The following is a 57671-nucleotide window of genomic DNA, read 5'->3' as shown; positions in this document are numbered from 1 at the left end:
CGATGCGGATTTGCAGGGGCCGAGCGCGCTGGCCAGACAATCGGCTGCCAGTGGCGACATCACCACAGCACCGCTCTGCACAGTGACGCGGGTGATATCGGCGGTTGCCTGCACCACGAAGTCGGTGCCACGGATGCCGATGGCTGCCAGTGGTGTGTTGAGGCGGTAGTTTTGTTTGGAGGCTTCGCCGGCGCGGCCGGTAATGCTGCGGGCGACGCCCTTTTCCAGCACGAACTTGATGCGGTTGTTTTCCGCGTTGGCGGAATCGTAGTGATAGTCCTCGATGCGCAGGCGCGATTGCGGGCGAATGCTGACAAAAGCACCATCAACCATGCGCAGGTGGATATGGCCGGTCGCGCCGGTTTCCAGGATCTGTCCGGCGTTGATGTTTTTGCCACGGGCTACCGCATGGGGTTTGCCGTCTTCACCGATGACATTGGCATCACCGATCACGAACGAGACTGAACCGGCCATATCGGCCGCAAACGCGCACGCCGAGCTTACCGTCATACAGACCAGTGTCGCCCATTTCTTCCAGCCAGTCGAAACTACCGGTTGCATTATCTCTCTCGCTTTGCAGAGTGGATTTATCCCTACTTTGGGAAAAAGTATAGCAGCTAAGCTTGCCGGAGGGCTATGTTTCTGGTTTCCGGCGCACATTTTAAAAGGCGCAACAGGCCTTAACGTCGCGGAATGCGCAGAATTTTATTGTTTTGCCAAGTTTTTAATGGCGCGTCTTTATCTACTGTTGGTTTCTGTAAACGCGGCTGGACAGCTTGGGGGTCAGCATTGTTTATATTCTTGCCAGCATGCGTCACAGCGTTTCAATCTAAAGTATTTAGTCTGGCAGATTGTTCCCCAAATATTCCAAAAAAATTCCTACGCGAAATGCATGGTCTTGAGCAATAATTAGCCCTGACCAAGCGATTAACTAATTGAAGTTATTGCATATTTACGCTTTTTGGCCAACGAGCTGTTTAACTGACAGCATTCCAAGCCCGAAAGCTGTTAATTATTGAAGCTACATGCCAATCGCATTAGAAACCGCTGCCAACATTCCGCTATTCAAGGGCCTCGACCAGGACACGCTAGTCACGGTTGCAAAGCTCATGTCCAGCCGCAGCTATCTGAGCCATGACATCGTCCTGCGCAAGGGCGACGCCGCAGATCATTTGTGCTTTCTGCTTGCCGGACAGCTGCAAGTGGTGGACGTGACCGAAGACGGACGTGAAATCGGGATTCACTTCATTTCTCCGGGGGCCTATTTTGGCGAGCTGTCGGTGATCGATGGTGAGCCGCGCTCCGCATCCATCGTTTCGGTCAAACCTTCCGAAGTCGCATTTCTGCCGACCGCCCAGGCAAAGGCGCTGATATTCAACCGACCGTTGATCGCAGAACGCTTCCTGACACATTTCGCCCAGATCGTACGGTCGGCGTCGCGTCAGCGCACCCTGCTGAGTATTCCGAACGCTTTCCAGCGCGTGTTTGCGCAGCTGCAGCAGTTTGTGCGGGATACCAATGAAGGCCAGGTCATCGAGGGCCTGCCGAAGCAGCATGAGATTGCGATCATGGTGAACACCAGCCGCGAAACCGTCTCGCGCGCGTTGCATACCTTGATGAAGTTGAACATCGTCGAGAAGAAAGGCACGATATTTATCGTGAACCGGCCGGATCAGCTCAAGACTGCAGCGGTAGCCGGGCTGGATGACATGCCGGCGGCAACCGCAGCGGCGGTGGCGGCGACTGCCCGCAAGCCGGAAAAAACCGAAAACGCAGCCTGATCAGGCGAGCAACTCAGTCATTCAGCGCCGGGCGAACCCCGGCGCAAACACGCGATACCCATCCAGCGTTCCCGCATAATCCGTGCTGTCGCCATGCGATAGCGCGACCTGCCACAAGTCGTCATTTTCGAACACATACAGCGTCGCCGGATCCAGCTTGTCCGCGCGCACCGCTGCTTCCACCTGGCGGCGGGCTTGTGTCTGCTTCGCTTCGCTGATCCGGGCAAAATAACCGATATTGATCGTCATGCCATTGTTTCCCGCATAGAAGGCGAGCGGCACATAGCCCTTGGGCGCGTTGGAAGGCAGGACAAACACGACATGCCGGTAACGCGTCGCAAACTGCTTCCATAACGGCGACTGCAGTTCGACCATCTGGGCCGGCGGCCGGCTGAACTTGTGCCTGAAGAAGCGGAATGCTTCGGTCGAATCGGCGAGTTGCAGGCATAGCAGACCGGTGCACAGCAGTACCGCGCCGCGCCGCGACAAACGGGTAAAGACGATCACCAGCACGGCGAGATACCAGACGTAGACCGCCGGCCAGACCATCCTGCCGGTTGCGCGGAAGGTCGCTGCGATGCTTTCCAGCACTGGCGGCAGCGGATAGGCGAACCATTCGCGATTACCGAGCGCGACCTGGTTCGATGCGGCATAAACGACCAGCGCGATGCTGACGAGGAGCAGCGGAAGGACGGTACGCAATGCCGTGTTTCCCCGTGGTCTGCGCAGATACAGGAACAGCGCGACCGGTGTCATCAACAGCATGCCGAGACCAGGGAAAGCAAAACCTTCGTAATCACCTTCGGTCTGCGGCAGGTCGGGCAGCAGGTGCGACCAGATTTCTTCCGGGTCGAACACCGAGAGCAGGTTCATCCGGTAGAGGATCGGTGCGCTGCCTTTCAGTCCCTCCCCCGCCACCATGAAGTAACCGGCCGCCCACATGACCAGCAGCACAACGACAAAAGTGCTGGCCATGGAGAACGCGGCACGCATCAGCCCCAGTTCTTTTTTCAGCATGCGCTGCAGGATATCGGCAGCCCAGATCGCGCCGGCAAGCACCAGCAGGTAGGCATGCACCAGCGAGGCGGCCGCCAGCAACAGCATCCAGCGTCCATACCGTTGCCGTGGCGAGAAGTACAGGCAGAGCCCGGCCACCAGTATCCACTGGCCGCACATCGCATAGTGGCCGTAGAGCCGCCAGAGAAAAATCGGGGCACAGGCAAAGAATGCGCATCCCAGCGCGCGCAGCCAGCGGTCATTGGTGAATCGCGCCAGCAGCAGGCTGGCAAATACCGCTTGCAGCACGAAGCACAGCAGGATCCACAGGCCGAGGTACTGGAAGGTCACCGGCAGCATCGCGGAAAATGGTTTGAACAGCAGCGCGAGCAAGGGAATCGAATCCGAAAACACGACCGAACTGCCGATGTCGGTACCGTAAGCGGGATTGGCGCCCAGCGGCCATTGCAGCAAGGGCGTGTTGCGGAAGAAATGCCAGCCGAGGAAGAAGGTCGACGGATCCTGCTGCCATAGCCAGTCGATGTAGCGCGGTCTCAGCAACCTGCCGCCCGTCGTCAGCAGGAAGGCGGCGATCCCGACCAGGAGGGCAATCGTCAGGTCAAGGAAGTCGGTGCGCCGCTTTTGTTGTCCATGCTGTCCATATTCGCCCTGCCGTCCGTGCCACACAGGCATGTCATCGAAGGCGACTCCGGGGCGGAATGTTTTCATCGGTAGGTCCACAGGCTATGCAACAAAAATGTCATCGGCGGCACCACCATCACCACCCCTGCAATGCCGATCCAGTACGACCAGCCATAGGCGTCGGCTACGCCGGATACGCCCATCGCCAGCACGCAGCCAATGACTGAGACGACGCAGAATCGCAGGAAGCTGCGTGACTGAAAACTGCTGGAAAAGCTCCAGCGCGTGTTGATCACATACGACACAACCGTTGCCGTGACAAAGGCAAATCCATTGGCAAACATCGGATTGGGCCAGAGAAAGCGAATCACCGAGGCGGCGACCAGCACATGCAGGCCGGTGACGAGCACACCGGACACCAAAAACCGCTGGGCCTGTTGCCAGCGGAGTGTTTGCAAGGTTCGCCGCATCTTATGCGGGACTCAGTATCGCCACCAGCGACACGCCGAATGGCAGGTTGACGCTGCGTAGTAGATGACGCTCGGAACCAAAGACCAGGCGGAATACGCTGTTGACAAGCGCTGGCGGTACCGCCGTGCCGCCCGGGTTGCCGCCCAATAGCCGTTCCTTCAGCCGCAGTGCGGCAGCGAGCGGAAACAGCAAGGTGTTGAAATAGGAAATGCGTTCAACACGGAAGCCTGCCTGCCATGCCTTGGCCTTGAGCTCGGACGCGGTGTATCTGCGTTTGTGATGCAGGACTTCATCGTGCCGGCTCCATAGCCACTGGTACGCCGGTACCGTGACGACCGCATGGCCAGCCGGTGCAAGCAAGGAACGGATCGCGGCGAGAGTCTGTTGGTCCTGGTCGATATGTTCGAGCACGTCGAACAGGCAGACCAGGTCGAATTGTTGTCCGTTGAACGGGATGTCGGCCGGGCAGCTGCCGGCGCGGATGTCGGCACGGCTACGGTGCCTGGATTGGGCAATGCCGCGCGCGACATCGTCCATTTCCATGGCGCTGACCGCGCCGAAACGCGACAGCATGTCGAGGTTGCCGCCGGTACCGCAGCCCAGTTCCAGAATCGCCGGACGCGGGGGCAGACGGAGCTGTTCCAGCAGTGAAGACAGGATGGTGCGGCGCGCGGCAAACCACCAGTGCTGCTCTTCCGTCGCGGCCATCTCCAGGTAGGCTTCAGGACTCATCCACGGCTCCGTATTCGCGACGGATCAGGTAAGTCGGACGCTGCTTGGTTTCGAGATAAATGCGGCCGATGTATTCGCCCAGCAGGCCGACGCTGATGAGCTGCAGGCTGCCGAAGAACAGGACGGCGACCAGCAGCGAGGCATAACCGGGCACATCCACGCCGTGGATCAGGGTGCGCAGGATGATGGCGATTGCATAAGTGACCGTCAGCAAAGCGCCGAGTCCGCCGATATAGGTCCAGACCCGCAGCGGCGCGGTGCTGAAGCTGGTGATGCCTTCCAGCGCAAAATTCCAGAGCTTCCAGCCGGAGAATTTTGTTTCGCCGGCGGCGCGTGGTTTGCGCACGTAGTCGACCACCACCGTCTTGTACCCGATCCATGCAAACAAGCCTTTCATGAAGCGTTGCCGCTCCGGCAGGCTCTTGAGCGCATCGACCGCCACGCGGTCCATCAGGCGGAAGTCGCCGACGTTCTGCGGAATCTTCACGCTCGACAGGCGGTTGTGGAAGCTGTAGAACATTTCCGCCGATTTTCGCTTGAGGAAGGAATCGGTACCCCGGTCGGCGCGGCGGGCCAGCACCACTTCGGCACCCTTTCGCCATTCTTCGATCAGCACGGGAATCAGCTCGGGCGGGTCCTGCAGATCGGAGTCGATCGGGATGACCGCGTCGCCGCGCGCGAAATCGATGCCGGCGGTCAGCGCCGCCTCCTTGCCGAAATTGCGAGTCAGCTCCAGTACACGGAAGCGCGGGTCGGACGTCGACAGGGCGATCAGTTGCTGCAGGGTCGAATCCTTGCTGCCGTCGTCCACGCAAACGATTTCAAATGCGGCATCGGCGATACCCTCCACCACCGCCAGGATCGCATCGCGAAAATAATCAATGCCTTCGGCTTCGTTGTAAAACGGCGCGACGATGGAAATCAGCGTCGTGTGGGTATGCCGGGTGTCGCTTGTCGTCATGGTGGAAGGTAACTGATCGCCTGGTTAATTGATTACTGAGCATTCATTGTATAAATGACAGAAGAGCGTATTGATACATTCGACCCCCACCCTAACCCTCCCCCTGCCCGGGGGAGGGAACACGGCTCCTTCCCCCGGGCAGGGGGAAGGCTGGGATGGGGGTCGAATGTGTCATGCATTTACCGAACTCTATATAGACTTAAGGTCTGGTTTGGCGGCTCATATTACCCGATTATGCAGGGCGATTTGCGGTTGGGCAGCCGCACATCATGCCGGATACGGCAGCGATCTTTTGCAAAATGTAAGTGCCCTTGTGTGTGAAAACGCTAAGCCGGAACAGGACGCCGCACCGTACGCAGCTTCCTGCGCAGGTGCAGTACCGGCTGCTCCACCAGCCTCTGGGTCAGCGTCGCCAGCAGCAAGCTGATCAGCAGGTACACGAGCAACGCTCCGGCTTCGGTCGGCTGCCCGATTCCCAGCCACTGGATCAGGAAATGGTTCAGAAACACGCCGTAGGACAGGTCGCCGAGACGGTCGTCGAGCCAGTGCTGCGGCAGGCGTCCCAGCAGATAGAGTACCGGCAGGCCAATCGCGACGCCAAACAGGGTTTCGCGGTTATAGGTCGCCGGCAGCTGTCCTGCCGCCGCCAGCAGCCACCATCCAAGCGCGGTGGCGGCAATGCCGCCGAAAACCAGCCATGCCGCACGCTTTTGCCCCCTAACATCGTACAGCGCGGAGCCCAGCAGGAAGAACACGAGCACGCCCGGCAACAGCCGGTAGCCGAAGGTATCGGTATTGAGCACTCCCCACGCCGCCATGCAGAAGACAACAAGGCCTATCGCGAATGCGGGCAGCCTCAGGCGCCACAGCAGCAAAAATGGAATCAGCAGATAGAACTGAATTTCCGCGCCAAGCGACCAGGCGGGCGGCACCAGTGTGAATCGATCACTGCCATTGAACATGAAGTAGTTCAGCGGCACCACGATCAGGTTGTTAACCAGGTCGCCCCACTCCGGCGCATGCTGCAGGAAAGCGGTATGGCGCCCGGCAATGACAAACCAGGCAAGTGTCAGCGCGGCGATGGCAAGGTATTGCGGAAACAGCCGTAGGGCGCGGTCAAGATAGAACGCCGGAACCCGTGCCACGCTCGCATAATGCGAGCGCAGCAAGCCGGTCATCACGTAGCCGGAAATCAGGTAAAAACAGACGACAGCGACCACGCCCGGGTTCAGCCCGGACACGGTCACACCGACATGGCTCAGCGCAACCAGGATGGCCAGCAACAGGCGAAAGGTGCCAAGCATCGCGGTGGTTTTTAGCCGTGTTCAGTTGGCACAGCGGCCACCGGGTCACCCTGCACTTCGTGGGTTTTCCAGGCAAGGAGGGTGAAATCCTGCGGACCATAGAACAAATGGTTGAGACGTCGCGCGAGGTCGGTGTCTTCATGGATGCGCTGGTCTTCGGCAAATGGATGCATGCGCAGGATTTCGGCATGGGCAAAGCCGCGCTGGCGTGCCAGGAATTCGATCACGGTCGGCACCAGCGGGTGCTGGTGTGTCGGGTCGTAATAGAAATTGCAGGAGCCGACAATCACGTTTTCCGGGTTGGGGGTCTCGAAGATGATCAGTCCGTCTGGACGCAAGGCATGCAAGGCGGCGTCGAACATGGCAACCATGGTTTCAAACGGCAGATGCTCGATGATATGGAAACCGGTCACGGCGGCAAGGCTGCCCTCCGGTTGCCGGCGCAGCCATTCGACGGCATCGCCGTATTCTGCCTGCAGGCCGACGCTGCGGCAGACATCCACCATGGCGCTGTTGAGATCGACGCCGATGGCGGCGATGTCGTGTTGCTTCAGCAGTTCCAGCCACTCGCCGCGGCCGCAGCCGATATCGACCACGCGGGCGTCCGCCTGGCCTGCAAATTTGCTCACGTAAGGCAGATACGCTTGCAGCCGGCCCTGGATATCGTCGCGCGTGCCGCGGAACTTGTCTTCGAAGGCGACATAGAAGCTTTCCATGTCGAAGCTGGAGGCAGTGGCCGGCGTGGATGCTGTGACCGGCGTGGGGGCTGCGGAGGAACTTGGCGCGTTGGCCTGGCCGACCGCCTGTGGGGAGGCCGGTTGTGCGATGAACTGGTGTTCGACCCTGCGCAATTCACGTATTAATGATGCAATACGGTTGTCAAGTTCAGCTGTTTTTGAATTGATTGTTGGCAATACGGCCGGCAAAATGGTGTCGGGGATTGCCGCTAGCGCTTCTTCCAGCCGTGTCAGGCGTGTACCGATATCAAGCGCTTCCAGTTGCTGCATGCGCTGATCGAGCAATTGCTGCTGCGATGCCAATTGCTGCTCCAGTGCCGCGAAGCGGTTTTCGATGCCGAGATTATCGTAGCGATCGACACGCTCCGTAAAATGGAGCAGATGGGCCTGCTGCAACTGGCGTAGTTCGTCGAGCTCGTCCCTGGTTTTTGCCTGGAGTTGATTGATGCGAAGAATGGACGACGCCCACCCAAGGACCGGGCCGATGAACGGCAGGTAACGAAGGCGCTGGCGGAGTGTCAGGGGCTGACTGGTTGACTGATCTGGTTGCTGTGGAGCCTGCATAACTTTGAACAATGGCGATGTGCCTGCAGCCTTGTTTTAAGGACAACACGCATGCATCAGGGCCTGCAAGTATAAAGGAAGTCCTTTGCCAAGCTGTTAAATTGGAGCAAGGAATTGGAGCAAAAGTGGTGTTGTATGGTGAGCATGGATAACGCGCTTGTAGCGCCTTCCCTCTTGGCAGGAGGAAGGTGCTACAAGCCGGACAGCTTACGCAGGCAGATCAAAAACAATCACTTCCGCCGCATTCCCCTGCGTCAGTTCGATCCGCGTTTCATCCACCGCTTTCGCCGCGTCGCCGGCCGACAGCGCGATGCCGTTGACGCTGATGTTCCCGCGTGCAACGTGTACATAGATGCGGCGACCGCTGGCGACTTCCAGGGCGGCGCGCTCTTCGCCGTCGAACAATCCGGCAAACACCTTCGCGTCCTGATGAATAGTTACCGAACCTTTCCCCCCGTCCGGGCTGGCGATCAGGCAGAGACGCCCGCGCTTGGCGGATTCCTCAAAACGCTTTTCTTCATAGCCCGGTTCAATGCCGAACTGGTTGGGTTCGATCCAAATCTGCAGGAAGTGGGTGCGTTTGTCCCTGGCATGGTTGAACTCGGAGTGCATGATGCCGCGCCCCGCGCTCATGCGTTGCACATCGCCCGGCCGGATCACGCTGCCGTTGCCCATGTTGTCCTTGTGGGCAAGTTCGCCGTCCAGCACATAGCTGATAATTTCCATATCGCGGTGGCCGTGGGCGCCGAAGCCTTCGCCGCCATCCACACGGTCTTCATTGATGACACGCAGCGGACCGAACCCCATATGCTTCGGATCGTAGTAATCAGCAAAGGAAAAGCTGTGATACGAGTCCAGCCATCCGTGGTTTGCGTGACCTCTTTCTTCACTTCGACGCAGCTCGATCATGTTGCCATCCTTTCCTGAAATGGGCGTCCGGAATCGGTTCGCCAGCTATCACTGATAAATGGGGGCGATGAAGATGTTTACAATACCGGACAAAGCCCTGGACCATGTGCCGCTCCGGGCTCTTGCCGCCCTTGCCGCTCCTGCCACTTTATCCGCACCATGACGTTCAGATGAATCACGCCACCTATATCGGCCGCTTCGCGCCCTCTCCCACCGGTCCGCTGCACAAGGGTTCGCTGGTGGCGGCCATGGCCAGTTTTCTGGATGCGCGCGCGCATCATGGCAAGTGGCTGGTGCGTATTGAAGACATTGATGAAGCGCGTACCGTGGCCGGCGCGGCCGACAGCATATTGCAATGCCTGCAGGCATTCGGCATGCGATGGGATGGCGACGTTGTCTGGCAAAGCCGTCGCAAACCCTTGTATGAAAGTGCGTTCATGCGACTCGGCGCACAGGCCTATCCCTGCGGCTGCACGCGCAAGGAAATCGCCGACTCGCGAGCCGGGGTCGCCGGCGATGGCGCGGCGATTTATCCGGGGATCTGTCGCGACGGACTGGCACCGGGCAAGGCAGCGCGCGCATGGCGGCTACGTGTGCCGGATGAAGAATGCATCAGCTTTGAGGACCGTTGGGTGGGACGGGTGTCCCAATGCGTGGCGACCGAGGTCGGCGACTTTGTATTGAAACGCGCGGATGGCTTCTGGGCTTATCAACTGGCCGTCGTGGTTGACGATGCGGACCAGGGCGTCACCGATGTGGTGCGGGGAGCTGACCTACTTGATTCCACCCCGCGCCAGATCCTGCTGCAGCGCATGCTCGGTCTTCCGACGCCGCGTTATCTGCATGTGCCGGTGGTGACCAATGCCGCGGGGGAAAAGCTGTCGAAACAAACCGGGGCGCTGGCGCTGGATCTTGCCAGGCCGCTGGATGAACTGAAGGAAGCGGCTGGTTTTCTTGGCTTGGCGGTCGGGGGCGTAACGTCCGTCGAGGTGTTCTGGGAGCGTGCGATAAAGGTATGGGCAGAGCAACATTGCGTTGCTTGTTAGCTTATGCACAAGTACAGGACGGCTTAACGGCCGGCAACAGCCAGCCGTTAATGTAATGCGTAGAAGCCTAGTAATGAGGCACGCCTTATTCTTCTGGTTGCGTTTGAGCACCGCTGCGTATGGCCCCTTCCCCCTTGCAGGGGGAAGGTTGGGATGGGGGTCATGAGGTCGAGCAAATGACTACGATGATTTGCCCTCACTACCCCCTCCCTAACCCTCCCCCTGCAAGGAGGAGGGAACCTTACGGTGCGCTCGTCATGCGCAATCCGAATACCGGCGTGTGCCCGACTACAAGATGAATCCGCGAAATCAGCGCTTGGACAGACCGCCAAGCAATGCCGCGACCTTGGCTTTCGGCGATTTGGCGTTTCCTTCGCCACCGTTGCCGCCATCCTGCCCGGTCGTGGGTGCGGCCGGCTCATAGGGCTTCAGGAACCAGGGATCAATCTTTTCCTTGCGGGGTGCATGGCTGCGACCATACTGGCTGCCGCCTCCACCGCTGCCCTGGCTGGCGCTGTTGCTACTACGAGACGAAGACGAGGTACGCGGACGCTCTTCCGCATCGTCGAAGCGGGGACGGCGATCGGACGAGCGCTGCGGAACAAAACCGCTCAGCTCCAGGCGGGAAATGTTGTGCTTGATGAGCTTTTCGATGTCGACCAGCAGGCGTGCATCCTTGTCGGTGAACAGGGAAATCGCATCGCCCGACGCACCGGCGCGCCCGGTGCGTCCGATACGATGCACGTAATCTTCGGCGTTATACGGCAGGTCGAAGTTGATCACGCACGGCAGCTCCGCAATGTCGAGTCCGCGGGCGGCAACGTCGGTCGCCACCAGCACTTCGATGGTGCCCTGCTTGAAGGCTTCGAGCGCCTGCATACGTTCGGCCTGGGTCTTGTCGCCGTGAATCGCGGACGCCTTGACGCCTTCTTTTTCAAGGTGACGCGACAGGCGGGAAGCGCCGATCTTGGTGTTTGAAAACACGATGACCTGCTTGAGGCCACGCTCGCGGATGATGTAGGCAACGGCGTCCTGCTTGGCTTCTTCCTCGACCTTGTACAACACCTGGGTGACGTTGTCGGCGGTCGCATTGCTGCGCGCGACTTCAATCGTCACGGGATTTTTCAGGAAACTGTTGGCGAGTTTCTTGATCTCGGGCGAGAAGGTTGCCGAAAACATCAGGCTCTGCCGCTGCTTGGGCAACAGGTTGATGATGCGCTGCAGGTCGGGCAAAAAGCCCATGTCCAGCATGCGGTCGGCTTCGTCCATCACCAGGATCTGGGTCTGCGACAGGTTCAATGTCTTTTGCTGCACGTGGTCGAGCAGGCGGCCTGGCGTGGCGATCACGATCTCGACACCGCTACGCAAGGCGGCGGTCTGCGGCGCCATGTCGACGCCGCCGAAGATGACGGTGGAGCGCAGCGGGGTGTGCCGGGAATAGGCTTTCACATTATCGGCGACCTGGTCGGCCAGTTCGCGCGTCGGCGTCAGGATCAGGGCTCGTACCGGGTGACGCGCCGGCGATGCGCTGGTGCTGGCGTGCGCGAGCAGCAACTGGATGATCGGCAATGAAAAGCCTGCGGTCTTGCCGGTGCCGGTCTGGGCGGCGCCCATGACATCATGTCCCTGCAGAACCACCGGAATGGCTTCTGCCTGGATCGGCGTCGGATGGATATAACCTTGGTCGGCAAGCGCACGCAAAATGTCGGGCGAGAGTCCGAAGTCTTCAAAGCGGACAGCAGGCGAGGCAGGCTGCGAGGGTGCTAACTGGGTGTCTGGCATAGTCGGTATGAATGGGCTGGAATGCAGCCGCTGGTTAAGCGTTGCCGGCCATGGCGGCCTGGCTTTGCCTGAATGAACAACCTTCCATTATACGCCTCGATACTGTACGCCGTTGATTTGTCAGCATTATGACGAGGGAAGGAAGATGCGCGACAGCGCACCGTGCTCTGACCGCATGATGCCGGAAAGATTGCATTTGCTGGTTATCGGGACAGAATTTTTACACATATTTCGCTGTCTTTCCTCCCCATTTTGTCTCCAGATAGATTTGTGCTTGATATGAATCCACTTATGGACTAGGCTTCATGTATCTTCCTGCCAGAGTAGTCCGATGGGTGCCTATCCGAAATCTCCGCGCATCCCTGCCGTTAAGGTGAGCCCGGAAGTCATGTCAGCCGCTGCCATCCGTGCGTTTGGCAATATCGCGCAGGCATGGCAGCTTGATACCGAAGCCCAACTTACGTTGCTTGGCGATCCGCCGCGATCGACTTATTACAAGTGGAAAAAGGATCCGCAGTCCGCACACCTCGGTCGTGACACGCTGGAACGTATTTCCTACATCCTTGGCATTTACAAAGCCCTGCAAATTCTTCTTCCCGACCCGGCTGCCGCTGACTCCTGGATTTGCAAACCAAACACCGCCCCGCTCTTCGGCGGCAAAAGCGCGCTCGATCGCATGCTTTCCGGCAATGTCTCCGATCTGTACGTGGTGCGCCAGTACCTCGATGCCATGCGTGGCGGCTGAAAATGACGGCTCCAACGTGACGTATCCGTTAAGCACCATCGAATGGCATCCAGCCTTTCGCATCATCCCGACACGTTTTCCGACGATCAACCTGTTCGACCGGGTTGCCTCTCCGGAAGATTTCGACGCGCTCTATGCACTGGAGGCGATGACCAATGACCGCCTGCGCGACGAACTCGGTGAAATCGAACTGGTCCCGAAAAGCGAGCGTCTCTATGGTCCTGGCTGCGGACCCATCATGGCGGCGTTCACGCACCTGAATCCGGCGGGCAGCCGCTTCAGCGATGGCAGCTACGGCGTGTTCTATGCAGCGCGGGAAAAGGAAACGGCGGTAGCCGAAACGATGTACCACCAGGGACGCTTTCTGGCCGCGACTTCCGAGGCGCCGATCCAGTTGCAGATGCGGGTCTACCATGTGGAAATCGCCGGCAGTCTGTATGACCTGCGCGGCATCCCGGCCAGCGATGCGATCGCTGCCCCGGATTCGTATGCGGCGTCGCAGGGCGTGGGCAAGCAGGTGCGCGCGGAAGGCGGCAACGGTATCGTCTATCGCAGCGTGCGCCACGAGCCGGGAGAATGCGTGGCGGCGTTCCGCACCACGGTACTGGCGAACTGCCGGCATGGCAGCCAGATGCTGTATCAGTGGGACGGCAAGGGCTTTTCCGGGGTGTTCGAGCAGATCATGTAGCACAATCAGATGCGCACGGCGGGGCTATCTGTACAAATTATGTGGAGGATAAGGACGGCTACTCGGTCGTTTAATGAGCAGTCAGTGTGTAAATCACAAAAGCGCGTAGTGACACATTCGACCCCCACCCTACGCCGGGCACCCCTAACCCTCCCCCTGCCCGGGGGCGGGAACGCGGCTCCTTCCCCCGGGCAGGGGGAAGGCTGGGATGGGGGTCGAATGTGTCAAGCAGTTACTGAGCTTTCACTAGTCCGCAGCCTGCGGCACCAGCTTCTTCTGCTTCAGAATTTCGGCAAGCGCATGCATTGCGCGCCGGTTGCCCTCTTCATTGAAATGCCAGTCATTCGGGCCCGAGCTGAGTGCCTCGTCGGCACTAACATTGAAGGTAATCAGCTGGTCCTTCAGGGACGTTGCCTTCAGATGCCGCATCCAGTCCGAACCGTCGTACTCGAACAGCCGGCCATCGGCCGTCCTTACGCAACGGATTTCGCGAAAAGCGGCGTCGAGGTCATGCCGGTACGGATGGAACATCAAATACCGCGCATTGTGCGCCTTCGATACATTTCCGAGTTCTTCCAGCAGGCGATGGGTGACGTCGACAGCATAGCGATCCCGCGCCGACTGGTTCTTCAGGAAGGGTGAAAAATGACTGCGCCCGTCGGGCAGGTCTTCGTCGGTCACCAGCGTGTAATTGCGGTTGCCGCTCATGTAGGCACCGATCAGGATTTTCTGGTCGATCTCGTTACCTGGACAGACGCCTGACGCCGCCTGCGGTGACTGTGACGAAGGCAGCCGCGCCGTCCAGCGGTCGAGGCGGTACTGTTCGATGGTGTAACTGTTTCCCAGGCTGATGCGCCCTTTCGCCAGCCCCACCAGGCTGGCAAGCCGCAGGTCGACTGATGCAGGCATGACCGTTTGCAGCTGCCTGTCACCGGTCAGGGTATAGGTTGGCTTCAGTCGCCCGGCTTCCCTGGTAATGCTGCGGTCGACGAAGGTATTTTCCCAGTAGTCGTTGACCGGCGTCAGCCAGTTCAGCACCAGGTCGGCGCGATAATGACGAAAATATTCATTGAGCCATACCAGTTGCTGGTCCTGCCCCCAACCGGCACTGGCCACCGAGAATACCCTGACCTTGCGGATGCCTGCACGCTCCAGTTCCTGCCGCAACACGACTTCCGGCTGCTTGTCCGCGTTTTGCGTGCCGGCTTCCACTTGCGAGTCGCCGAGCAGCACGATCACGAAATCGTCGGTGCCATATTCGATCCTGTTGCCGCGCAAACCCAGCTGGTTGGTCTGGTTCTCGCTGGCATTGAACGGGGCGCGATAAGGGCTTTCATCCCAGCGCCATCCGATGGGTGGCGCCGGTGGATAATTCGCCACGCGTAGCGCTCCCTCAACGGCCAGCAGGGCCAGTATCAGGGTAACTGCGAGGGTAACCGCGGACAACAGCAGATTCTTGCGCGACATGGTCATCAATCCAGTTCAAATGCGTTTTCATAGCTCGCCTGCAGCGACGCATCCTGCCGCTCCTTGCGCAGATAGCAGTTACCGATGGCGAGCGCCTCGATCCCCGTTCCCATGAAGCACCGGAAGGCATCTTCCGGTGTGTTGACGATGGGTTCGCCGCGCACGTTGAAGCTGGTGTTGACCAGCACCGGGCATCCGGTCCGCCGCTTGAATTCGCTCAGCAGCGCGTGATAACGGGAGTTGGTTTCCGCATACACGGTCTGGATGCGCGCCGAATAATCGACATGGGTCACTGCCGGAATATCCGAGCGCGGCACCTTGAGCTTGTCGATGCCGAACAGCGACGCGGCGTTTTCCGGCAATGCCTTGCGACGCTTTGCGCTGACTTCCGACACCATCAGCATGTAGGGGCTGTCGCCATCGAAGTCGAACCACTCCTGCACGTCTTCACGCAATACCGAGGGCGCGAACGGACGAAAGGATTCCCTGAACTTGACCTTGAGGTTGAGGGTCGACTGCATCGATGGCGCACGCGGATCACCAAGAATGGAACGGCCGCCAAGCGCGCGCGGCCCGAACTCCATGCGTCCCTGAAACCAGCCAACCGCCCTGCCCTGCGCCAGTTCATCCGCACAGGTGGCGATCAGTTCGGTATCCCCGAGCACATCGAAGCGCGCGCCGGCTGCCGCAAGACGTCGTTCGATCTCCGCCTGCGTATAGGCCGGGCCGAGATACGATCCCTGCATGCGGTCCATCGTAGTGCATGACACGCGCTCCTGCCTGAGGAAGCCGTGATATCCCATCAGCGCTGCGCCCAGCGCACCGCCGGCATCGCCTGCGGCCGGCTGAATCCAGATGTTGTCGAAGCAGCCGTCACGTTGCAGCTTGCCGTTGGCAACGCAGTTGAGGGCGACACCGCCGGCCAGGCAGAGATTGCGCAGGCCGGTTTCTTTTGCCACCGAACGTGCCAGCCTGATCACCACTTCCTCGGTGACCGCCTGCACCGATGCCGCCATGTCCATATGACGCTGCGTCAGCGCATCCTCGGCTTTGCGGACCGGCAGATCGAACAGCGCCGCGAACCGCGCATTGGTCATCGTCAGGCCAACAGCGTAATTGAAGTACTTCATGTCGAGCCGGAACGAGCCGTCCGGCTTGATGTCGATCAGGTGTTCGCGGATCTGCGCGGCGTACCGGGGTTCGCCATAGGGCGCCAGTCCCATCACCTTGTACTCGCCGGAATTGACCTTGAAGCCGAGATGATAGGTAAAGGCCGAGTACAGCAGGCCCAGCGAATGCGGGAAATGCATTTCCTTGACGATGCGCAGATCTGTGCCGTCGCCGATGGCCAGCGAACTGGTTGCCCATTCACCGACGCCGTCCAGCGTCAGCACCGCGGCCTTGTCGAAAGGCGACGGGTAGAACGCACTTGCCGCATGGCTGAGGTGATGTTCGCTGAACAGTAGTTTCGATGCCCAATCCGCCGGCGCTACCGCACTGAGTTCCTTTTCCAGCAAGCGCCGCAGGAAAAGCTTTTCGCGCAGCCATACCGGCAAGGCAAGACGGAAGGAGGAGAAGCCGCGTGGCGCGAAAAACAGGTAGGTTTCCAGCAGGCGCTCAAACTTCAGGAAGGGCTTGTCATAGAACACCACGCGATCGATCTGCGCCGCTGTAATCCCCGCCTCTTCCATGCAGAAACGCAAGGCGTGTGCGGGAAAGGCCGCATCATGCTTCTTGCGTGTGAAGCGCTCTTCCTGCGCGGCGGCGACGATCTGGCCATCGCGCACCAGGGCTGCCGCACTGTCGTGATAAAACGCGGAGATACCAAGAACAATCATTGCGGCTCAGAACAGCGTGTAAATGAACGGCGCAATGGCCGAACCGTGCGTGACCACGACAAGCATGCCCAGCAAGGCAATGACCAGAAAAATAGGCGCAAGCCAGAATTTCTTGCGCATGCGCATGAAGAAAAATAACTCTTTGATAAATGACATCGTGCCGTCTCGTCAGTAAACGTCAGTAAACAAAAATCCTGCCGTAGGGCAGGAAAATAGGTGGTCGCTTGCGGTGTCGCTTTCTGGCTTTGCGTTAAAACTGGTCCTTCAGGCTTTCCGGTTCCGGCCCGGGCGGATCGCGCTTTATCCAGTAGGTTTCGCTCTCTTTACAGAAACCGACAGGAAGTGCACCCTTACCCAGACGCCGCATCAGCCATCCGTACGGTGTAATGGCAAGAAAAAACAATACACCGAGTGCGATCGGACTCATGACCGACGACATCACGAGCCCGAAGCGGGTCCACGCTTTATTGAGCGGCGCGAGAAGCCGTGGCAGTACGAGTGCAAACGCCAGGAATGCGGCCGATACCATAAATGCCCATCGCCGCGCGGCACCGCCGGACAACAAGGGCAAACCGGAAACCAACAGGAAGAAACCGCTCATGACGCAACCGAACATGCGGTCGGATGAGCCAGGCGTTGCAAGAGTAGAAGACATATCCGTCGAAAAGATCCTCGCACGGCAAGAGTGCGAAATATGCGGCATCTTATCAAGGATTGACGGTTTGTGACGACACGCCTGCCATAACAGCAACAAGCAAGCGTAGCCGCCTAACAATAAATAGGTCCGTCATTACTCTTCCGACAAGAAGGCAATGGCGGACATGCGCACCCGGCAGCCTCCCGCCGGAGCTGTGCAACAACGCACAAGCACTTACCTGCCCTATGCGGGCGGCTGGATATTCTGGTTTTGACGGAACAGGTTGCGCGGATCATAGCGGCCCTTGACCTGCACCAGCCGATCATAGTTAACGCCGTACGCTGCCTTTATCCGCGACGATTCATCTTCCGTCAGGAAGTTGACGTAGACACCCCCGGTCGCATACTTCGTGGTGACGTCGAAGAATTCCCGCGCCCATGCGACACAGGGCGTGTCTTCATTGACATCATCCCAGCGCGTATGCACGTTCATCACAAAGATCGCATCGCGATGCGCATACGCCGTCGCGTCGGCCGGCACACGATTGGCCTGCCCGCCGAGTACGCCGATAAAGATTTCGCATTGCGGGCCGGGAAGCTTCCCGACATAGTCGATCACCGTCTGCAGGGCTTCGTTATTCAGCGTGGAGAAGTTGTGCGATTTCCAGTAATTGCGTGAACCCGGTGCGAGCAGCGGATCGAAGGTTTGTTGCCATTTTTCGTAAGGCATCGGCCCCACATGTTCGCCGCAGGGCGTGCCGAAGGTGTACAAGGCCTCGATCGCACGCTTGCCGTCGGCCACCGCGCCCGAGTAGCAAATGGCGAGCGCCACGATTTCCTTGCCATGCATGTCGGCCGGCAGGAAAGGTAGCGGCGGCGCTTTGCGCAGCACCGCCCACACGGCCAATTCGTCGGGCATGGTGAGTACGAAGTCGCGGAAGCGTTGCAGAACCGTCTCGGCCTGCTCGAAGGGAAACACGATCAGGCCGCCAAAGATTTCGGGGCCGACCGCATGCAATTTGAACTCAAACATCGTCACGACGCCAAAGTTGCCGCCGCCGCCACGGATGGCCCAGAAAACATCCGGATGCGATTGCTCATTGACATGCAGCAGCTTGCCGTCGGCGGTCACGATATCGGCCGCAAGCAGATTATCGACAGCGAGCCCCAGCCGGCGCGTCAGCCAGCCAAAGCCGCCGCCCAATGTAAGGCCGGCTACACCGGTGGTGGAGTTGATGCCCAAAGGTGTGACCAGACCGAAGGCCTGTGCTTCATGATCAAATTCACTGAGAAGCACACCGGGCTCCACAAAGGCGCGGTGCCCATCAGGATCGATCCGTACGGACTTCATCCGCGACAGATCGATGACCAGTCCGTCATTGCAGATGGCACTGCCTGCAATGTTATGACCGCCGCCACGCACGGCCAGCGCCAAGTCATGGTCCCGCGCAAACGCAACCGAACGCATTACATCGGCCACACCCAGGCAGCGTACGATCATCGCAGGCTTGCGATCAATCATGGCATTCCATACCTTGCGTGCTTCATCGAATCCCGTATCACCGGGCTCCAGCAGTTCGCCGCGAAGCTGGGTCTTGAAATCGTCAATGACGTCATGCTTCATCGTGGTCATCATGTACCTCCATGCATGTTGATTGGCAGTCAGGTTAGCAACGGTGGCGGCATGCTCGATGGCATTAGTGAGATAGTCTCGCGTCCGATCCGAAACGTAGCGTCCGGCACACGAACGGATTGCCTGTCCGGTGCAGAATATCGATCAATATGGATAAGCATGACGTAGTCGCTGCCTTTGCAGCGTCGCCGATTCAGCGGGCATGCGGATGCCTGACCTATATGCCTGAACGGACAGCGCCTCGCTTTCATCATAGGCACCTGATGCCCAATTCGATTGGGACCCACTCGCCACTCTCCTGATACAGGTCAAGGTGAGCATGCATTGCGAAGGAACCCTCGTTCCGCGCTTACCGCAATGACCGGTCACATCGCGGCAGGATGCAGACGCATCGCCCTCTTACATCGCTCGTACGTCCCTGTCATTCATGGATAGCGTGCTCCTTGTGTTGACGATGTGTTTAGAAAATGTGGCGGCGTGACATCGAATGGTTCGCCAGGCGTGCCTCTTGTTCACTAAAACCGTGAGGCGGCATACCAGAAAGCATGCACTTGCTGTACGTTAACTGCTTTATTGAAACATAGCAGGGTAAGCAGAAATGAAATCATGTATTGCCGGTATCGCCACAACCGTCCTTGCGTCGGCATTGCTTGCAGGTTGCGGCGCAGGCATCGAAGAGCTCTGGAAACCCGACACTGTCGTCAAGACCTCTGCGGTGCAAGGTGGCTATACGGGCAAGCTTTCCGATGATCGCGATATCACGATGCTGGTGCTGGAGGATGATCAGTTCTATTCCGTCTATGGCAGTCTGACCAACGGCAGTTTTGCACCGAAGGGGTTCATGCATGCCAGCGGTAAGGCAAGCAACGGCAGTTTTACAGCAAGCGATCTGAAGGATTTCGCGACGGATGGCATAGCCTACCTCGGCTCGCTGAATGCATCCTATGCGGCTGGCGCCAACCTCAACGGCACGGTCGTCGAGGGTTCATCGACCATCACATTTACCAGCACGGTCATCAAGAGCAGTCAGTACAACTATGGCACTGCAGCCAGCACCGCCGGCATCAACGGCAACTGGACACTGACTGACTTGCAGGGGGTCGCAGTCAACCTCCAGATCGGACTGGATGGTGCCATAACGGCATCTTCCGCGGCATCGTCCGGCGGTTGCGCATTCAGCGGCACTGTCACGCCCCGTGCATCAGGCAAGAATGTGTTCGACCTGGCACTGACCTTCGGCGCGGCGCCATGCCGCTTTGCGAACCAGACACTGAAAGGCATTGCGATCGATTACCTTGCTGCGAACGGGAAGCGTCAGTTGTTGCTGGCCGCCACGGACTCGGCCCGCAATAACGGCGTTGCCTACGGCGGTTTGCGATAAAAATAAAACAGGATAAAAATAAAACAAGACGCCGCAGCCGTATCGATGTCCGCAGGTAGGTCGATACGGCCATCGATATTGCTGCGGCGTCCTGAACGTGTGTTTCAGACGCTTGCTGTGCTTATTTTTTGAGCAGCGAACACTTGGAATCAGCCGTCTTGGTAAACGCGTCCTCGCCCGGAATGGTCGCCACCGTTTTCAGGTAATCCCAGGGCTTTTTGGATTCAGCCGGCGTCTTTACCTGCATCAGGTACATGTCATGGATGTAGCGACCGTCCTGACGGATATAACCCTTCGCGTAAAAGTCGTCGATCTTCATTTTCTTAAGCTCGGCCATGACCTTGTCCGCCTCATCAGTGCCGGCCGCCTTGACAGCCTTCAGGTAAGTAGCGGCGACCGAGTAGTCAGCGGCCTGATGGGTACTCGGCATCTTTTTCATCTTCTGGAAGAAGCGGCTGGCGAACTTGCGTGAAGCCTCATCCTTGTCCCAGTACCAGCTGTCCGTCATGAGCAAGCCCTGGGCGACCGGCAACCCCAGGCCGTGAATATCATTGATCGTCATCAGCAGGCCGGCCAGCTTCATATTCTTTGTCAATCCAAAGTCATTGGCCGCCTTGATGGAGTTGATGGTGTCCGCACCGGCATTGGCCAGACCGAGCACCTGTGCCTTGGATGCCTGGGCCTGCAACAGGAAAGACGACATGTCGTTGGCGCTTGGCGGATGCTTGACCGATCCCAGTACCGTTCCGCCGCTGGCCTTGATGACTTCGCTCGTATCGTTGAACAGCGACGCGCCGAATGCATAGTCGGCAACCAGGAAATACCAGGACTTGCCGCCGGTGCCGACCACTGCCGAACCGGTTCCCTTGGCAAGGGCGACGGTGTCGTATTCGTAGTGCACGGTATAGGGCGTGCAGTCTTCGTTGGTGAGTCGCGCGGTGGCCGCGCCGACGTTGAAATAGACACGCTTCTTGTCGGCGATCACCTGGTTCATCGCCAGGCCGGCGGCGGAATTGACCCCGCCGATCAGCATCTTCAGATCCTGCTGGTCTATCCATTCACGCGCCCTTGCCGCCGCGGTGTCCGCCTTGTTCTGGTGGTCCGCCGACAGGACTTCAATCTTGCGCCCGAGGATAGTGCCGCCGGCATCCTCGACCGCCATCCTGATCGCTTCCAGACCGCCGGAGCCATCCGTGTCGGCGTAGGGACCGGACATGTCGGTGATGAAGCCGATACGGAAGGGTTCGCCGGACGATGCGGCTTTTGGCGCCTGCGCGTGGGCGGACCCAAGGCAAGCGAAGGCTGCAGCGGCAGCGATGGAGGTCAGTGCAAAGCGGATGGGGCTGTTCATGTGTATCTCCTGTTGCGGACTGTGGAGCCATCAGGCCGTCCGCTGTTGTTGTTGGAAACTACCTTACCGTGAAAACGTGACAACTCGTGACAATTGCTGCAGGCCGCTCAGACCTGCATGCCTTGGAGCTTACGTGCGCTCGTTCAGCAGCTTGACTGCGAAGTCGACGCGTACATCCCTGGCGGCGACCATTTCGCGCACGACCCAGTCGATGTCGGCGGCATTCGCGCCGGCGGCGATCGCGATATTGCGCGCATGCAGCGCCATGTGACCGCGCTGTATGCCTTCGGTCGCCAGTGCGCGCAACGCGCCCATGTTCTGGGCAAGGCCAACGGCAACGGCAACCTCGCCGAGTTCCTGCGCCGTCGTGGTCTGCAGGATTTTCAGCGACAGCTGCGCCAGAGGATGTGTCCTGGTAGCGCCGCCGACGAGTCCGACCGGCATGGGCATTTCTATGGTACCTACCAGGTCGCCGTTTCTGGATATTTCCCAGGTCGTCAGCGAGGTATAGCTGCCACTGCGGCAGGCATAGGCATGCGCGCCGGCTTCCACCGCACGCCAGTCATTGCCGGTGGCAACGATCACCGGATCGATGCCATTCATGATGCCCTTGTTGTGCGTGGCGGCGCGGTAAGGATCGACTGCCGCGAATGTGCAGGCATCGACGATACCGTGCACGACTTCTTCGCCGCTGTACTCCTTGCTGTGCAACAGTTCTGCCGGCACCTGCACGCGGGCACGCGCAAGACGCAGATCGGCGAGATTGGACAGAATACGCAGTCGCACCTTGCCGCCGGTGATCGCTTCGACACGGCCGGCAACCGCTTCAGCCATGGTGTTGACGGTATTGGCGCCCATGGCGTCGCGCACGTCGACGATCAGGTGCATGACCACCATGGGACCGCGCGGCGTATCGGGAAACACGTGTACCTCAATGTCCTTGCAACCGCCACCCAGCCCGATCAGCACCTTGTCGCGGCTGTTTGCAATTTCGATGATTTCGGCGCGGCTGTTAAGCAGTGCATGCCGTGCGCCATTGGGATCGGCGAGACCCATGATCTGCACCTGGGCGCGCATCAGCGGTCCGGTACTCGAGGTACGAAAGCCGCCCGCTTCGCGGATCAGTTTGGCCATGTACGAGGCGGCTGCGACAACCGACGGCTCTTCGACCACCATCGGCACCAGCACATCCCGCCCGTTGAGCTGAAAATTTCCTGCGACCGCGAAAGGCAGTTCGAACTTGCCGATCACGTTCTCGATCATGCCGTTCGCGACGTCGAGCGGCAATGCGCCGGGCTCGGCAATCAGGGCCTGCTCTTCCGGGGTCAGTCCGGTCCTGGCGGCGATTTCCGCAAGGCGCTGGGCGGGTTCAAGTGCACGAAAATTCGGCAATCGCGAATCGACTGTCATCTGCTGGTCTCCTGTAGATAAGCTCGCCGCACCGGTCATGCGCGGCTGTTGATTCATCGGGAGTCTAGTAGCGACGCAGCGGATTCTCTATGTGTATAAAACACATAAGAAAATTATTTTTATGTTTGATGAGCTTGTGACTATTCTTCTTGTTTAAACGTCGCAGCAGTGCAACAATTTTCCTACCTGCTTGTAATCACTGTGCTTTTTTCAGAATTCCGCATGCAGTTGTAGCCGGAATTTGCTGCGTCGCAAGAACAATATGTATTCGCGCTTGCGTGTGATGGAGCTAAAGTACATAAAACACCAGGATGGTTGTGCCAGGACTGGCAAAGCAATCGGCTACTTAATGATGAGGAAAGCGCAGTGACCACACCGCAAGCCAGAGAATTCCTGCCGGAAAGCGACAGCGAACTTTTTCGGGAGATAACCACGCTTCTTTACCAGAACGCTGGCAGGGAAGAATTTGCGCAGCTACAGCGGCGCATCGACACGGTGTCTTCAGGTGCCGCCGGGAAAGCCTTGCAGCAGAGTGTCCAGATGGCGCTCATGATCCGCGAGCGTTTCGACGAATACCAGCAACGTGAACGCGGCCTCAATGCCGTCATTGAAACCGCGCAGGACCTGACCGCAATCCGCGATCTCGACCATACCCTGCAGGCCATCGTGCATCGCGCCCGCAAACTGATGAATGCGGATATCGGTTATCTGTCGATTTACGATCGCAGTCAGGGTGATTTCTACGTGCGTGCTACGGACGGTGCCTTTTCGGAAAATTTCAAGAAGATCCGTGTTCCCCGCGATGTAGGCATCTGCGGTTACGTCGCTCGCAACCGGGCACCGTACACCTCCGCCGAGTACGGCAGCGATGCTCGGTTTTCCCATTTCGGGCCGATTGATACCGCAGTCACGGAGGAAGGAATCAGATCGATACTCGGTGTGCCGCTGATGTCGGGCATCGAGGTGATCGGCGTGCTGTTTGTCGGTGACCGCTATGTTCGCTCGTACAACAGCTGGGAAATGTCCATCCTCTCGACCCTGGCGGCCCATGCCTCGGTTGCGATTGAAAATGCGCGCTTGTTCGAGCAGACGCAGGTCGCTCTCAAACAGGCCAGTGATGCAAACGCGATGCTCAAGAAGCAGAGCGCCGACACCCAGATTGCCGCCGAAGCGCACGAGCAGCTGACGTCGCTGGTTGCGCGTGGCGGCGGACTCAGGGACATCTGCGAAATGGTTGCACACATGCTTGAAGGCGCTGTCAGCGCAATCGATGATGGTGAACAACTGATGTATGCCTCCGGTGAAACTGGCATGGCATCCTCCGCTGCCGGGGACGATGGACGGAAGGCGCAGGAACTGTTTTATACGCGTCAGGACAAGATTCACGCCGCGCTGGTGGAAAGCCGGATACTGGGCCGGTCGGTCACCGCCTATGTGACGCCGGATGAAGTCTGCCGTGTCTCTGCGGTGGTCGGCAGCCGGGGTTTGCTTGGCGGACTGATTATTCGTACCGCACGCGAACTCAACGATGTCGAGGTCCGTATCTTCGAGCGCAGCTCGATGGTGACCGGCGTGGTACTGCTATCGCAGGAGCGCAATCAGTATGCGGCGAGAGAAGAAATCCCGGCAATTTTTCGTGGCTTGCTGAGCAGTTCCCGACCCAATCTGCCAAGACTGACGGAGCAGGCTGCGCGCCATGGCCTGTCGCTCAACCAGCCGCTCTGCGTGGCCGTCATCGAGGTGGAGAATGACAACAGCAGTTATGTGCTCAGGAAGATGCGTGGCAAGCTCCAGCTGGCCGGTACGCTATTCGACGATTTCGATGGCGCCATCGTGTTCGTTTCCACGCTGACCGCCCACAATGAATTGCGTGACACCTTGCAGCAATACCTCACACGCGAGATGAAAGAATCAGTGACCGGCGTCGTGTCGAAACCTGTCACGCAACTTGCGGCCTTGCCCGAATGTTATCAATCCATGCTGCGTTGCCTGTCCACGCTGAAGGCACTCGGTCGAAGCGGCGCGATTTTCCTGGAACAGGAACTGGCCTTATATGCGTTTCTGTTTGATCGGCGCAATACCGGGGATATCGAAGCCTTCCTGACATCGACGCTCGGCAAACTGTATCAGGGCGGACAACAGCGCAAGACGGAACTTGCCCGCACGCTGCTGTCCTATCTGGACAACGGCCATAATGCACGCGCGACAGCGGCGGAACAGAACATCCATATCAATACCTTCAGGCAGCGGCTGGAGGCGATCAACGCAGCACTGGGGAACTGGAATGAAGGAAGCCGGGCGCTCGAGATTCATGTCGCTTTGCGACTCTGGAGATTGCGTGACGATGAAGCGGCAGGCTTGCTGTAGAAGTAGCCCTGTAACAGATCGCAATCCGTCTGCCGCAGAAGGTCCAGCGGCTCCTTTGTTTCCACCGCCTCGGCAACGACAGTCACCTTCAGGGTTTTTGCCATGTTGATGATCGCTCGTGTAATGCCGTGAGCCTTGGCGTCGCTTGGCAGCCCCCGAAGTTGCATACCAATCCCAACCTGTAACGTGACAAATGAGATCGATGGATTTTTTTGACTGGCAAGGCGCAGGAGGAGTCAATAGCGAGCTATTGACGACGAGTGCAACGCAGGCAGTCGAAAAAAGACGCGATCTCATGGTGCGTTATGGGTTGGGATTGGTATTAGCTCGCAACCCGAAGCCGCTTTAGGATTTCGGCCATCCGGTAAGGCTTGCTGATGAACTGGAAATCACCAATATCGGTGCTGTCATCGCCCACCATTGGCGCCGGATAGCCTGAGGCGAGAAGGACCGCAATCCCCGGGACCAGCTTGCGGGCTTCCCGCGCAAGCATGATGCCGTCCATATCGGGCATGACCACGTCCGAGAAAAGTACATCAATGTCATGATGGCGTTTCAGGATGTCGATCGCATCCGCAGCGTTATTGGCTGACAGAACGTCATATCCCAGCATCTTGAACAATTCGACTGCGGCTTCCAATACGTCGGGCTGATCATCGACGACCAGTGCCTTGTCATTGCCGGCATTGGTTTCGGTCGATGCAGTGCTCTCGTTGGCCTCCTGATCGAGTGCCGGCAGGTAAATTGAAATAGCCGAACCTTTGCCGGCTTCGCTCGCGATATCCAGGTAACCGCCAGACTGCTTGACCAGGCCGTACACCTGACTGAGCCCCATGCCGGTACCCTTGCCCACCGGCTTGGTGGTAAAGAAGGGATCGATCGATCGCGATACGACGTCCGGCGTCATCCCGACACCATTGTCCCGCACGACGACTTTTACATACCGCCCCGCAGGCAAGTTGCCGGTTTCACGTTCGCGTAATGTCACGTCCTCGGTAACGATGCTCAGCACACCGCCATCGGGCATGGCATCACGCGCATTGGTGACCAGATTCAGCAATGCCGTTTCAAACTGCACGGCATCGATCATCACCGGGCTGAGATTTGGCCTGAGCTGTACATCGAAGTTGATGGTCTCGTTGACGGCACGACGCAGCACCGCCTCGAATTTTTCAATGACGCGGTTGAGGTTGTACTTATCCTGGCGCAGCGGCTGCTGGCGCGCAAAAGACAAGAGCTGCTGTGTCAGTGTCGACCCGCGCGTCACGGCTCGCTGCATGGCATCAAGCATTTTGACGCCGGTTTGGCTTTGCACTTCCATCGACAGGATTTCCAGACCGTTGGACAGCACGCCGAGCAGATTGTTGAAGTCATGCGCGACGCCACCGGTCAGTTTGCCGATTGCCTCCAGCTTCTGGGACTGGAACAGGGCTTCCTGCGCGCGCTCAAGAGCCAGCGTCGCATTGCGTCGTTCTGTGATATCGCGGGTCACCTTGGCGAAGCCGATCAATTCTCCCTGATCGTTGCGTATGGCATCGATGACGACATTTGCCCAGAAGCGGGTACCGTCCTTGCGCACTCGCCAGCCTTCCGACTCGTAGCGCCCCACTTTAGCCGCAGTCTCCAGGGCGTTTGCCGGCATTCCGCTATCACGGTCTTCCTCGGTGTAAAAGCGCGAGAAATGTGTGCCAATAACTTCATTCGCCGCATAGCCCTTGATATGCTGGGCACCGGCATTCCAGTTAGTGACTTCGCCCTCGGGTGACAGCATGTAAATCGCATAATCGGTCACGCCCTGGACCAGGTAACGGAAACGACGTTCGCTTTCCAGCAGCGCTTCATGGGCCGCCTTCTGCTCAGTGATATCGCGTGTGATTTTTGCGAAGCCAATGAGGTGGCCGTTCTCATCATGGATCGGATCAATGACGACGCTGGCCCAGAAACGGCTGCCATCCTTGCGGACGTGCCAGCCTTCGTCTTCAAACTTGCCCTCAGTTGAAGCGGTCCGGAGGGCGAACCCCGGTTTGTCGATCGCCTTGTCTTCTTCGGTATAAAAAAGCGAGAAATGCTTACCAATGATTTCAGCCGATTCGTATCCCTTGAATCGCTGTGCGCCCGCATTCCAGCTATTCACATAGCCTTCCGGTGTCAGCATATAGATTGCGTAGTCGTTCACGCTCTGGACAAAGAGCTGAAAACGTGTGGCGTCAGATAAGTCGTAAATAGAGGTTTTGGGGATATCTTGCATTAGGGAATTGAATGCAGGCAATCCGCATTTCGGCGTAGGAATACAAGAATTCTACACCTCAATACGACCCAAGCGGTTCTTGCAAAAAATCCTTCACCGTCGCTGACGGGGTACCAATCGATAGATTTAGTGCCCGTTGAATGCCGGCTTACGCTTCTCAGCAAAGGCAGCCAGGCCCTCGGCAAAGTCATGGCTGGTAGCATATTCTTCAAACGCGGCAATCTCGGCACGTGCCGCGTCCTCGGCAGAAGTTTTCATACTAGTCCGAGCCAATCCCTTGATTACGCTAAGCCCAAGGGGGCTATGCGCCGAGATCGATTTGGATAATTTGATTACAGTGCTATCCAGCTCCGAATCAGGCACCACGCAATTCACCAGGCCCCACTGTTCCAGGGTTTGTGCGGGGAAGAGTTCCGCAGTTAACAGCATGTAGTTCGCCCGGTTAGCCGAAATCTTCCTGGGCAACCTGGCCGTCGACCCGCCTGCAGGAATGATTCCGTAGCGGGCATGTCCATCACCGATTCGCGCAGATTCTGCTGCGACGATCATGTCGCAGCACAGGATAAGCTCCAACCCGCCCGCAATCGCATACCCGTTCACTGCTGCGATCACTGGCATCGGAAGCGCTTCGATTTTGTCGAAAACGACTTGGGCGTAGCGTAATCTGTCTAAAAACCGGTCCGTGGTTGGCTCGGCCAGATCAGCTTGAAAACCGCGAAGGTCCCCGCCCGCACAGAAGGCTTTCCCTTCCCCTGTAATGACTACGCACCGCGTTGTCTCGTCCCGATACAAGGTATCGATTGCACCTTCCAGTGCCTCGAGCATCGGGAGCGACAAGGCATTCATATTGCCCGGATTGTTCAAGGTCAGGCACACAACATCGCCTTTTCTTTCATGCTTCACCAACTGGATATCCATGTCATTTTCCTATGTCTTGAGCAATGCCAGGCATGCGCGAGCACCGGTCACACACGCTCGAATATGGCTGCGATGCCTTGCCCGCCGCCGATGCACATCGTGACAAGCCCATATCGCGCACTGCGGCGCTGCATCTCATGAATAAGTTTGACTGTGTTGATCGCGCCGGTCGCGCCCACCGGGTGTCCCAGCGATATGCCACTCCCGTTTGGATTCACCTTTTCCGGATCGAAGCCCAGAATTTTGCTCACGGCGCAAGCTTGTGCAGCAAACGCTTCGTTCGACTCGATGACGTCGAGATCGTCCACGGTCAGGCCGGCACGTTGCAGGGCGAGGCGTACCGCCGGAATCGGTCCAATTCCCATGTAGGCGGGCTCAACACCGGAATGCGCATACGCGACCAAGCGCGCCGTCGGGCGCAGATCGTACTTCTCTACCGCACCGGCACTCGCCAGGACTACCGCGGCGGCACCATCATTGATCCCGGACGCATTACCGGCGGTAACTGTCCCACCGTCTTTCTTGAATATGGTCGGCAGGCAGGCTAGTTCATCCGTGCTGACATTCATGCGGACATGCTCGTCGGCGTCAAAGACCGTAACCTTGCCCCGTGTCTTAACCTCGATCGGTAAGATCTGGTCCTTAAACCGCCCTTCGGCGATCGCAGCCTGGGCACGCTGATGGCTCAGGACGGCCAGTGCGTCCTGTTCTTTTCGGGAGATGACATATCGCTCCGCCACGTTTTCGGCCGTCACGCCCATGAGAATTCTGTTAAACGGATCCGTTAGCGCGCCCTGCAATGCATCGAGCAATACAGCATCGCCCATTCTGGTTCCCCAACGCGTCGAGGTGGAGATGAACGGCGCTCGGCTCATACATTCCGCCCCGCCACCCACGGCGATGTCCGTATCTCCCAGCATGATGGCCTGGCCTGCGCTCAATATCGCCTGTAGCCCGGAACCACATAGCCTGTTGAGCGTCATCGCCGGCACTGACTCCGGCAGTCCGGCGTTCAGCGCCGCGACCCGGCCCAGGTAACTATCATTTGGCTCTGTCGGGATCACTTGCCCAAAGATGACATGTCCAACGGCAGCGGAATCAACGCCGCTACGCCGGATCGCCTCGCGGGTGACACTAGCCGCCAGCCGTGTCGGTGTGACGTCCCTTAAACTGCCGCCGAACGTCCCGATCGCCGTGCGCACGCCTGCAACCAGAAAAACCTCATTCATTCTCGTTTCCTCGACTAGCTCTCGGCCGTTAGTTGTTGGGCCGTTAGTTGTTGGCGGGCAGTACGAGACCTGAGTATCTCGCGCTTGGATTGGTCGAACCCGGTTAAAGGGACTATCTCGCCTTCGCGGTCCATTAGATGTGAAGCCTTGCTCGCGATCCGCTCGGCGGCCTGCGGGCCGTCACCAGCGTAGATCCCCTCGGTAAGCGTCACGTTCGAACACGAGAAGGCTCCAGCCCCGGCGCACAAGACAGTCTTCGTCGGCGCGTTTGCGGACACGAGGTATATCAATCCCGGCGTCACGCTTTCAGGAGTGAGCAAGGCAAGTTCTTCTTCCGGGAACAGTTCCTCGGTCATGCGGGTAGCCGCGGACGGCGCGAGGCAATTGACCCGTATCCCATACTTCTGCCCCTCGATGGCAAGCGTCTGCATCAGCCCTACGAGCCCCATTTTTGCAGCGCCATAGTTAGCCTGACCGAAATTGCCGAAGAGTCCGGAGGAGGAGGTAGTCATCACTACGCGGCCATAGTGCTGTCCTTTCATGATTTCCCATACCGCCTTGGTGCAACGGACTGCTCCCATGAGATGAACATCCACAATGGCCTCGAAATCTTCGAGGCTCATTTTGGAAAAACTCCTGTCGCGCAAGAATCCGGCATTGTTGACAAGGATGTCGATGCGCCCCCACCGCTCCATGGCGTCATCAACCATGCGCTGTACATCTCCCGTGTCGGTGACCGAAGCAGCGCTTGCAATTGCCTCCCCGCCCATCTCGCGAATCTCTTCCACGACGCGCTCGGCCGCCGACGACGCCGTTGCCACGCCATCGCGAGAAACACCAAGATCATTGACGACCACCCTGGCACCGCGCCGTGCGAGTTCGAGCGCATGGGAACGTCCCAATCCCCTCCCTGCGCCCGTCACGATGGCAACCTGACCATCCAACCGTAAAGGAATCGTTGTAGTGCCTGCTTGGGCCTGCGATGTGGGAGAGGAATCCATCTTGCAATAGAGAAAGTGAAAAAGGAAATGAAATGAGAAGCTGAACATCACTGTACTGTCACATTCATTAGGCTACAATGTGCACTCCTCACAGTAGCCGATGGGTTTACAGGGGGATTTTCACAGCAAGTTCGACCCAACAAACGGCGCTCCAGCTCGGTCGTTGTCTTTCCCTATCCAAAATGAAACGCTCCCCTCCTCCCAAGTCCTCATTCGTGTCCGGAACACTGGAAACCTACGAAGAAATTTTGCGCCTCCTCGACCAGGGGGAAGAACGCCATGCTTCACTCACCTCGCTACTGCAGGAGGTTGAGATGCTGGCGGATGATCATCCATACCGCGCATCGCTGCTCGGCGCCGCTCATCGGGCACTGACGATAGGCAAGCGTCTAGAGCAGCACCAGCAAAATGAACTTAGTCTGCGAGCTGTATTCGAAAGCGCCCACGCGCTGACCGAGTTGAAGGAGTTGAACCAGGTCCTGTTTGACATCGTGGAGCGAGGAAGGCGACTGCTGGGAAGCGATCTGGCTTGGCTATCTGGCGTAAATCCGGAAGATGGAAATTTGTGCGTGCTTGCGGTTAGCGGTGTTCATTCCAACCAGGCCTTGAAAACGAACCCGCCGGTAAATGCCGGTGTCGCCGGACACGTTCTCAGAACGCGCAGCCCGTTTGCGACCCACGACTATATGGCAGACACCAGATTCGAGCACAATCCGGAAAGCGATGCGATGATCAACGGAGAAGCGCTGCAGTCCCTTGTCGCGGTGCCACTATTATCTGGCCCCGAGTTGACTGGCATTTTGCTCGTCGGAGACCGCTATACCCGCTCTTATCTTCCTCGGGAAATTTCGATTCTTGCCACCCTGGCCGCTCATGCGTCCGTCGCTGTCCGTAATGCCCAGGCCTTCGACTTGACCCGGAGGGCGCTGATCGACACCGAGCAAGCAAATCAGCGTCTGAAGGAGCAAACGGCCGCCCTGGAGCTGGCAGCCGATGCGCATGAGCGGCTCACAAAGCTTCTTGCCAAGGGCGCCTCTCTCAAAGAGCTGATTCACAGCGTCGCCAATATTCTTGACGGCCGCGTGACCTACCTTGATGCGGCCGGAATTGAAGTATGCGTTGCCACGCCGCCAAACTACGAGGCCCCTGAAATCATCGGTTCCTACCAAAGTGTTTCTGGCATTGATTCAAACATCCAGTCCGCAGTTGGCCAAAGCAGGGTGACAGGCCGAGCAATTGCGGCACAATCGGCGACAAGCCTGCACTGCAAGGTCGCTGCAGTAATGAGCGGAGACGAGCTGTTTGGAGCCCTAGTGATCCAAACACAATCACCAATGACCGAGCAGGCTGTTCGGGTCTTCGAGCGAAGTGCAACGGCGACTGCGGTACTTCAGCTTTCTGCCGAGAAGAAATCGGCATCCCTTGACCAGGATATCAATCTTACGGTTCGCGCCCTGCTCGAGCCAAGCCAGCACACCGCTAGTGACATGCTCGGGCAGGTGGCGCGGCATGGAGTCGATATATCAAAGCCGCTTATGCTGGCAGTGATCGATATCGAGAAAACAAAGGTCGGCTACCTGGTTCGCAAGTTGTCGAGCCGCATGCGCCACCGTCCGCAGCTATCGACGGAAATCGACGGACATATCGTGATGGTCATCAACCAGGCCGAGAACCATTTGCTTGAAGACGAACTCCATGCGCTTCTCTTTGAAGAGCTTTCCTTTCCCGGAGTCGCTGCTTTGTCCGGCCCCCATTTCAGCCTCCATGGTCTGGCCCAGTCGTATCCTTACGTTAAGCGCTCGATCGGCCTGTTGCACGCCCTGCGGCGCAAGAACTGCGTCGTTCACGAGTCGTCGCTGCGCATGTATGCTGTCTTGTTTCAGCATCAAAGTGCCGAAGAGCTGGATGCGACCATAGAATCGCTCATCGGCCGTCTGACCGAATATGACGCGAAGCGGACCACTCAGCTGGCCGATACCTTGCACGCCTACCTGGACAACATGCAAAATGCCCGTGTTACAGCGGGTGTGCTCCAGATTCACGTGAATACCTTGCATAATCGGCTGGAAACGATTAGGACATTGCTGGGTTCATGGGACTCGGATGGGAGGGTAGCCGAGATTCATCTCGCACTTCGTCTCAGGCGCCTGAAGAATGATGCAAGAACAGTTCGCGTTTAGCCGTCCATCTGCCAACATCACAGTAGGCCGCACCTTTCAGCTCGTCGCTGTTGAGCGGCGCTGGAACCGCACGCCGTTTGCAAGGTAAAAGCACAACAATCCCTACGCAACCACATTTACACCCAGGTAGCGGTCCTTTGCAGCATGGTCGCCAACGAAAACGTCGTTGTCAGCTGTATAGGCCACCCGCCCCTGCTCAAGAAGATAGTGGCGTGCCGCCAACTGACAGCAAACTTCGAGATTTTGTTCTACAAGCACAATCGGCATGCCGGTTGCCTGTATCTGCTTCAGCTGGTGAACGATCTCTTCTACGATCACCGGAGCCAGCCCTTCCACGGGCTCATCAAGCATCAGGAGCTTCGGATGGTTCATCAGTGCACGGGCGATTGCGAGCATCTGCTGCTCGCCTCCGGAAAGCTGGGCGCCGCCATTCCTGCGGCGTTCCTTTAAGCGCGGGAAAATGCGGTATACGTCAGCGAGCTGCCACGGTGAAGACCGGCGGGCCGCGATGGTGAGGTTCTCTTCAACTGACAGCAAGCCAAAGATGCCGCGGTGTTCAGGCACCAGGCAAAGTCCCTTGGCGGCGATCTGAAAAGCCTCCAGACCCGTAATGTCTTTTCCCTGAAAGATAACTTTTCCCTGGGCTGGAGGAAGAACCCCGACTATGCTCTTTAGTGTCGTCGTTTTTCCTGCGCCGTTTCGGCCGAGGAGGGTCACCACCTCGCCTGCTTTCACCGAGAACGACACGCCTTGCAGTACATGGCTCTTTCCATAGAAGCTATGTACGTTCTGCACTTCCAATACGGTATCGGTAGTCAATTGCGGCCTCCAGTGATCATATTGCCGAGGTACGCCGTACGCACGCGCTCATCGTTACGGATCGCATCGGGTGAACCTTCCACGAGCACCCGCCCCAGTTGCATCACCGTGATCTTGTCTGAAATGCCCATCACGATATCCATGTTGTGTTCGATCAGGAGGATCGCGTAGCCCTCCTGCTTGAGTTCGAAGATCAGTTCCTTCATCTCATTGATGTCGTCCACGCCCATCCCCGATGTCGGCTCGTCCAGGAAGATGAGCTTGGGCCGCGCAGCGAGTGCCATGGCGACTTCAAGACGACGTTGCTGTCCATGCGAGAGCAACCCGGCAGCACGATCAGCCACCCGTGCCAGCTTGAACCTGTCCAGCAGTTCGTCAGCAATGGCGGCCGCGGCGTCGGCACGGTCAGGGCTGCGCCATACAAGCAGGGCTTCCCAGGGCGCACGGCCCTGGGCCGCAATCCTCAGGTTTTCGCTGACAGTGAGGTTTTGAAACAGGCTGGTCACCTGGAACGAACGCGCCAGTCCTCGCTGCACCCTTTTGTGGCCGGGAAGACGGCTGACTTCTTCACCCTCGACCAGGATGCTGCCAGCCGTTATCGGGACTGTTCCGGTCAGCGTATGGAACAGCGTCGTCTTCCCCGCTCCGTTAGGTCCGATGACGGAGTGGATCGTGCCTTTCATGACGTCGAGGTCCACTCCCTCAACCGCCGTGAATCCGCCATACCTTTTGGTAACCGAGCGTGCCTGCAACAACGCGGCGTTGGTTTGATACGCGCTCATGCCTGCTCCTTGGATGCGTCGAGTGTTTCAGACCGGACCTTGTCGCCGCGCTGGCGGATGGCGTCTGCAATCCGCTCGATCAGTCCCCAGATCCCCTTTTGCATGTACAAGGTGACGGCAATGAGCAGAAAGCCCAGCAGCAGCATCCAGCGCGGCCAGATGGAGGCAAGCCAGTCGGCTGCAATCACATAGGCGGCGGCGCCAATCACGGAAGCGAAAAGATTGCCGGTGCCCCCAATGACGGTCATCAGAAGGATGGTTTCGCTGACGTGGTATTCGATGCTGGACAGCGGAGCGATCCCGGCAAGCAAGGCGTGCAGGCCTCCCGCCAAGCCGGTAACAGCCCCGGACACCACGAATGCCGCAAGCTTGAATGCCTTGACGTTATAACCGACCGCCGCGGCACGCGTCTCGTTATCCCGGATCGCAAGCAGAGTGCGCCCGAACTTTGACTCGGATATGCGCTGCATGACTGCGAAAACGACGAGGAAGATCACGGCTACGAAACCGTAGTATTGCCATGGACTGGAAATCTCCATAATCACGTTGCCGAAGATCTCCAGGCTTGGGCGAGAAATGCCGAGCAGGCCGTTGTCGCCGCCGGTTATATCCACCAGCGAATAGGCAAGAAAGTAAAACATCTGTGAGAAGGCGAGGGTCAGCATGACGAAGTAGACACCTCGCTGTCGAATCGAGAACCAGCCGACGAATCCTGCGACGACTGCTCCGATCACCAGGGAGCCGAGCAGCGTGACGAGCAAGGGCGCATTGAAATTCAGCACCAGCAGTCCGGTCGCGTAGCTTCCCAGCCCGTAGAAAATCCCCTGGCCGAACGACATGAGCCCGGTATATCCAAGCAAAAGGTTACAGGCAATGGCTGCCATTGCGAATATCAGGAGTTCCGTGGCAAGCGATCCCGATTTCAAAAACATTGGCAGCGCAATCGCAATGATTGCAGCCATTATGGTAAAGCGATGATGCATGAGATGTTTCAAGTCGATCTCCTTATGCCCGGCCCAACAATCCGTTCGGCCGCAGCAGCAAGACTAAAGCCATGGCTACGTAGATCATGAGGTTTGCGCCGGGAGGCCAGATGGTGCTCATCATGCTTTGCACGATGCCCACCAGCAGGCCCCCGGCCAGCGCGCCCGCAAAGCTGCCCATTCCTCCAACGACCACGGCGACGAATGCGATGCTCAACGCCTCCACCCCCATAAAGGGATCCACGCCCCGGATAGGCGCAGCGAGCACTCCTGCCAGGGCGGCGGTGGCAGCGCCCAGGGCAAACACCATCGCAAAAATGCGCTTGATATTCAGCCCAAGGAGCGAAACCATTTCGGTGGATTCGCTGCCTGCGCGTACTACGGCCCCGAGCCGCGTCCCCTCCAGGATGGCCCCAAGCACCAAGGCCATTACCACGCCGACGGCGATGACGAACAAGCGATACGTGGGATAGATGAAGTCGCCCCAAATTACGACTCCCTGGAGCAGATCGGGAGGCGCCACGTTGTTTCCAAGCGGGCCCCAGTACATGATCACCGCTTCCTGCAACACCATCGCAAGCCCGACGGTGATCAGAATGTGCATCTCATGGGGCAAGTGGTAGGCCTTCCGAAACAGGAAGGTTTCGACCAGCCATGCAAACACACCGATGATCAAGGGTCCGAGGAGCAGAGTCCACCAGAAGTCCAGCCCCATCTGTACAAGCTGATAGCACCCATATGCGCCTAACAGAAAGAATGCGCCGTGTGAAAAATTCACAAACCGCAGCAAGCCGAAAATGATACTGAGGCCGACGGCGAGGACGAAATAGAGCATTCCAAGGCCGATGCCATTTACGAGCTGGAGTAGATAGACGTTCATATACGTGATTCATCGTTGTTGCTAAAGTTGGCTTAGCGCATGGCCCGAAGCATAACGCATCCGGGTTGCAGGGAAAGTCGGCTCTTACTCGGCGAGTTACACGACGCCGACTCCCGTTCACTGTGATGAATCAAACCATCTTGCAACCCGCTACGTCAGGCGACAGGAAGAAGCGACCAGAATTGATGATCTCGGCGTAATCGTCCTTATCACGCATCTGCGCCTTCGCCTTTCCTTTGACGAGGTAGAAATCGCGGAGAACCTGATGATCCTCCTTTCGTATCTCTTCCATTCCTGTCAGGCTTTCGAACTTCATTCCCTCCATTGCGGAGATGACGGCCTTGGGCTCGATGCTTTTTGCCTTGTTGATGCCCTCGATAAGCATTCTCGTGTTGATATAGGGCGCGGCGAGGCTGTAGTTCGGTGAAATCTTGAACTTTTCTCTTACCTGGCTAACAAATTTCTTGTTGAATGCGGTATCGATGGTGTGCCAGTACACGGCGCCGAAATAGACGCCTTCACAGATGTCCGCCCCGAGTGCTTCAAACTGTTCGAGTCCGGATGCAGCGGCGACGATAATCGTCATCTTCTGCTTCAGACCGAAGCTGACCGCCTGCCTCAAGGCGTCAGAGGCCTGAGCACCGTAGTTAAGGAGGAACAGCACATCGGCCTTGGATGCGATGGCGTTCGTCAGATGGCCGCTGAACTCCCTTTCAGTCAGGGAGTGATAGCTGTTGCCGACGTGCTCGATACCCTTTTCCTTGAACAGCGCCTTCGCATTCTTCAGGAGGTCCTCGCCGAACACGTACTGCGGCGTGATGGTGTACCAGCGCTTCGCCTTGGGTAGCAGGTCTGCCAACGGGCGTGCCGAGCCGTGGATGAGTCCGTAAGTGGGAAGCGCCCAGCGGAACGTGCTCCGGTTGCACTCGGCGCCTGTCAGTTCATCCGCGCCGCCGTTGGTGAGCAGGATCCCGCCTGCCTTATGAATTTCCTTGCTCATCGCGAGCGACTCTGCCGACAGAAGCGCGCCCGTGAAGAAGCGAATATTGTTTTGCTGCATGGCCTCCTGGACGCGGCGTATGGCGGTAGCCGGCTTGGCCTCCGTATCGATCATACGATATGCCAGTTTTTTTCCGAGCACGGTTCCCTGCTGTTCGACGGCGAGTTTCATCCCCAGGTCGGAGTATTTCCCGATCGCGGAAAACGTTCCTGACATCGCGGTTGGGCACGCGAGAAGCAGTTCATCGCTCTGAGCGATGGAGAAAATGGGATGGGCTGCCAGGCTAGCTGCCGCAGACATCTTCAAAAAGTCGCGTCGATTGGTCATTCAGGTCTCCTTAAAGTTTTATTTGATCCACTAGGGGTTGATGAGATGAGGCGTGTGATGCTCGTCCGACCTTCGTTTTGCGAGGGCCATTTTGGTTTTCCATTCGGTGCTCATAGGGACCGTCAGCATTCCTTTGTTCGCTTTAGTCTGCAACCCAGTCAATCTGTACCCTGACTGGAAGGTTTGCCAATGCGGCGGAAAGCTTGTCCGCGCACCTTGTCTGGTCGGCCGGACTACGCGCCCGAAGCGTTACAGACGCTTCACTTCCGTCCTTCGTAGCAGAAAGTTCGATCACGTCGACTGCCCCTTCCAGTTCGGCAATCTCCATGCGAAGCTTGTAAATCAATGCCATGTCACGCAGTGCGGGCTTGAAGATCTTGCCGACACCCGTCACTGGAATGGCATCGAGAACAAATACATGCCGCGGCTTCGCGGGCGGTTCGGGGATGCGGTCGCCAATGAATTTCTGCAGTTCAGCGGTATCGACGCTTTGTCCGGGAGCGAGCGCCACGAAAATAACAGGCAGTTCACCGGCATACCCGTCAGGCATACCGACCGCGGCGCTCATCGCAACGGCCGGGTGGGAGTTCGCTATCTCTTCAATTGCCAGAGGGTCGATGTTGTGCCCACTACGGATAATCAGATCCTTTTCCCGCCCGGTGAGGAACAGGTAGCCCTCTTCATCCAGGCGCCCCAGGTCGCCAGTGATCAAGCCGCCGTCGGGGGTGAATGCTTGCTGGTTGTGCTCAGGTTTAAGATAGCCTTTCACAATCTGCGGCCCCCTGGCCACAACCGACCCGATGGTTCCGGTCGGGCACGGCATCCATTCTCCCTCTTCACTGCACCGCATGATTTCGATCGACGAAAAGGGACAGCGGATGCCCACACTACCTCGTACGTGCTTTCCATTGAACGGTGTCGTTGCGATCGCGGCGACGCTTTCGGTCATTCCATACTGCTCTAGCAGTGGAATACCGGTTCGTTCCTCGAACCGCTGGCCAACCGCTGTTGGCAGTGCTGCACCGCCGGTAAATGCGAAGCGCACTGTCGATACGTCGCATTGACCGATCGGTATCTCACTCATCGCCCCAATTGAGGTGGGAACTCCGCCGATGATGGTGGCGCGGTAGCGTTCAACCAGACGCCAGATACTTTTGACAATTTCGGGATCGCGCAGACCGGCCGGCGACAGCATCACAACGTGCCCGCCGGTCGCCAGTACCGACATGCCGATTGTCGAGGTCCCACCGACATGAAAGAGTGGAAAGCCGTTCAATGCAATGTCTTGTTCTGTAATGTCGAACAACTGGGCAAGCGACCACGCAGCATGTATCTGGTTCAGGTGCGTTTGGGGAACAAGCTTTGGAATGCCGGTGGTCCCCCCTGTATGGAAGAGCGCCGCGACTGCCTCCCGGTCCGGGACGTGCTTGAATACCAGCCTGTCGGCAGGCTGCCGGTCCATTATCTCGTCCAGGTCGTACACGCGCGGGTCATCGGTATTCGGCCTGCCGCCCAGTACGAGTACCGCTTTGAGGCCCTCCACCCGCGGGATCACATCCAGAACCTTGGCCCAGAGCTCCGCGTCGAAAGCAGGCCCCGGGCAAACAAGAATGCGAGCTTTTTCCGCCTCCAGCAATGCGGCAATGACGTCCGGAGCAAGCAGGTAGTTGATGCTGCTCGCTGTGCCGGCTGTCTCCGCGCCCCAGATCAGGGCCGGAACCCTCGCGTGGGTACGCGAAAGAATAGAGATCACTCCTTCCCCGGCAATGCCGAACTCCGCGAACATGTTCGCGGCACGAGTAATTTCAGCCAGCAGTTCACTATGGGTATAAACCACCGGTGCATCATCCAGCGCCGCGGAGCCAAGCATGGTCAGGGCTGTCCTGTCGCCATACAGATCGGCGGTGGCCTGGAACACCTCGTACATGCTACGTGATGGCACTAATTCATCGTACGAAATCAACTCGAGCTGTTCGAGATCCGTAATGCCTCGAATTTTTCGCTCTGATCGCGTTGTCTTTGTCATTGCTGCCCCACGACTTCAAGATACAGGGAGGGGGCCACGAAAATCTGTTTCAAGTCGGCTTCCTTCTTGTGTTCTGGCCAAGCTGCTATCACCGGCCAGAAACGTATTCATGCCGGGCCCGATGGCCCGGACTCCTCAACCTCGCGTCGGGAGGCTGTACGACCGCACAGAAGAATCATTTATGTAAGGGGAGGTGCTTTTATATGGGACATGATGTCTCCAGTTCCTTTTTGCTCGTGTATCGACGCGCCTTAATTTGTATGGCGAGTTTAGGAGCTGGATGCAGGAGAGGCAATGTGGTAACGACACAATTCCATTCACACTGACTGTGATGAACCCCCAATCCCCACCTTGAGGACCTGAGAGAGGCGTTCACAAAACTGCGCGCAGCGACCCTTCTATTCCTTGTTACGTGCTGGCCTGGCCGAAAAAGGACGCTTTCACAAAGTAGCGGTACGAAGGCGTACTTTCCCTAAATTTGCGGCAGAAAATTCTGCAGGCACACGAACGTGGTATGAGTTTTCAACGTGAGATTGCCGATTTCTTCGGTGGTCAGTCTGTTATTCGTGGAAAAGTTGCTGCAGCGAGTGCGTAACACCGGCAATGCCGCTGCCAAAAGTAAGGACGTGGGCCAGGCACTTGAGGAAGCCTTGAGGGCCGCGATCGACACGATCAGTCCCGCTGATGCTCAAGGCTGGTTAAAGTATGGCGGCTATCCCCAACACTCATGTGAAATCCGCTGTAAAGCCCCATTGTCCGGGGAGCCATAGCCTTTGGCTGTAGATGTGACAAAGGGCTAGCTTTCGCTAACCCTTTGATTTCTGCGTGTTTTTGGTGGGCCTCCCGTGAGTCGAACACGGCACCAACGGATTATGAGTCCGCCCAACCACCCATTTCCCTGTGTTGACCAGCATGTCCTGAACTCACGCAATACGTTAGTAATCATAGACTTATATCGCTTTTTCGCCAAAACAATATTCCCCAAAGTTTCCTTTCGTTGATATTATTTGCCTACTATATTCCTACTGGCTTTCAGTAGGCGAAGTGGGAGGCAACATGAGAGTGAAGTTGACTGGCGCAAAGATTGAGGGATTCCACTGCCCAGCAGGGAAGCCGGCAGTGTTTCTATGGGATACCGAAGTACCGGGATTAGGACTGAAAGCCTCTGCGGGTGGCGCGAAAAAGTACATTTTGGAAAGCCGGCTCAAATCGGGCAAAAACATTCGCATTACGATCGGGGATCCGAAATCCTGGACCTTGGATGCAGGCCGGATGGAAGCCCGCCGGCTCCAGACACAGATCGACCAGGGATTGGATCCACGCCAGATTCAAAAAGAAAAAGTTGCAAAACTGGAAGTCGAGCAACGGGACCTGCAGCGCAAGAGCATTACCCTTGGCGATGCATGGCCAGTCTATGTTCAAGCCCGGCGCCATAAGTGGGGCGACCGCACGCTGGCCGACCACGAAAACATCGTCGCGGACAAGGGCACGCCCGCACCGTTGCATGCCTTGCTGCCGGTCAGGCTGGCCGACCTCACTGCCGAACGAGTCAGCGCCTGGCTGAAAGCCGAGGCAGAACGCCGGCCTGCTCAGGCCGCCCTGGCCTTCCGCATGCTGCGCGCCTTTTTGAACTGGTGCCAGTTCCAGGACGATTACCAGGACATTACCAGTCCGGACGCTTGCGGAAAAAAGGGACGGGAATACCTGCCGAAGAAGCAAGTGAAAACCGACTGCCTGCAGCGTGAGCAGTTGGCGGCATGGTTTCGGGAGGTCCGAAAAATCCAGAACCCGGTCATCAGCGCCTATCTTCAGTCGCTCCTGCTGACGGGGGCCCGGCGCGAAGAACTGGCCGGGTTGACCTGGGACTGTATCGATTTCCAGTGGAATGGGCTGCACATCCGCGACAAGGTCGAAGGCGAGCGGGTGATCCCCCTGACTCCCTATGTGTCGCATCTGCTCGGCGCCCTGCCCCGCCGCAATGAATGGGTGTTTTCCAGCCCACTTGCCAAGTCGGGAAGATTGCAGGAGCCGCGGCTCCAGCATAATACGGCCGTTGCTGCCGCAGGCCTGCCACCATTGACCCTTCACGGCCTTCGGCGTTCGTTCGGAACGTTGTGCGAATGGGTGGAAACTCCCGCCGGCATCTCCGCCCAGATTATGGGCCATAAGCCCAGTGCAACGGCGGAAAAGCATTATCGGCAACGGCCGCTTGATTTGCTCCGGATGTGGCATACCAAGATCGAGGCATGGTTTCTGGAACAGGCTGGAATCGATTTTGCGCCCGTGCTGTCGCAAACGGGTTTGAAGCTCGTGAACACCGCGTAAAGCGCTCGTGGAAAAGTCGGCCTTGTGGGAAACAAGCTCGCGCAAAAGAAGACATCAGCATTGCGGGCTGTCGAATAAAGGATTTCTCGCTGCCGGTGTCAAGGGATGAAAAAGGCGGACACCCTCGCTGACGTGGAGGAGTATCCTCACTGAAGGTTTTCGCATTGGAGGGCGCGAATGATCGACGAACGAAAATCGGTATTTGATGAAAATGGGCCGGACCAAGAAAAATTGCATGATACCTATGGCGGGCCGGTGAATTTGATGAGGCAGTGGGCAGATGAGAGACGCGCGGCCGGTCGTTTCACCCTCGAGGAGGCTGCTCTTGCCATAGTGGACGGCGTAGTGAGGCCTGGCAAAGCCGAAGCTGTCAAGACGCATTGGGAGAACGATTGGCCACTCCTTTGGAGTTTGATCCAATCTGCCCGTACTGGTGCACTGCCTATATTTTCGCGTAAAGGTCTGAAAATACCTCCAGATAACGCTCCGACCACCGAGTGGTTCGAGCGAGAGACGTACTGGAGAGATCTAAATGCGTGGCTGGCTACGAACGAGCCAAACGTCACATTTCGGTTTCCGCCGCCCCCTACAGCTGCTTTAGTAAGTCAACCGAGCAAGCTAATCGCCGACGCTACAGAGCGAGCAACCAAGCCAGCATCTCAGTCCACCGATGAAGCCAGCAAGCAAGTTGCCTCTTCGATAAATAACGACAACTGGAAGGCCGAGGCATGCAAACTCGCCCAAGAAATTGGGGAAGAAAAATGGCGCTCGGGGATGAGGGAAATCACAGCACGAAACGTTTCTGAATCTGTGGCAATGAGACTGGCATCAACTGGTGATGGAAAATATTGGGGCAAACGTGGGCCGAGGACTGGAAGCTCCGTTCGGAACGAAGCGCTGAAAGGTTGGAAATTTATCCCTCCAAGAGACGTGAATTGACTGGCCAGAATGGCTTGAATCCGTTCAGCCAGGTTTCATGCCACCTTGAGATAGGCTGCAACCTAACGCTCACGCGGCTTACGAGCTTGCGCCATTTTTTCTTCACTTTATTGGTTCAAGCCATTCAAGCCACGAAAATATCAACGCCGAGACACAAAGCCGAACGAGGCGAGATAACTTGAAGCAGAGATAGCGAATATCGGCACGTTATCAACGCTCCAAGCTCCGTCACACGAGGCTGAATTTAGCGTTGATTATGAAACATACTATTCCCGCACTGCCCGAAATTCCCCATCTGCAAAACATTCCGATTGGGCTTGCCACCATTGCCAACGGGCGCGATACCCTCCCGACGAACGAAGCGGCAGCTGTGCTGACCCGCGCGCCGCAGACTCTGCGCAAATGGGCCTGCCTCGAAAATGGTCCGATCCGCCCAGTTCGTATCAATGGCCGCCTGGCTTGGAAAGTAGCAGACCTTGCAAAGCTGCTTAACGGGAGCGCAGTATGAGCACCTGCTTTCAAGACCCGACTAAGTTAGTGTGCCTGCCCAAAGGCGTGCATATCACCATGAGTAGCCGGGAAATTGCAGAACTGGTGGAATCGCGCCATGACAAGGTGAAACTGTCTATCGAACGCCTTGCGGCGCGTGGCGCAATCGCGCTGCCCCCAATGGGGGAAGCGTCCTTTGTCGGAACTGACGGCCGTAAACAGCACACAACCGAATATCACATCAGCAAGCGCGACAGCTACGTGCTCGTCGCACAGCTCTCGCCAGAGTTCACGGGGTATCTGGTGGATCGCTGGCAGGAATTGGAAGAGCGTGCTGCGGCTCCGGCAACTGTCCCTCAGACATATAGTAGTGCGCTTCGCCTGGCTGCCGATCTAGCTGACCAAAACGCCCAGCTTGCTGCCACAGTGGCTGAGCAGGCACCGAAAGTGGAAGCACTGGACCGCATTGCTACGGCCGAAGGGGCGTTGAACCTAACGGCTGCTGCCAAGACGCTTCAACTAGGGCCAATCAAGTTCTGCGAGTCACTGCGTAAGATGGGCTGGATCTATTACCGCCCCGGCGGCAAGCGCAACTTGGGGTACCAAGACAAGGTGCAAGCCGGATGGCTCATACATAAGGTCCGCAGGGTGGTGCTCCCGGACGGCAGTGAGAAAATTGTCGAGCAGGTTCTCGTGACGCCGCGCGGCCTGGCGAAGCTCGCCATTCTCCTGGACCAGACGAATGGAGGTGCAGCATGATCTCCAGCATCAAACTCGGTACCGACCTGCATCCGGCTTCGATCGAAGCCCTAGCGATGTTCGCCGGCCAGCAGCATTCATGCGCTCAACGCGGAAGCCTGGTGACCTTCACTCCGATGTTAGCCGCAAGTGGCGAGTTTAAAGTGTTTGATGCCGCGCCGGCTGCTGGAGGCTCGAAGTGAGTACACAAGTCATGTCCAATTGCTGGCACCTCCAGATGCCGCCGACTGCGAAATCAGTACTGATTTCTTTGGCTGACAACGCAAATGACCATGGTGTCTGCTGGCCATCAATTCCGACCATTGCGAAGCGTACCTGCTTCTCTGAACGCGCTGTGCAAAACGCCATCCAGTGGCTTGAGCGTAACCTTTTGCTGATTGCACATCGTACAAATGGGCGCCACACGAGCTATACGCTAACGCCCGAACGCTATGCACCTGAAACTGCAGCAGATGCACTCATACAGCAGTCCCCCTCCCGCAGTAAATGCACCCCTGCAGCAGGCTCGCCAGTGAAGGAGATGCGCAATACCCCCACAGCAGATGCTGCGGTACCCCTGCAGGAGACGCGCAGCCCCCCGCAGGAGGTGCCGTCTAACCGTAAAGAACCGTCAAAGGAACCGTCAGGGAACCATCAAAAGAAGTCGCGTGACCGCGACGCTGTACTTGGCTTGGACGACTTGGTTGTGGATGGCGTAGACAAACAGCACGCGAGGGATTGGCTGACACTTCGCAAGGCCAAGCGCCTCCCACTTACGCCGAGCGCCTGGGATGCCATCAAGGCAGAGGCCACGAAGATCGACATGACTGCCGCAGAAGCGGTGGCCTGCGCTGTCAGCTCGAGCTGGGCTGGATTCAAAGCCAAGTGGGTCAACGACGCAGTAGGCGGTGGCCAAAAGCCGCATGCTACGTGGACATTAAACAACGCCGATGAGAACTCCAAGGCTAAGGCCCTGCTATTCGGCGGCAACAAGGGAGAGGTAATCGATGTCTGAGAATGACTACGACGAGTTCGCGACGCTGCTGGACGCGGTATACGCGCTGCATGGGAAGAACCTGAACGCTCCGGCCAAAGCGCTGTTCTTCCGTGCCATGGAAACTTTCCCGTTGGAGACCATACGGGTCGCCATGAACGCCCATGTCCGCGACGCGCAGCGGGGGCAATTCCCGCCGAAGCCGGCCGACCTGATGGCGCAGATAGAGGGCCACGCTGCCAACGATGGTCGACCGGGCGCCGATGAAGCATGGGCGATTGCGCTTCGTAGCCGCGATGAGGGCGAAACGGTTGAAATAACGTTGGAAATCATGGAGGCATTCACCAGTGCCCGCCCAGTGCTTGCACTTGGCGACAAAGTGGGATCCCGTAAGACCTTCATAGAAGTCTACAGCCGCCTGGTCGCGGAGGCACGTAGCGCTGGACGAGCCGTCCAATGGACTTTGTCGCTTGGCTGGGATGAGTCACGACGTGAGATGCCAGTACGCGCTGCCGTAGCAGCTGGTCGCTTGCCGGCGTCTACTGCCGCCACGCTACTTCCACCGCCGCAAGACTCTGGATCGATGGGCAGTGCAACGGCCACCAATATTGCGAGACTCAAGGCAGAGTTGGCCAAGTTGACACCGGCGTTTGAGAGATTGCGTCACGCCACCGAAGCTAAATCTGGCGCCGAGCGCGAGCGCCTTGCCGAGGCAAAAAAAATCACGGCCAGGAAGGTCCAGCAATACGGACTGGGTGCGTGCGCCAGGGACTCTCCTTCGCGGCAAAGACTCCTGCCGTCTATTATGGAGTGATTAGATAGTACGGGTCGAATTGCCACGCAGGTGATAGCAACTATGGATATTGTGAACGTTGAGCGATTGACTAGCAAAATTGTAGTCGAAGTCGTCATAGCAGAGCAGCCCTGCAGTGCTGCTCTGCGGCCCATACGCCATTCTCATCTGCATTGGGTACCAACCATGGCCGGCTGGACTTCGTAATCTACCAAGAGTGCACCAGGCCATCGGAGCTCGATGATTCGCTCTGCCTCATCTCGGCCGCTACAGTAGTCTAACTCCAGCAGTAGAACATCTCCTTTGAAGTCAACTAGACAGACTGCTCGATGCAGTTGTGTCGCGGCGAGTCGAGGCGGCCCACCCTTAGCGTTAGCTCCTATCCGGAGTTCGCGCTGTCGGTTATAGCAGGACACGCAGATCATCCCGCCGAGGAGGCGGAAGGTAACGTTACTGCATCGCGTACAACGTCTTGCCGGCTCTACTCCCCGATAAGGATGGCCATTCCGATCTCGTTTTTTCGGCAGTTGTGGCGCACACTCCAAGACATGTAATTTCCCAATAGGGCAGCGCGCACACTGAATTGCCGCCTTAGTAGCAACGTTTTTGGAGCAGGCTTCTGGCGTTAGCTTCGCCCATAGAGGTTCGCATCTGAAAAATCGGGCGCCCGGATAGCCAGGATATTCATCGTAAGAAACCTGCACGGTGATTACACTCTTTTGTGTGTTATGACACGAACAGGTTCGAGTCACGACCAAGAATGGGTGGCTTATCAGTGGTGCATTCTTCAGTTTCTCAATTACTTTTTTACTGCAATGCCGACAACCAAACATGCATCTTTCCGTGCGAATGATGCATTTTGCAGTGACACGCAGTACCAATCCCTCTTTGACAATCAATGGGTGCGACGCTTTATCACCCATCAGATTTTCAAGTTGGCAGCGACAACCGTCAACTACATACGCGGTTGTCGACAACCACGACGATATGCCTTCCGCCGTCAGTAGTATTGCCGGATATAGCTATAAGCCTTCTCGAATAGCTCTTCATCCGCGTGTAGCTTGTACTTAAAGAGAGCTTTACGCAGCGCCTTTTTCACTTCACGTTCACCGGCCTGCGTCTCTTGCCACCCGGGGAAGCGGACCAACCGCACGATCTCATCGATGTCGGCAACCACGCGCTCGACAATGATCGGTGTCTCGGATGTCTTGACTTCGTTGAACAGCTCGGTCAAAGCTGCCACGCCACGAGTCTCATCTTCCTCGGGCGGCACTTCCTTTTCAGCTTGTAGAGTTTCCTTGGCAATTTCCAGCAACTGCTTGAGAAACTCCACGCTGTTAATCTGCCCCGACTCGAACCGATCCTTGAGCGCATCAAGCCGCTCGGAAAGTTGCCTGAATTTCGGGTTGCCTTGGTGCTTGCGCATCCGGCGCGCCAGCTTTATCTCAATTTCCTTTGCCTTTTTCGGGTCAGGATTCGATAAAACTGCTTCCAGTAAGTCGGCATCTAGCACCAAAGTGTCAAGGTCATCGCGTACTGCATCAACATGCACATTCTGATGAATCAGTTCAATCGTCTTGGCACCAAGCGAATGCCAGATCAGCTTGCCGTGGCCACTGGACGGTTGCACCGACTGATACACCTGCGACAGCCACTTATAGTCCTTCTCGAAGGGCCCGAGCACCGCGTCCGGCGACAGCGCTTCCCATATCTTATTGAGCACGCTGTATTCGGCCGCAAAGTTGTCCCGTACCTCGTTGTTGGGTAAGCACTGCTGCGCGGCGATCAGCCCTTCGTAGCCCTGCTGAGAGCGGTCGCAACCATGGAAGAACGCTAGGCATTTTTGCATCGCTTCGGGCAGCTTTTCCTTCAGCTCCTGTATGTTGCTGACCACCTGTTTCACGCTCTGATCGTCAAATTCAAGCGCCGCTGCCACGTCGTCGAAGATGCCGAGGTAGTCCACGATCAGCCCGTGGGTCTTTTGCTCAGAGTAGGTCCGGTTCACCCGGCAAATAGCCTGCAACAGCGTGTGGTCACGCAGCGGCTTGTCTAGGTACATGGCCTGCAGGATCGGTGCGTCGAAGCCGGTCAGCAGCTTGGCGGTAACGATGATCAGTTTGAGCGGGTCGGCAGGGTCACGGAAGCGATCGAGCAGGCGCTCTTCTTCGTCGCGGCTGCGGTCGTAGGGCGCGTACTCAGGGTGCTCCTTCTTGTCCGCTGCCTGCACCGACATCACGATGTCCGTGGCCTCGGGTGGTAGCAACTTGTCCAGCTCGGCCTTGAACAGCAGGCATGACTCCCGGTCAAATGTGACGATCTGCCCTTTAAAGCCGTTGGGCTCCACCTTGGACTGGAAGTGCTCGACGATGTCCTCGCAAACCTTGCGGATGCGCTCGGGTGTCTTGACTAGCACGGCCATCTTTGCGGCGGTCTTGGCGAGGTTGTCCTTGTCCAGGTCCGAGAGGCCGCCGGTCAGGTCTTTGTACGCGGCATCCAGCGCCGCCTTGTCGATGTGCAGGTCAATCAGTCGGGGCTCGAAGTGCAGCTTCAGCGTGGCACCGTCGCGGATTGACTCCTCGAAGCCGTACCGGCTCATGTAGCCCTTCACGTCTTCGTCGGCGCCGAAGGCGTAGAAGGTGTTGCGGTCGGCACGGTTGATCGGCGTGCCGGTCAGGCCGAACAGAAACGCATTGGGCATGGCTTCCCGCATCTTACGGCCCAGATCACCTTCTTGGGTGCGGTGGGCCTCGTCGACCAGGGCGATGATGTTGCTGCGGTCGTTTAGGCTGCCCGTGGCCTCACCGAACTTGTAGATCGTGGTGATGATGATCTTGCGCACATCCTGCGCCAGCAACTGCTGCAGCTTCTCGCGGCTGTCCGCCTTTTCCAGATTGGGAATGTCCGCCCCGGTGAACGTGCCCGTGATCTGGCTGTCGAGGTCGATCCGGTCTACCACGATCAGCACTGTGGGATTCTTCAATCCTGCGTGCATGCGCAGCTTCTGCGCGGCAAACACCATCAGTAGTGACTTGCCCGAACCCTGGAAGTGCCAGATCAGCCCTTTCCTGGGGTAACCCGCCAGGACGCGCTCGACGATCTTGTTGGCCGCTTCAAACTGCTGGTAGCGGCAAATGATCTTGATGCGCTGCTTTTTCTTGTTGGTGGCGAACAGGGTGAAGCTGCCCAGAATATCCAGCACTACATGCGGGCGCAGCATGCTCTCGGCCGACAGCTTGAGCGACTTTAGCGGGTGGAGCTGACTATCGTCGCCATCACCATCCAGATGCCAAGGGCCCCAGTCCTTGACCGGCAGGCCGATGGAACCATAGTGGTAGGCCTTGCCCTCGGTGGCCACCGAGAACACGTTGCAAACGAACAGCTCTGGCACGAACTTCTCATAGTCGTCGTGCACCTGCACCGCGCCATCGACCCAGCTGATGCACTTCTTAACCGGCGTCTTGGCCTCGATCAGTACCAGCGGCAGACCGTTCACCAACAGCACCAGATCAGCCCGACGTTCTGTAGGGCCAGCACGGTAGGTGTACTGCTGGGTGACGACGTAATGGTTCTGTGACAGGTCATCCAAGTCGATCAACCGCACCGGCACATGCTCATTGTTGTGGCCGAAGGGCATCGAGCGCTCACCACGCATCCACGCCGTCATTTCCTCATTGGCGCGGATCAGACCATCCGAGCGCACCGACAGCACGATGGCGCGCAGCTTGTAGAGCACTTCATCGGCGCGGTCGGGTTGAGCGGCAATCTCGGGGTTCAGGCGAATCAACGCATCGCGCAGCCAAGGTTCGACCAGCACTTCCTGAATCTGACGCGGCACCTCAGCAGGGGCGGCGTAGCGCCAGCCGATGCCTTTGGGGCTGGGGCCGTAGCTGGCTTGAGGCTTCTGGGAGGTGTTGGCCGGGACAGCCTTGATTGGGCCGGCAAGCAGATCGCGGACGTAGGCTTCAACAGTGTTGGATTCAGTGAAGCTCACTGTTAGTTCTCCCCAAGTGATTTTTTCAGAAGGGCGCGTTTCATAGCGGCCGAAACACGTTCGCGTTCTTCAAGCGCTTTTCTGGTCAAGTCCGTTTGGCGTAGCAATTGATCAACATCGAATTGCTGTTTTTCACTCAGAACAACCATTGGTCCCGCCAGAAATTTTTCTTGCGAAATGTTCTTCGCCTCTGTGCCTGAACAGAGTGCTTCAATGTATGACCGAAACTTGGGCAGCTTAGTCCAAGCCAACACGAATCTTTTCGGTGGCGCATCGCTCTCGAAATTGAGTCGCCATGTCTTGTCGCTGAGCATTAGGTTGCTCGGGGTGTTTTCCACAATGCAAGTTCGCGCAACACCTTGCGGCTGAGCGTTTGCTCTCGTCACAAGAAAGTCGCCAGGCTGTACGGTGGCATCGACTACGAAGTCATCAGAATCTAGTAGCGCCTTATTCTCATCAGGGCAATACCCTTGGGAACCGACTGCACTAACTTTAAGAACACCGAACTCGTTAGGCTCTGCCGGCAGGGAGGATGCTTTGGGGCTTTTCCCTGCTTCAATGCGCTTGACGATACTCTTCATGGTCGCCATTTGCCAATCTCCCTCGTTGCCGAGAATTGATTGAATGGCGGACCGCTCTAGATTCCCAAGACTCGAACGAGTGGATTGGATTTGATATATGTACTCGTCTGCAGAGGCGAGCAGGAAGGCAATCCTTTCCTGCTCTCCCAGTGGAGGGAGCAAAAACTCATAACTTGCCAAACTCGTCCAGTTGGTGCGGGGGCTCAATGAGCCAGCTGATGTGCCCACAGCATGATCAAAAAAGGCATCGGTCTGGCAAATGAATGGCAACAACTCCGGCAACAATGCCTGCGCGTCCTTGGTCTCCAACACGTAGATGTCCCCAGAACACACACCGGAGAAATCCGCCAGGGCCACCTTGCGCTGGTATGCGCGTCGCTTGCCGAAGAGCACTTGCCCAGCTTGAAACACGCTGGTGAAGGTCACGCCGTCAGCGACACTGCCCCAACTGCGGATGCGCAAGTCCCCTGGTTCGAGGTGTTCCAGACCGACGTAGCGTTCAATGCCATCGGTCAGCGGATCTTGGCTGCGGGCTTTCGAGAGGCGCACCACGTCGCCGAATTTCACCCGTCGCCAGCGGGGCTTCAGGGTTTTATTGTTTTTGTCAGACACGCTTGATGTCCTCCGTAATCAGTCCATCCAGAGTTTCCACCAGCGCGTCCATCTGTTGCCAAAAGGCACGGCCATCGGTCTGGCACTGATCCCAGGCTGAGCGCAGCGATACCGCGTTCCCATTGCTGTCGGTGGCGATGGCGGCGGCAATGCGCTTCACGTACAGTGGGATCGAGAGATTGCCCGCATTGGCGCCGACTTCGGCCAGGGTGGCGACCCTGGCGAAACTGGGCACATCCACAAAGGTCTTGTAAGCGCTCAGGATGCGCTGCTGGTGCTCGGGCTTCAGAAAGCTCTGAGCACGTTCCCGGGCGACCTCGTTCACCGCGTCGATGAAGATCACCTTGCCCTTGCGAGCGGCGGCCTTCTTGCGGTTGCAGATGACGATGCACGACTCCATCGGGGAGTTGTAGAACAGGTTCGGCCCCAAGCCGATGACGGCCTCGACCCAGTCCTGCTCGACCATCTTGGCGCGCATGGCCTGTTCTTCGTTACGGAACAGCACGCCGTGCGGCCAAAGCACGGCACTACGACCTTTGGCGGTGAGACTGGTTAGGATGTGCTGCTGGAAGGCGTAGTCGGCACGGCCTTGCGGCGGCGTGCCCAGCGAGTTTCGGCCCCATTTGTCGCTGCTCCAGGCCTCGCGATTCCACTGTTTAATGGAGTACGGCGGGTTGGCCAGGATCACATCGAACTGGCGCAAACGGTCGCCTTCGATGTGCTTCGGTTCGGCCAGGGTGTCACCCCGAATGATTTCGAAGTCCTCGACTCCGTGCAGGAACAGGTTCATGCGGGCGATGGACGAGGTGATGAGGTTGCGTTCCTGCCCGTAGAGCTTGAGCGTGCGGTACTCGCCACCCGAGCGCTTCACTTCGTCCAGCGCCGAGATCAACATGCCGCCGGTGCCGCACGTGGGGTCATAGATCGACTCGCCCGCCTGCGGCGCCAGAAGTTGCGTCATCAGGTGCACAACGGTGCGGTTGGTGTAGAACTCGGCGGCTGTGTGGCCTGAGTCGTCGGCGAACTTCTTGATCAGGTATTCGTAGGCATTGCCTAGCTCGTCTTCGGGAACGTTAGCCACCGAGAGTGTCTGCGTCGAGAAGTGCTCGATCAGGTTTTTCAGCGTTTCGTCGGGCAGGCGCTCACGGTTTGTCCAAGGGGCATCGCCGAAGATGCCATCGAGCAGATCCGGGTTGGCGGTCTCGATGGCGCGCATGGCCTTCTGAATGGCTGCACCCACGTTCTTCGGCGTCTGACGCACATCGTTCCAGTGTGCGCCAGTAGTAATCTGGAAGCGATGGTTCTCAGCGAACTGTGCATAGGAGAGGTCCCCATTGGAGCTGGCTAGCGCCGCTTGGTACTCCTCGTCCCAGACATCCGAGACGCGCTTGTAAAACAGCAACGGGAAGATGAACTGCTTGTAGTCACCGGCGTCAATGAGGCCGCGCAGCAGCACCGCTGCACCCCAAAGGTAGCTTTCCAGTGCTTGTTGGCTGATGCGGCTCATAACTCATCCCCTGCCAACCAAGCATCAACGGAAACGAAGGTATTCTGCTCTCGAACCCTGATTACATGGTTCCACGTGCTACCAACAAGGGCGAAAACGATCAATGCACTTCCTCCATCAATAAAATCTTCGTCAAGCACGTAATGCACCTTCAAATTACAGGGGCTGAAAAAGCCAATTGGCGAGTTGCAGGCGATATCCCGAAGTACATTGCGATTCGACTCGCTCAGGCATTGCTCAACAGCCAGCCAACGCGCATTACTCAACGCAACTCGCCTGACAAATCCGCCCTCTTCGTTTGAACTGCAAATTTGTGCAAGAAAGGCCGTCAATCGCTCTATGCAATCGGTCGGATTTTTTGCATCACTATCTGTCATTTTAGCCATCCATCTTCGGTCATAACCTGCGCAAGCCGTTCTTCGGCCTCGCGACAGCGGGCCAGCGCCTCCTTGAATGCCGCGATAGCGTCAGACAGTGGCGGGATGTCTTCCTGCAGCGGCGGCAGTACATAACGCGAGATGTTCAGCGTCCAGTCCTCTGCTTTGATCTCGTCGAGGCTGACCACCCGGACCGTATACTGCACATCGTTGAAACCGCGATACCAACTGAGGATTTCGGCAGCGTGCTCAGGCTCCAGGTAGTTTTGCGCCCGACCTCGGCGGAACAAACGTGACGCATCGGCGATCAGCACCTTCTTCTTGTTCTTAGTCGACTTGCGCTTACGCAGCACCAGGATGCACGCGGCGAGCCCTGTGCCGTAGAACAAATTGGGCGCCAGACCGACGACGGCCTCGACCAGATCCATTTCCAGGAGTTTTTGCCGGATACTACCCTCCACACCTTTGCGGAAAAGGGCGCCCTGGGGTAGCACCACGGCCATCCGGCCGGTCACATCGGCCATTGACTTGACCATGTGCTGCACCCACGCGAAGTCACCGCTGGAGGACGGCGGTAGGCCGGCAAAGTTGCGGCCAAAGGGGTCGTTCAGCCACAAGTCTTCGCCCCACTTTTCCAGCGAAAACGGTGGATTGGCGATCACGCAGTCGAAGGTGGCCAGTCGGTCGCCCTCGAAGAAGGCCGGGTTGCGCAGGGTGTCGCCGCGCACCACTTGGAAGTCCTCGATGCCATGCAGGAACAAATTCATCCGCGCGATGGATGAAGTGGTGAGGTTTTTTTCCTGCCCATACAGCTTCCCCCACAGCCGCTTGACGTCGCCGTGCATCTCTTTGACATGCTGTACGGCGGCCAGCAACATGCCACCAGTCCCACAGGCTGGGTCGTAGATGGTCTCGGCTTCCTTGGGATCGAGCATGTCGATCATCAACCGCACAATACTTCGTGGGGTATAAAACTCGCCGGCCTTCTTGTTGGTGGCGTCGGCGAACTTCTTGATCAAGTATTCGTAAGCGTCGCCGAGCAGGTCCGAGTTGACGTTCTTGTTGCCAAACGGCAGCTTGGAGAAGTGCTCGATCAGGTCCTTGAGCAAGGCATCCGACAGTCGGTCCTTGTTCGACCACTGTGCGTCGCCGAACACACCATATAGTGTTTCCGGGTTTGCCTTTTCTATCTCGCGCATGGCACGCTGCAGTGCTGCTCCGACGTTGCTCCCCTTGGTGCGGACATCGTTCCAGTGGCAGTCTTCCGGAATCTGAAAGCGGTGCGACTCGGGGAACCAAGCTAGCTGCTCGTCGCCGGTGTCATCGACAATCTCTTGATATTCCTCGTCCCAGACGTCGCAGATGCGCTTAAAGAACAGCAGCGGGAAAATGTAGGTCTTGAAGTCAGCAGCATCCACCGGACCGCGCAGAATGTTGGCGGATTCCCAGAGATGACCTTCAAGTTGACTCAACGAGACTTGATATGCGCTCATTCTTTAATTTCCTTGGTTTTCAGTTCTGGCGAGCGATAGCCAGGTGCCAATACGGCGTTTTTTACACCATAGAGCGCGAGAGGGTCTTTCAACCAGAGACGGTATTCAGGCCCGCGGAGTGTATGGTCAGGAGAGCAGTCGACACTCCATTTGCGTAGAACATAGCCAGCGGTGGCTGCGCGCAATTTAAGGGGCAGCACGCCTTCCGGCATTCCATAGTCCAGTAGGGTTATTTCCGGACGTGGCTGATCGGGGTGCGGAACCAGTTCCAATTCGACAATGCGGGTCCACTGAATGTCTTGGTCAGATCGTTCGTGAGGTGCGACCAAGTCGCCTTTCATAACAAAGGGATCTTGAATTCGAGTTAAAACAAAGTCGCGGAATTCATTAGACTTGCGGTCAAATGCTCGAACGTGCCAACGGAGGCCCGTGTCTAGCAGCGCAAAGGGGATAATTTCTCGCTCGCTTTGGCCGTTTTCGACAGAGTGATATCTGATCCTCAAAGGACACTTCTGGCTGATGGCACGGGTTACCTTGGCCAGCGTACTCAAGTCTGGTTGACCCAACTTGCTCGATATGTCACAGGTAATACCAGTACGGGAGTGTATTGGTTCGCCGTCACCAAAACCTTCAGCCAGCCAGGTCAAGACACGTTCGGCCGAAAAACTAAATAGGGGCGCGAAGGCGGCACCGATAACGTATGTTTTTGAACTGTTGTCGTACTCAATGTTTGACGGCGCCAGTTCTCTGTAAAGTCCCAAGTCGCGTGTCGCGGCGGCCGTCTGAATGCCGAAGCGCGCGGCCAAGTCCTGCCGGCGAATTTCGCCCACAAACCAAAGCCGAAGTTCGATATATGCCATTCGGTCGCGCTGGACGTGCCCGAGTTTTTCCAAGCGATTCGCGCTCATCTTCAATAACTCGCCTTTTCCTTGGGGCATTTGTTGAACCAAGGAATTATAAGCAAATCATTGTCAGGCGTCGACCGGATCATAAAAATAAAAGATTACGATCAAAATGATTATGATTGCAGTATGATAATAAATTCCTAAAGGAAATCAAATCATGTGGCTCATTACTCCAATTGGATTCTTCAGTGTCGTACAAAAGCCGGGTGACAAGCAAAGCGGCACGCTGACTGTGCGCGCCAGCGTCAAAGGCGACTTGACTGCACTTAAACAGCATTATCTTCCGGGGCTTTGCGCAATCCAGGAAAGTAAGGACACGGATTATCGCTTTAGGGCACAAGCTCCGCGAGCAGAAGTATCGGCCGCAATGGCGCGTCTCATGGAGGATCTTGACTATAGTAACTTCAAGTCAGAAGTCGCAAAGAGGCAGGGGCATAAGCGGTCCATCCTTTATCACGATGTCCGGGACGTTCTTTATAAGTTACAAACCGACCCCGCGTTTGTCGAAGTGGAACAGGCTGCTGACAGCTTTGGCGGCGTAGTCATCAGCGGAGGTGGAAAGGTTTTGCTGCGCGAACCGACTAAACATCATGGCGGCTATGCATGGACATTTGCTAAGACTCGGGCAAAGGCTGGCGAGTCGCCTCGGGACGCAGCCATCCGTGCCGTTCGTGAAAAGACAGGGTATGAAGTACGTATTCGAATCAGCGTGCCGGGGCTCTTCGGGAGCGTGTCTTCCAGCTCGAACTTCTATGTAATGGATGCCAAGCATCCTCCTGCCAAACCGAATTGGCAAACGAACAGAATGCGCTGGGTTAGTTTTAACGAGGCACGCGATCTAATCCGGCAGTCCCTTAACGTTGAAGGGCGTGACAGGGACCTCGCTATTCTTCACGCTGCAGAAAAAGTAGTTGGCGCCATTCCTTACAGTGAGCATCCGAATGTCCAGCCAGAAGACTGGTACGACCTCCAGGTTATGCCGGAGCGGCATGTGGTTCTTTACCCAAAGCTCCGGTTCACACCTGAAGAGATGGAAAACATCGAACGCGGCTTCTATCCCACCGTAATGGAGCAGAAGTGGTTCATTTACTTCACTGGCACACGGTTGCGCATGCATCGAAGCTGGACCGGCATACTGTACTTTGACGTTGGTTTTTCCTTCGACAACGAAGGTGGAGCTTGGGTAACCGACGTCATTGTAAATCGGGAAGTCCACAGCCCTGATCATGAAGACTCGGATGAAGAAGATCTGAAACTACTGGAGGACCTCATTCGGTACCGCCTGCTTGAGCCGCTCACCGAGCCAGCGGTAGACGGTATGGTCAAGGCATTGACAGTGGCAACCAAGCCAAACTATCTCGGCTCACCGGAGGTCGTTTCTGGCCTGATCAAAGAAATTTTCGACGTAGTAGTCCGGACACTGGCCAAGGAAGCGGACGGAAAGGATTTCGATGCCGCTACCGCGAAGATAGTCAGCGCCTTCACGAACGAATCCTCGGGTTACACGTGCCTACCGGGCTGGACCAGCGCACAGCAAATGGGCTCGGCCATTAAGAAGTACATGGCTTCCATGGTGCTGTTCGACGGCGACGAGAGCTTGGCCGAGATTCTGACCGTTGGCATTTCTGTCCTGACCTCGAAGCTACAGGAGATACTTTTTGATTTCTTCAAGGACCCGATGGCGAACTGGGAAAAGGACGCACTGCCACAACTTAACGCCGTTCACCAATTTGTGGTCGCCGTTCTGCTGGGCACCAATACGTTGGCCTATGGCGAAAAGGTGCTAGAAGGCTTCAAGTGGCAATCCATAAGGGGGAACGGGTCCGACGAACAACTCATCCTCGAGGTTGGCTGCGAGGGCGGATCACTGAAGGTATTCGGAATTCAATCCAATAAGTTGTGGAGGTTTAGAGTAGAGGCGGATGAGTCTATATTAATTGAAACACTCGATGGAGAAGTCCTATGCGATTCGATTGAAATGAATCGCCCCCAGTATCCTAGACACTAGCGAGCCGTTCGAAGTATTGCTTCTCGTAGTCTACCGGTGATAGGTGGTTGTTGTAACCATGCCGGCGCCTTGAGTTATAAAACAT

Annotated in this window: 48 protein-coding genes, 1 tRNA gene and 1 pseudogene (1 of these 50 running past the window's edge); 16 read left to right on the top strand and 34 right to left on the bottom strand. The window is 57.4% G+C overall.

Annotated elements, in window-relative coordinates; genetic code table 11:
- Positions 1-561: the start of a FecR family protein gene (locus ASE07_RS13220; protein ID WP_162256882.1), read on the bottom strand. 834 nt of this gene lie to the left of the window's left edge; the window shows 561 of its 1395 coding nt (coding positions 1-561); it begins with the start codon at positions 559-561; the stop codon falls past the left edge of the window.
- 464 nt (positions 562-1025) lie between these two features.
- Between ASE07_RS13220 and ASE07_RS13215 the strand changes: the two genes are divergently transcribed.
- On the top strand, positions 1026-1781 hold the full coding sequence (locus ASE07_RS13215) for a Crp/Fnr family transcriptional regulator (RefSeq protein ID WP_057291303.1): 756 nt from the start codon (positions 1026-1028) through the stop codon (positions 1779-1781).
- Between the two features lie 21 nt (positions 1782-1802).
- Here the strand turns inward: ASE07_RS13215 and ASE07_RS13210 are convergent, their stop codons facing one another.
- From ASE07_RS13210 to ASE07_RS13180, 7 genes are all read right to left on the bottom strand, one after another.
- Positions 1803-3506, bottom strand: a complete 1704-nt coding sequence (locus tag ASE07_RS13210) for a DUF6311 domain-containing protein (protein WP_057291302.1) — start codon at positions 3504-3506, stop codon at positions 1803-1805.
- The gene (locus ASE07_RS13205) at positions 3503-3877 is read right to left on the bottom strand and encodes a GtrA family protein (RefSeq protein WP_235548460.1); all 375 of its coding nucleotides are present in this window, start codon (positions 3875-3877) and stop codon (positions 3503-3505) included. The genes ASE07_RS13210 and ASE07_RS13205 overlap by 4 nt, the downstream gene beginning before the upstream one ends.
- A 13-nt stretch (positions 3878-3890) precedes the next feature.
- Positions 3891-4622, bottom strand: a complete 732-nt coding sequence (locus tag ASE07_RS13200; protein ID WP_057291300.1) for a class I SAM-dependent methyltransferase — start codon at positions 4620-4622, stop codon at positions 3891-3893.
- Entirely contained in the window at positions 4612-5583 is a 972-nt protein-coding gene (locus tag ASE07_RS13195) for a glycosyltransferase family 2 protein (RefSeq protein WP_057291299.1), read from the bottom strand. Before ASE07_RS13195 ends, ASE07_RS13200 begins: the two co-directional genes overlap by 11 nt.
- A gap of 326 nt (positions 5584-5909) precedes the next feature.
- Positions 5910-6887 (bottom strand): acyltransferase family protein, encoded by a 978-nt coding sequence (locus tag ASE07_RS13190; RefSeq protein WP_057291298.1) that lies wholly within the window; start codon positions 6885-6887, stop codon positions 5910-5912.
- Positions 6888-6898: 11 nt separating this feature from the next.
- A complete protein-coding gene (locus ASE07_RS13185) occupies positions 6899-8200 on the bottom strand; it encodes a class I SAM-dependent methyltransferase (RefSeq protein WP_156396602.1) in 1302 nt (433 codons plus the stop codon).
- A gap of 195 nt (positions 8201-8395) precedes the next feature.
- On the bottom strand, positions 8396-9097 hold the full coding sequence (locus tag ASE07_RS13180) for a pirin family protein (protein ID WP_057291296.1): 702 nt from the start codon (positions 9095-9097) through the stop codon (positions 8396-8398).
- A 170-nt stretch (positions 9098-9267) separates the two neighbouring features.
- On the opposite strand from ASE07_RS13180, the gene gluQRS reads away from it, so the two are divergent.
- Positions 9268-10143, top strand: a complete 876-nt coding sequence (gluQRS, locus tag ASE07_RS13175) for a tRNA glutamyl-Q(34) synthetase GluQRS (protein ID WP_057291325.1) — start codon at positions 9268-9270, stop codon at positions 10141-10143.
- A 309-nt stretch (positions 10144-10452) separates the two neighbouring features.
- Here gluQRS and ASE07_RS13170 read toward each other — a convergent pair whose 3' ends face one another.
- Positions 10453-11925 (bottom strand): DEAD/DEAH box helicase, encoded by a 1473-nt coding sequence (locus ASE07_RS13170; protein ID WP_057291295.1) that lies wholly within the window; start codon positions 11923-11925, stop codon positions 10453-10455.
- Positions 11926-12256: 331 nt separating this feature from the next.
- On the opposite strand from ASE07_RS13170, the gene ASE07_RS13165 reads away from it, so the two are divergent.
- Complete coding sequence (locus ASE07_RS13165) at positions 12257-12670, top strand: MbcA/ParS/Xre antitoxin family protein (protein ID WP_057291294.1); 414 nt, start codon at positions 12257-12259, stop codon at positions 12668-12670.
- A complete protein-coding gene (locus ASE07_RS13160) occupies positions 12660-13358 on the top strand; it encodes an RES family NAD+ phosphorylase (protein ID WP_235548459.1) in 699 nt (232 codons plus the stop codon). Before ASE07_RS13165 ends, ASE07_RS13160 begins: the two co-directional genes overlap by 11 nt.
- A 246-nt stretch (positions 13359-13604) precedes the next feature.
- Here the strand turns inward: ASE07_RS13160 and ASE07_RS13155 are convergent, their stop codons facing one another.
- From ASE07_RS13155 to ASE07_RS13140, 5 genes are all read right to left on the bottom strand, one after another.
- On the bottom strand, positions 13605-14825 hold the full coding sequence (locus ASE07_RS13155) for a hypothetical protein (protein ID WP_156396600.1): 1221 nt from the start codon (positions 14823-14825) through the stop codon (positions 13605-13607).
- 5 nt (positions 14826-14830) lie between these two features.
- Positions 14831-16663, bottom strand: a complete 1833-nt coding sequence (locus tag ASE07_RS13150) for a carbamoyltransferase family protein (protein WP_057291291.1) — start codon at positions 16661-16663, stop codon at positions 14831-14833.
- Between the two features lie 6 nt (positions 16664-16669).
- Positions 16670-16819, bottom strand: coding sequence for a DUF5989 family protein (locus ASE07_RS29445; RefSeq protein ID WP_200960936.1), 150 nt, complete (start codon positions 16817-16819; stop codon positions 16670-16672).
- 94 nt (positions 16820-16913) lie between these two features.
- Positions 16914-17318 (bottom strand): SxtJ family membrane protein, encoded by a 405-nt coding sequence (locus ASE07_RS13145; protein ID WP_156396599.1) that lies wholly within the window; start codon positions 17316-17318, stop codon positions 16914-16916.
- Positions 17319-17543: 225 nt separating this feature from the next.
- Positions 17544-18932, bottom strand: a complete 1389-nt coding sequence (locus ASE07_RS13140) for an FAD-binding oxidoreductase (RefSeq protein WP_057291324.1) — start codon at positions 18930-18932, stop codon at positions 17544-17546.
- Positions 18933-19530: 598 nt separating this feature from the next.
- Between ASE07_RS13140 and ASE07_RS13135 the strand changes: the two genes are divergently transcribed.
- Complete coding sequence (locus tag ASE07_RS13135; RefSeq protein WP_057291289.1) at positions 19531-20313, top strand: hypothetical protein; 783 nt, start codon at positions 19531-19533, stop codon at positions 20311-20313.
- 121 nt (positions 20314-20434) lie between these two features.
- Here ASE07_RS13135 and ASE07_RS13130 read toward each other — a convergent pair whose 3' ends face one another.
- Positions 20435-21664 carry an ABC transporter substrate-binding protein gene (locus ASE07_RS13130; protein WP_057291288.1) on the bottom strand — a complete coding sequence of 410 codons (1230 nt, stop codon included), beginning with the start codon at positions 21662-21664 and terminating at the stop codon, positions 20435-20437.
- 129 nt (positions 21665-21793) lie between these two features.
- Positions 21794-23074 carry a hydroxymethylglutaryl-CoA reductase, degradative gene (locus tag ASE07_RS13125; RefSeq protein ID WP_057291287.1) on the bottom strand — a complete coding sequence of 427 codons (1281 nt, stop codon included), beginning with the start codon at positions 23072-23074 and terminating at the stop codon, positions 21794-21796.
- 366 nt (positions 23075-23440) lie between these two features.
- On the opposite strand from ASE07_RS13125, the gene ASE07_RS13120 reads away from it, so the two are divergent.
- Positions 23441-25441, top strand: a complete 2001-nt coding sequence (locus ASE07_RS13120; RefSeq protein WP_057291286.1) for a helix-turn-helix domain-containing protein — start codon at positions 23441-23443, stop codon at positions 25439-25441.
- On the opposite strand, the gene ASE07_RS30675 is transcribed toward ASE07_RS13120, so the two are convergent.
- From ASE07_RS30675 to ASE07_RS13100, 5 genes are all read right to left on the bottom strand, one after another.
- Positions 25384-25545 (bottom strand): EAL domain-containing protein, encoded by a 162-nt coding sequence (locus ASE07_RS30675; protein WP_442946070.1) that lies wholly within the window; start codon positions 25543-25545, stop codon positions 25384-25386. The two genes, ASE07_RS13120 and ASE07_RS30675, sit on opposite strands and share 58 nt — an antisense overlap.
- 218 nt (positions 25546-25763) lie before the next feature.
- Positions 25764-27689, bottom strand: coding sequence for a hybrid sensor histidine kinase/response regulator (locus ASE07_RS13115; RefSeq protein ID WP_057291285.1), 1926 nt, complete (start codon positions 27687-27689; stop codon positions 25764-25766).
- A gap of 126 nt (positions 27690-27815) precedes the next feature.
- Positions 27816-28607, bottom strand: a complete 792-nt coding sequence (locus tag ASE07_RS13110; protein WP_057291284.1) for an enoyl-CoA hydratase/isomerase family protein — start codon at positions 28605-28607, stop codon at positions 27816-27818.
- A gap of 47 nt (positions 28608-28654) precedes the next feature.
- Positions 28655-29836: an acetyl-CoA C-acyltransferase family protein gene (locus ASE07_RS13105; RefSeq protein ID WP_057291283.1), complete on the bottom strand. Its 1182-nt coding sequence runs from the start codon at positions 29834-29836 to the stop codon at positions 28655-28657.
- A gap of 14 nt (positions 29837-29850) precedes the next feature.
- Positions 29851-30792 (bottom strand): SDR family NAD(P)-dependent oxidoreductase, encoded by a 942-nt coding sequence (locus tag ASE07_RS13100; protein ID WP_057291323.1) that lies wholly within the window; start codon positions 30790-30792, stop codon positions 29851-29853.
- A gap of 122 nt (positions 30793-30914) precedes the next feature.
- On the opposite strand from ASE07_RS13100, the gene ASE07_RS13095 reads away from it, so the two are divergent.
- On the top strand, positions 30915-33017 hold the full coding sequence (locus ASE07_RS13095; RefSeq protein WP_235548458.1) for a helix-turn-helix domain-containing protein: 2103 nt from the start codon (positions 30915-30917) through the stop codon (positions 33015-33017).
- Positions 33018-33119: 102 nt separating this feature from the next.
- On the opposite strand, the gene ASE07_RS13090 is transcribed toward ASE07_RS13095, so the two are convergent.
- The 7 genes from ASE07_RS13090 to ASE07_RS28805 form a co-directional block, all read right to left on the bottom strand.
- On the bottom strand, positions 33120-33836 hold the full coding sequence (locus ASE07_RS13090; RefSeq protein ID WP_057291281.1) for an ABC transporter ATP-binding protein: 717 nt from the start codon (positions 33834-33836) through the stop codon (positions 33120-33122).
- Positions 33833-34618, bottom strand: a complete 786-nt coding sequence (locus tag ASE07_RS13085) for an ABC transporter ATP-binding protein (protein ID WP_057291280.1) — start codon at positions 34616-34618, stop codon at positions 33833-33835. Before ASE07_RS13085 ends, ASE07_RS13090 begins: the two co-directional genes overlap by 4 nt.
- The gene (locus tag ASE07_RS13080; protein WP_235548462.1) at positions 34615-35601 is read right to left on the bottom strand and encodes a branched-chain amino acid ABC transporter permease; all 987 of its coding nucleotides are present in this window, start codon (positions 35599-35601) and stop codon (positions 34615-34617) included. The genes ASE07_RS13085 and ASE07_RS13080 overlap by 4 nt, the downstream gene beginning before the upstream one ends.
- A 22-nt stretch (positions 35602-35623) precedes the next feature.
- On the bottom strand, positions 35624-36481 hold the full coding sequence (locus tag ASE07_RS13075; RefSeq protein ID WP_057291278.1) for a branched-chain amino acid ABC transporter permease: 858 nt from the start codon (positions 36479-36481) through the stop codon (positions 35624-35626).
- Positions 36482-36611: 130 nt separating this feature from the next.
- Positions 36612-37808, bottom strand: a complete 1197-nt coding sequence (locus ASE07_RS13070; protein ID WP_057291277.1) for an ABC transporter substrate-binding protein — start codon at positions 37806-37808, stop codon at positions 36612-36614.
- 142 nt (positions 37809-37950) lie between these two features.
- The gene (locus ASE07_RS13065) at positions 37951-39834 is read right to left on the bottom strand and encodes an AMP-binding protein (RefSeq protein ID WP_057291276.1); all 1884 of its coding nucleotides are present in this window, start codon (positions 39832-39834) and stop codon (positions 37951-37953) included.
- Positions 39835-40666: 832 nt separating this feature from the next.
- A tRNA-Ser gene (locus ASE07_RS28805) sits at positions 40667-40733 on the bottom strand.
- Positions 40734-40890: 157 nt separating this feature from the next.
- Here ASE07_RS28805 and ASE07_RS13060 point away from each other — a divergent pair.
- The 8 genes and pseudogenes from ASE07_RS13060 (at position 40891) to ASE07_RS13030 (ending at position 46133) form a co-directional block, all read left to right on the top strand.
- Entirely contained in the window at positions 40891-42159 is a 1269-nt protein-coding gene (locus ASE07_RS13060) for a tyrosine-type recombinase/integrase (RefSeq protein ID WP_057291275.1), read from the top strand.
- 177 nt (positions 42160-42336) lie between these two features.
- Positions 42337-43098: a hypothetical protein gene (locus ASE07_RS13055; RefSeq protein WP_057291274.1), complete on the top strand. Its 762-nt coding sequence runs from the start codon at positions 42337-42339 to the stop codon at positions 43096-43098.
- Between the two features lie 256 nt (positions 43099-43354).
- Complete coding sequence (locus ASE07_RS13050) at positions 43355-43606, top strand: hypothetical protein (protein ID WP_057291273.1); 252 nt, start codon at positions 43355-43357, stop codon at positions 43604-43606.
- Between the two features lie 59 nt (positions 43607-43665).
- Positions 43666-44346 (top strand): phage antirepressor KilAC domain-containing protein, encoded by a 681-nt coding sequence (locus ASE07_RS13045; protein ID WP_200960935.1) that lies wholly within the window; start codon positions 43666-43668, stop codon positions 44344-44346.
- The gene (locus ASE07_RS13040; protein ID WP_057291271.1) at positions 44343-44528 is read left to right on the top strand and encodes a hypothetical protein; all 186 of its coding nucleotides are present in this window, start codon (positions 44343-44345) and stop codon (positions 44526-44528) included. The genes ASE07_RS13045 and ASE07_RS13040 overlap by 4 nt, the downstream gene beginning before the upstream one ends.
- Positions 44529-44539: 11 nt before the next feature.
- A pseudogene (locus ASE07_RS30375) lies at positions 44540-44701 on the top strand (helix-turn-helix domain-containing protein); the annotation flags it as partial.
- A 165-nt stretch (positions 44702-44866) separates the two neighbouring features.
- Positions 44867-45340, top strand: coding sequence for a hypothetical protein (locus ASE07_RS29740; RefSeq protein ID WP_235548464.1), 474 nt, complete (start codon positions 44867-44869; stop codon positions 45338-45340).
- The gene (locus tag ASE07_RS13030; protein ID WP_057291269.1) at positions 45333-46133 is read left to right on the top strand and encodes a hypothetical protein; all 801 of its coding nucleotides are present in this window, start codon (positions 45333-45335) and stop codon (positions 46131-46133) included. Before ASE07_RS29740 ends, ASE07_RS13030 begins: the two co-directional genes overlap by 8 nt.
- A 979-nt stretch (positions 46134-47112) precedes the next feature.
- On the opposite strand, the gene ASE07_RS13025 is transcribed toward ASE07_RS13030, so the two are convergent.
- From ASE07_RS13025 to ASE07_RS13000, 6 genes are read right to left on the bottom strand one after another with little or no spacing between them, the layout of a single operon-like run.
- Positions 47113-50103 carry a type I restriction endonuclease subunit R gene (locus tag ASE07_RS13025; RefSeq protein WP_057291268.1) on the bottom strand — a complete coding sequence of 997 codons (2991 nt, stop codon included), beginning with the start codon at positions 50101-50103 and terminating at the stop codon, positions 47113-47115.
- 2 nt (positions 50104-50105) lie between these two features.
- A complete protein-coding gene (locus ASE07_RS28065; RefSeq protein WP_082584125.1) occupies positions 50106-51296 on the bottom strand; it encodes a restriction endonuclease subunit S in 1191 nt (396 codons plus the stop codon).
- Entirely contained in the window at positions 51289-52803 is a 1515-nt protein-coding gene (locus tag ASE07_RS13015) for a type I restriction-modification system subunit M (protein WP_057291267.1), read from the bottom strand. The genes ASE07_RS28065 and ASE07_RS13015 overlap by 8 nt, the downstream gene beginning before the upstream one ends.
- Positions 52800-53180: a hypothetical protein gene (locus ASE07_RS13010; protein ID WP_057291266.1), complete on the bottom strand. Its 381-nt coding sequence runs from the start codon at positions 53178-53180 to the stop codon at positions 52800-52802. Before ASE07_RS13010 ends, ASE07_RS13015 begins: the two co-directional genes overlap by 4 nt.
- A complete protein-coding gene (locus ASE07_RS13005) occupies positions 53177-54673 on the bottom strand; it encodes a type I restriction-modification system subunit M (protein WP_057291265.1) in 1497 nt (498 codons plus the stop codon). The genes ASE07_RS13010 and ASE07_RS13005 overlap by 4 nt, the downstream gene beginning before the upstream one ends.
- Positions 54670-55581, bottom strand: a complete 912-nt coding sequence (locus tag ASE07_RS13000; RefSeq protein ID WP_057291322.1) for a helix-turn-helix transcriptional regulator — start codon at positions 55579-55581, stop codon at positions 54670-54672. Before ASE07_RS13000 ends, ASE07_RS13005 begins: the two co-directional genes overlap by 4 nt.
- A 154-nt stretch (positions 55582-55735) precedes the next feature.
- Between ASE07_RS13000 and ASE07_RS12995 the strand changes: the two genes are divergently transcribed.
- Positions 55736-57586, top strand: a complete 1851-nt coding sequence (locus tag ASE07_RS12995; protein WP_057291264.1) for an NUDIX hydrolase — start codon at positions 55736-55738, stop codon at positions 57584-57586.
- Positions 57587-57671: the final 85 nt, after the last annotated feature.

Origin of the sequence: Noviherbaspirillum sp. Root189, from assembly GCF_001428545.1 — a bacterium.
Taxonomy (GTDB): Bacteria; Pseudomonadota; Gammaproteobacteria; order Burkholderiales; family Burkholderiaceae_D; genus Noviherbaspirillum.
This window is presented reverse-complemented; position numbering and strand designations above follow the sequence as displayed.

Bases quoted from the DNA above. Each gene is read 5' to 3' on its own strand.
- ASE07_RS13215 (WP_057291303.1), top strand. From the start codon at position 1,026: ATGCCAATCGCATTAGAAACCGCTGCCAACATTCCGCTATTCAAGGGC.
- ASE07_RS13210 (WP_057291302.1), bottom strand. From the start codon at position 3,506: ATGAAAACATTCCGCCCCGGAGTCGCCTTCGATGACATGCCTGTGTGG.
- ASE07_RS13200 (WP_057291300.1), bottom strand. From the start codon at position 4,622: ATGAGTCCTGAAGCCTACCTGGAGATGGCCGCGACGGAAGAGCAGCAC.
- ASE07_RS13195 (WP_057291299.1), bottom strand. From the start codon at position 5,583: ATGACGACAAGCGACACCCGGCATACCCACACGACGCTGATTTCCATC.
- ASE07_RS13190 (WP_057291298.1), bottom strand. From the start codon at position 6,887: ATGCTTGGCACCTTTCGCCTGTTGCTGGCCATCCTGGTTGCGCTGAGC.
- ASE07_RS13180 (WP_057291296.1), bottom strand. From the start codon at position 9,097: ATGATCGAGCTGCGTCGAAGTGAAGAAAGAGGTCACGCAAACCACGGA.
- gluQRS (WP_057291325.1), top strand. From the start codon at position 9,268: ATGAATCACGCCACCTATATCGGCCGCTTCGCGCCCTCTCCCACCGGT.
- ASE07_RS13170 (WP_057291295.1), bottom strand. From the start codon at position 11,925: ATGCCAGACACCCAGTTAGCACCCTCGCAGCCTGCCTCGCCTGCTGTC.
- ASE07_RS13165 (WP_057291294.1), top strand. From the start codon at position 12,257: ATGGGTGCCTATCCGAAATCTCCGCGCATCCCTGCCGTTAAGGTGAGC.
- ASE07_RS13155 (WP_156396600.1), bottom strand. From the start codon at position 14,825: ATGTCGCGCAAGAATCTGCTGTTGTCCGCGGTTACCCTCGCAGTTACC.
- ASE07_RS13150 (WP_057291291.1), bottom strand. From the start codon at position 16,663: ATGATTGTTCTTGGTATCTCCGCGTTTTATCACGACAGTGCGGCAGCC.
- ASE07_RS29445 (WP_200960936.1), bottom strand. From the start codon at position 16,819: ATGTCATTTATCAAAGAGTTATTTTTCTTCATGCGCATGCGCAAGAAA.
- ASE07_RS13145 (WP_156396599.1), bottom strand. From the start codon at position 17,318: ATGTCTTCTACTCTTGCAACGCCTGGCTCATCCGACCGCATGTTCGGT.
- ASE07_RS13140 (WP_057291324.1), bottom strand. From the start codon at position 18,932: ATGACCACGATGAAGCATGACGTCATTGACGATTTCAAGACCCAGCTT.
- ASE07_RS13135 (WP_057291289.1), top strand. From the start codon at position 19,531: ATGAAATCATGTATTGCCGGTATCGCCACAACCGTCCTTGCGTCGGCA.
- ASE07_RS13130 (WP_057291288.1), bottom strand. From the start codon at position 21,664: ATGAACAGCCCCATCCGCTTTGCACTGACCTCCATCGCTGCCGCTGCA.
- ASE07_RS13125 (WP_057291287.1), bottom strand. From the start codon at position 23,074: ATGACAGTCGATTCGCGATTGCCGAATTTTCGTGCACTTGAACCCGCC.
- ASE07_RS30675 (WP_442946070.1), bottom strand. From the start codon at position 25,545: ATGGCAAAAACCCTGAAGGTGACTGTCGTTGCCGAGGCGGTGGAAACA.
- ASE07_RS13115 (WP_057291285.1), bottom strand. From the start codon at position 27,689: ATGCAAGATATCCCCAAAACCTCTATTTACGACTTATCTGACGCCACA.
- ASE07_RS13110 (WP_057291284.1), bottom strand. From the start codon at position 28,607: ATGGATATCCAGTTGGTGAAGCATGAAAGAAAAGGCGATGTTGTGTGC.
- ASE07_RS13105 (WP_057291283.1), bottom strand. From the start codon at position 29,836: ATGAATGAGGTTTTTCTGGTTGCAGGCGTGCGCACGGCGATCGGGACG.
- ASE07_RS13095 (WP_235548458.1), top strand. From the start codon at position 30,915: ATGTGCACTCCTCACAGTAGCCGATGGGTTTACAGGGGGATTTTCACA.
- ASE07_RS13085 (WP_057291280.1), bottom strand. From the start codon at position 34,618: ATGAGCGCGTATCAAACCAACGCCGCGTTGTTGCAGGCACGCTCGGTT.
- ASE07_RS13080 (WP_235548462.1), bottom strand. From the start codon at position 35,601: ATGCATCATCGCTTTACCATAATGGCTGCAATCATTGCGATTGCGCTG.
- ASE07_RS13075 (WP_057291278.1), bottom strand. From the start codon at position 36,481: ATGAACGTCTATCTACTCCAGCTCGTAAATGGCATCGGCCTTGGAATG.
- ASE07_RS13070 (WP_057291277.1), bottom strand. From the start codon at position 37,808: ATGACCAATCGACGCGACTTTTTGAAGATGTCTGCGGCAGCTAGCCTG.
- ASE07_RS13065 (WP_057291276.1), bottom strand. From the start codon at position 39,834: ATGACAAAGACAACGCGATCAGAGCGAAAAATTCGAGGCATTACGGAT.
- ASE07_RS13060 (WP_057291275.1), top strand. From the start codon at position 40,891: ATGAGAGTGAAGTTGACTGGCGCAAAGATTGAGGGATTCCACTGCCCA.
- ASE07_RS13055 (WP_057291274.1), top strand. From the start codon at position 42,337: ATGATCGACGAACGAAAATCGGTATTTGATGAAAATGGGCCGGACCAA.
- ASE07_RS13050 (WP_057291273.1), top strand. From the start codon at position 43,355: ATGAAACATACTATTCCCGCACTGCCCGAAATTCCCCATCTGCAAAAC.
- ASE07_RS13045 (WP_200960935.1), top strand. From the start codon at position 43,666: ATGAGTAGCCGGGAAATTGCAGAACTGGTGGAATCGCGCCATGACAAG.
- ASE07_RS13040 (WP_057291271.1), top strand. From the start codon at position 44,343: ATGATCTCCAGCATCAAACTCGGTACCGACCTGCATCCGGCTTCGATC.
- ASE07_RS29740 (WP_235548464.1), top strand. From the start codon at position 44,867: ATGCGCAATACCCCCACAGCAGATGCTGCGGTACCCCTGCAGGAGACG.
- ASE07_RS13030 (WP_057291269.1), top strand. From the start codon at position 45,333: ATGTCTGAGAATGACTACGACGAGTTCGCGACGCTGCTGGACGCGGTA.
- ASE07_RS13015 (WP_057291267.1), bottom strand. From the start codon at position 52,803: ATGAGCCGCATCAGCCAACAAGCACTGGAAAGCTACCTTTGGGGTGCA.
- ASE07_RS13010 (WP_057291266.1), bottom strand. From the start codon at position 53,180: ATGACAGATAGTGATGCAAAAAATCCGACCGATTGCATAGAGCGATTG.
- ASE07_RS13005 (WP_057291265.1), bottom strand. From the start codon at position 54,673: ATGAGCGCATATCAAGTCTCGTTGAGTCAACTTGAAGGTCATCTCTGG.
- ASE07_RS13000 (WP_057291322.1), bottom strand. From the start codon at position 55,581: ATGAGCGCGAATCGCTTGGAAAAACTCGGGCACGTCCAGCGCGACCGA.
- ASE07_RS12995 (WP_057291264.1), top strand. From the start codon at position 55,736: ATGTGGCTCATTACTCCAATTGGATTCTTCAGTGTCGTACAAAAGCCG.